The organism is Acidovorax sp. SUPP950 (assembly GCF_030158935.1).
In the GTDB taxonomy this organism is placed as follows: Bacteria; Pseudomonadota; Gammaproteobacteria; order Burkholderiales; family Burkholderiaceae_C; genus Paracidovorax.
Genome location: NZ_BQXE01000003.1, coordinates 1 through 55,747, shown reverse-complemented (window position 1 = coordinate 55,747; position 55,747 = coordinate 1). Strand labels below are relative to the sequence as shown.

General features: G+C 70.0%; 53 protein-coding genes (1 of these 53 cut by a window edge). 27 read left to right on the top strand and 26 right to left on the bottom strand.

Features of this window, described 5'->3' with window-relative positions:
- From AVME950_RS14030 to mrdA, 4 genes are all read left to right on the top strand, one after another.
- Window positions 1-827, top strand: partial view of a rod shape-determining protein gene (locus AVME950_RS14030; RefSeq protein ID WP_092745880.1) — the 3' portion only. 217 nt of this gene lie to the left of the window's left edge; only the last 827 of its 1,044 coding nucleotides appear in the window; its start codon lies beyond the left edge, outside the window; its stop codon occupies window positions 825-827.
- Window positions 828-1,008: 181 nt separating this feature from the next.
- Entirely contained in the window at window positions 1,009-1,926 is a 918-nt protein-coding gene (gene mreC, locus AVME950_RS14025; RefSeq protein WP_272565891.1) for a rod shape-determining protein MreC, read from the top strand.
- A gap of 64 nt (window positions 1,927-1,990) precedes the next feature.
- Entirely contained in the window at window positions 1,991-2,509 is a 519-nt protein-coding gene (mreD, locus tag AVME950_RS14020; protein WP_272565890.1) for a rod shape-determining protein MreD, read from the top strand.
- A 46-nt stretch (window positions 2,510-2,555) separates the two neighbouring features.
- Complete coding sequence (gene mrdA / locus AVME950_RS14015) at window positions 2,556-4,496, top strand: penicillin-binding protein 2 (RefSeq protein ID WP_284430286.1); 1,941 nt, start codon at window positions 2,556-2,558, stop codon at window positions 4,494-4,496.
- A 15-nt stretch (window positions 4,497-4,511) separates the two neighbouring features.
- Here mrdA and AVME950_RS14010 read toward each other — a convergent pair whose 3' ends face one another.
- From AVME950_RS14010 to AVME950_RS13990, 5 genes are all read right to left on the bottom strand, one after another.
- The gene (locus tag AVME950_RS14010; protein WP_284430285.1) at window positions 4,512-5,426 is read right to left on the bottom strand and encodes a DMT family transporter; all 915 of its coding nucleotides are present in this window, start codon (window positions 5,424-5,426) and stop codon (window positions 4,512-4,514) included.
- An 88-nt stretch (window positions 5,427-5,514) separates the two neighbouring features.
- Window positions 5,515-6,258 (bottom strand): amino acid ABC transporter ATP-binding protein, encoded by a 744-nt coding sequence (locus AVME950_RS14005; RefSeq protein ID WP_284394622.1) that lies wholly within the window; start codon window positions 6,256-6,258, stop codon window positions 5,515-5,517.
- Entirely contained in the window at window positions 6,255-7,037 is a 783-nt protein-coding gene (locus AVME950_RS14000) for an amino acid ABC transporter permease (RefSeq protein ID WP_284430284.1), read from the bottom strand. Before AVME950_RS14000 ends, AVME950_RS14005 begins: the two co-directional genes overlap by 4 nt.
- Before the next feature lie 33 nt (window positions 7,038-7,070).
- Entirely contained in the window at window positions 7,071-7,835 is a 765-nt protein-coding gene (locus tag AVME950_RS13995) for an ABC transporter substrate-binding protein (protein ID WP_272565884.1), read from the bottom strand.
- A gap of 203 nt (window positions 7,836-8,038) precedes the next feature.
- Complete coding sequence (locus AVME950_RS13990) at window positions 8,039-8,797, bottom strand: sulfite exporter TauE/SafE family protein (RefSeq protein WP_284394620.1); 759 nt, start codon at window positions 8,795-8,797, stop codon at window positions 8,039-8,041.
- A gap of 414 nt (window positions 8,798-9,211) precedes the next feature.
- On the opposite strand from AVME950_RS13990, the gene AVME950_RS13985 reads away from it, so the two are divergent.
- The gene (locus AVME950_RS13985) at window positions 9,212-10,186 is read left to right on the top strand and encodes a hypothetical protein (protein ID WP_284430283.1); all 975 of its coding nucleotides are present in this window, start codon (window positions 9,212-9,214) and stop codon (window positions 10,184-10,186) included.
- 24 nt (window positions 10,187-10,210) lie between these two features.
- Here the strand turns inward: AVME950_RS13985 and AVME950_RS13980 are convergent, their stop codons facing one another.
- On the bottom strand, window positions 10,211-11,923 hold the full coding sequence (locus AVME950_RS13980; RefSeq protein WP_284430282.1) for a GMC family oxidoreductase: 1,713 nt from the start codon (window positions 11,921-11,923) through the stop codon (window positions 10,211-10,213).
- Window positions 11,924-12,180: 257 nt separating this feature from the next.
- On the opposite strand from AVME950_RS13980, the gene AVME950_RS13975 reads away from it, so the two are divergent.
- Genes AVME950_RS13975 through AVME950_RS13960 form a run of 4 tightly spaced genes read left to right on the top strand, consistent with a single transcriptional unit; the run spans window position 12,181 to window position 15,842 of the window.
- Window positions 12,181-13,311, top strand: a complete 1,131-nt coding sequence (locus AVME950_RS13975) for an MlaE family ABC transporter permease (RefSeq protein ID WP_284410588.1) — start codon at window positions 12,181-12,183, stop codon at window positions 13,309-13,311.
- 4 nt (window positions 13,312-13,315) lie between these two features.
- Window positions 13,316-14,173, top strand: coding sequence for an ABC transporter ATP-binding protein (locus AVME950_RS13970; protein ID WP_272549709.1), 858 nt, complete (start codon window positions 13,316-13,318; stop codon window positions 14,171-14,173).
- Entirely contained in the window at window positions 14,173-15,153 is a 981-nt protein-coding gene (locus AVME950_RS13965) for an MlaD family protein (RefSeq protein ID WP_284407833.1), read from the top strand. The genes AVME950_RS13970 and AVME950_RS13965 overlap by 1 nt, the downstream gene beginning before the upstream one ends.
- Before the next feature lie 11 nt (window positions 15,154-15,164).
- On the top strand, window positions 15,165-15,842 hold the full coding sequence (locus AVME950_RS13960) for an ABC-type transport auxiliary lipoprotein family protein (RefSeq protein WP_284430281.1): 678 nt from the start codon (window positions 15,165-15,167) through the stop codon (window positions 15,840-15,842).
- A 51-nt stretch (window positions 15,843-15,893) separates the two neighbouring features.
- Here the strand turns inward: AVME950_RS13960 and AVME950_RS13955 are convergent, their stop codons facing one another.
- From AVME950_RS13955 to AVME950_RS13945, 3 genes are all read right to left on the bottom strand, one after another.
- Entirely contained in the window at window positions 15,894-18,293 is a 2,400-nt protein-coding gene (locus tag AVME950_RS13955; protein WP_284430280.1) for a TonB-dependent siderophore receptor, read from the bottom strand.
- A 208-nt stretch (window positions 18,294-18,501) separates the two neighbouring features.
- Window positions 18,502-19,494: a FecR family protein gene (locus tag AVME950_RS13950; protein WP_284430279.1), complete on the bottom strand. Its 993-nt coding sequence runs from the start codon at window positions 19,492-19,494 to the stop codon at window positions 18,502-18,504.
- The gene (locus AVME950_RS13945; RefSeq protein ID WP_284430278.1) at window positions 19,481-20,032 is read right to left on the bottom strand and encodes an RNA polymerase sigma factor; all 552 of its coding nucleotides are present in this window, start codon (window positions 20,030-20,032) and stop codon (window positions 19,481-19,483) included. The genes AVME950_RS13950 and AVME950_RS13945 overlap by 14 nt, the downstream gene beginning before the upstream one ends.
- Before the next feature lie 184 nt (window positions 20,033-20,216).
- Between AVME950_RS13945 and AVME950_RS13940 the strand changes: the two genes are divergently transcribed.
- The 3 genes from AVME950_RS13940 (at window position 20,217) to AVME950_RS13930 (ending at window position 21,947) form a co-directional block, all read left to right on the top strand.
- The gene (locus tag AVME950_RS13940; RefSeq protein WP_272565862.1) at window positions 20,217-20,840 is read left to right on the top strand and encodes a phosphoadenosine phosphosulfate reductase domain-containing protein; all 624 of its coding nucleotides are present in this window, start codon (window positions 20,217-20,219) and stop codon (window positions 20,838-20,840) included.
- A 209-nt stretch (window positions 20,841-21,049) separates the two neighbouring features.
- A complete protein-coding gene (locus tag AVME950_RS13935; protein ID WP_272565861.1) occupies window positions 21,050-21,268 on the top strand; it encodes a CsbD family protein in 219 nt (72 codons plus the stop codon).
- A gap of 100 nt (window positions 21,269-21,368) precedes the next feature.
- Window positions 21,369-21,947, top strand: coding sequence for a hypothetical protein (locus AVME950_RS13930; protein WP_284430277.1), 579 nt, complete (start codon window positions 21,369-21,371; stop codon window positions 21,945-21,947).
- 114 nt (window positions 21,948-22,061) lie between these two features.
- On the opposite strand, the gene AVME950_RS13925 is transcribed toward AVME950_RS13930, so the two are convergent.
- Entirely contained in the window at window positions 22,062-25,430 is a 3,369-nt protein-coding gene (locus tag AVME950_RS13925) for a sensor domain-containing diguanylate cyclase (RefSeq protein WP_284430276.1), read from the bottom strand.
- Between the two features lie 147 nt (window positions 25,431-25,577).
- Here AVME950_RS13925 and AVME950_RS13920 point away from each other — a divergent pair, with 147 nt between their 5' ends.
- The gene (locus tag AVME950_RS13920) at window positions 25,578-26,114 is read left to right on the top strand and encodes a hemerythrin domain-containing protein (RefSeq protein WP_284430275.1); all 537 of its coding nucleotides are present in this window, start codon (window positions 25,578-25,580) and stop codon (window positions 26,112-26,114) included.
- 23 nt (window positions 26,115-26,137) lie between these two features.
- Here AVME950_RS13920 and AVME950_RS13915 read toward each other — a convergent pair whose 3' ends face one another.
- The 6 genes from AVME950_RS13915 to AVME950_RS13890 form a co-directional block, all read right to left on the bottom strand.
- On the bottom strand, window positions 26,138-26,452 hold the full coding sequence (locus tag AVME950_RS13915) for a hypothetical protein (RefSeq protein WP_284430274.1): 315 nt from the start codon (window positions 26,450-26,452) through the stop codon (window positions 26,138-26,140).
- Window positions 26,449-27,864: a cell envelope integrity protein CreD gene (gene creD / locus AVME950_RS13910; protein ID WP_284430273.1), complete on the bottom strand. Its 1,416-nt coding sequence runs from the start codon at window positions 27,862-27,864 to the stop codon at window positions 26,449-26,451. The genes AVME950_RS13915 and creD overlap by 4 nt, the downstream gene beginning before the upstream one ends.
- 124 nt (window positions 27,865-27,988) lie before the next feature.
- Window positions 27,989-29,452, bottom strand: coding sequence for a two-component system sensor histidine kinase CreC (gene creC / locus AVME950_RS13905; RefSeq protein ID WP_284406713.1), 1,464 nt, complete (start codon window positions 29,450-29,452; stop codon window positions 27,989-27,991).
- A 50-nt stretch (window positions 29,453-29,502) separates the two neighbouring features.
- Window positions 29,503-30,204, bottom strand: a complete 702-nt coding sequence (locus AVME950_RS13900) for a response regulator (protein ID WP_284430272.1) — start codon at window positions 30,202-30,204, stop codon at window positions 29,503-29,505.
- A gap of 9 nt (window positions 30,205-30,213) precedes the next feature.
- Complete coding sequence (locus AVME950_RS13895; RefSeq protein ID WP_272565846.1) at window positions 30,214-30,849, bottom strand: MarC family protein; 636 nt, start codon at window positions 30,847-30,849, stop codon at window positions 30,214-30,216.
- Complete coding sequence (locus AVME950_RS13890) at window positions 30,849-31,595, bottom strand: SDR family oxidoreductase (protein ID WP_284430271.1); 747 nt, start codon at window positions 31,593-31,595, stop codon at window positions 30,849-30,851. Before AVME950_RS13890 ends, AVME950_RS13895 begins: the two co-directional genes overlap by 1 nt.
- A 154-nt stretch (window positions 31,596-31,749) precedes the next feature.
- Here AVME950_RS13890 and AVME950_RS13885 point away from each other — a divergent pair, with 154 nt between their 5' ends.
- The 5 genes from AVME950_RS13885 to AVME950_RS13865 all read left to right on the top strand — a co-directional run bounded on the left by AVME950_RS13885 (window position 31,750) and on the right by AVME950_RS13865 (window position 35,736).
- The gene (locus AVME950_RS13885; RefSeq protein ID WP_272565844.1) at window positions 31,750-32,439 is read left to right on the top strand and encodes a dienelactone hydrolase family protein; all 690 of its coding nucleotides are present in this window, start codon (window positions 31,750-31,752) and stop codon (window positions 32,437-32,439) included.
- 229 nt (window positions 32,440-32,668) lie between these two features.
- Window positions 32,669-33,670, top strand: a complete 1,002-nt coding sequence (locus AVME950_RS13880) for an acyl-CoA dehydrogenase family protein (protein WP_284430270.1) — start codon at window positions 32,669-32,671, stop codon at window positions 33,668-33,670.
- Window positions 33,658-34,416, top strand: a complete 759-nt coding sequence (locus AVME950_RS13875; protein WP_284430269.1) for a PIG-L deacetylase family protein — start codon at window positions 33,658-33,660, stop codon at window positions 34,414-34,416. The genes AVME950_RS13880 and AVME950_RS13875 overlap by 13 nt, the downstream gene beginning before the upstream one ends.
- A gap of 1 nt (window position 34,417) precedes the next feature.
- Window positions 34,418-35,062 carry an SAM-dependent methyltransferase gene (locus AVME950_RS13870; protein WP_284406708.1) on the top strand — a complete coding sequence of 215 codons (645 nt, stop codon included), beginning with the start codon at window positions 34,418-34,420 and terminating at the stop codon, window positions 35,060-35,062.
- Window positions 35,059-35,736, top strand: a complete 678-nt coding sequence (locus tag AVME950_RS13865) for a glycosyltransferase family 2 protein (RefSeq protein ID WP_284430268.1) — start codon at window positions 35,059-35,061, stop codon at window positions 35,734-35,736. Before AVME950_RS13870 ends, AVME950_RS13865 begins: the two co-directional genes overlap by 4 nt.
- A 141-nt stretch (window positions 35,737-35,877) precedes the next feature.
- On the opposite strand, the gene AVME950_RS13860 is transcribed toward AVME950_RS13865, so the two are convergent.
- The 10 genes from AVME950_RS13860 to hemB form a co-directional block, all read right to left on the bottom strand.
- Window positions 35,878-37,518 (bottom strand): S-layer protein, encoded by a 1,641-nt coding sequence (locus AVME950_RS13860; RefSeq protein WP_284430267.1) that lies wholly within the window; start codon window positions 37,516-37,518, stop codon window positions 35,878-35,880.
- A gap of 176 nt (window positions 37,519-37,694) precedes the next feature.
- Window positions 37,695-39,263, bottom strand: coding sequence for a DHA2 family efflux MFS transporter permease subunit (locus AVME950_RS13855; RefSeq protein ID WP_284394591.1), 1,569 nt, complete (start codon window positions 39,261-39,263; stop codon window positions 37,695-37,697).
- A 102-nt stretch (window positions 39,264-39,365) separates the two neighbouring features.
- Window positions 39,366-40,667 carry an HlyD family secretion protein gene (locus AVME950_RS13850; RefSeq protein WP_284430266.1) on the bottom strand — a complete coding sequence of 434 codons (1,302 nt, stop codon included), beginning with the start codon at window positions 40,665-40,667 and terminating at the stop codon, window positions 39,366-39,368.
- Between the two features lie 60 nt (window positions 40,668-40,727).
- On the bottom strand, window positions 40,728-42,320 hold the full coding sequence (locus AVME950_RS13845; protein WP_284430265.1) for an efflux transporter outer membrane subunit: 1,593 nt from the start codon (window positions 42,318-42,320) through the stop codon (window positions 40,728-40,730).
- Between the two features lie 13 nt (window positions 42,321-42,333).
- The gene (locus AVME950_RS13840; protein WP_284430264.1) at window positions 42,334-42,864 is read right to left on the bottom strand and encodes a MarR family winged helix-turn-helix transcriptional regulator; all 531 of its coding nucleotides are present in this window, start codon (window positions 42,862-42,864) and stop codon (window positions 42,334-42,336) included.
- Between the two features lie 68 nt (window positions 42,865-42,932).
- Window positions 42,933-43,736 (bottom strand): ABC transporter permease, encoded by an 804-nt coding sequence (locus tag AVME950_RS13835; protein ID WP_284430263.1) that lies wholly within the window; start codon window positions 43,734-43,736, stop codon window positions 42,933-42,935.
- 1 nt (window position 43,737) lies between these two features.
- Complete coding sequence (locus tag AVME950_RS13830) at window positions 43,738-44,574, bottom strand: ABC transporter permease (RefSeq protein ID WP_284430262.1); 837 nt, start codon at window positions 44,572-44,574, stop codon at window positions 43,738-43,740.
- Window positions 44,571-45,566: an ABC transporter ATP-binding protein gene (locus AVME950_RS13825; protein WP_284430261.1), complete on the bottom strand. Its 996-nt coding sequence runs from the start codon at window positions 45,564-45,566 to the stop codon at window positions 44,571-44,573. Before AVME950_RS13825 ends, AVME950_RS13830 begins: the two co-directional genes overlap by 4 nt.
- Window positions 45,567-45,672: 106 nt before the next feature.
- Window positions 45,673-46,833, bottom strand: a complete 1,161-nt coding sequence (locus tag AVME950_RS13820; RefSeq protein WP_284430260.1) for a magnesium transporter CorA family protein — start codon at window positions 46,831-46,833, stop codon at window positions 45,673-45,675.
- A 69-nt stretch (window positions 46,834-46,902) separates the two neighbouring features.
- Complete coding sequence (gene hemB / locus AVME950_RS13815; RefSeq protein WP_284394575.1) at window positions 46,903-47,910, bottom strand: porphobilinogen synthase; 1,008 nt, start codon at window positions 47,908-47,910, stop codon at window positions 46,903-46,905.
- Between the two features lie 126 nt (window positions 47,911-48,036).
- Here hemB and AVME950_RS13810 point away from each other — a divergent pair, with 126 nt between their 5' ends.
- The 9 genes from AVME950_RS13810 to AVME950_RS13770 all read left to right on the top strand — a co-directional run.
- On the top strand, window positions 48,037-48,465 hold the full coding sequence (locus AVME950_RS13810) for a CopD family protein (protein ID WP_272565831.1): 429 nt from the start codon (window positions 48,037-48,039) through the stop codon (window positions 48,463-48,465).
- Between the two features lie 23 nt (window positions 48,466-48,488).
- On the top strand, window positions 48,489-49,625 hold the full coding sequence (locus tag AVME950_RS13805; RefSeq protein ID WP_284430259.1) for a VanZ family protein: 1,137 nt from the start codon (window positions 48,489-48,491) through the stop codon (window positions 49,623-49,625).
- 9 nt (window positions 49,626-49,634) lie between these two features.
- Entirely contained in the window at window positions 49,635-49,994 is a 360-nt protein-coding gene (locus AVME950_RS13800; RefSeq protein WP_284430258.1) for a (2Fe-2S) ferredoxin domain-containing protein, read from the top strand.
- 87 nt (window positions 49,995-50,081) lie between these two features.
- Window positions 50,082-50,723 (top strand): alpha/beta hydrolase, encoded by a 642-nt coding sequence (locus tag AVME950_RS13795; protein WP_284430257.1) that lies wholly within the window; start codon window positions 50,082-50,084, stop codon window positions 50,721-50,723.
- A 100-nt stretch (window positions 50,724-50,823) separates the two neighbouring features.
- On the top strand, window positions 50,824-51,993 hold the full coding sequence (locus AVME950_RS13790; protein ID WP_284430256.1) for a D-alanyl-D-alanine carboxypeptidase family protein: 1,170 nt from the start codon (window positions 50,824-50,826) through the stop codon (window positions 51,991-51,993).
- Between the two features lie 135 nt (window positions 51,994-52,128).
- Complete coding sequence (gene rpsL / locus AVME950_RS13785) at window positions 52,129-52,506, top strand: 30S ribosomal protein S12 (protein ID WP_010104110.1); 378 nt, start codon at window positions 52,129-52,131, stop codon at window positions 52,504-52,506.
- Window positions 52,507-52,676: 170 nt separating this feature from the next.
- On the top strand, window positions 52,677-53,150 hold the full coding sequence (gene rpsG / locus AVME950_RS13780; RefSeq protein WP_056668881.1) for a 30S ribosomal protein S7: 474 nt from the start codon (window positions 52,677-52,679) through the stop codon (window positions 53,148-53,150).
- 151 nt (window positions 53,151-53,301) lie between these two features.
- Window positions 53,302-55,404 carry an elongation factor G gene (fusA, locus tag AVME950_RS13775; protein WP_272565827.1) on the top strand — a complete coding sequence of 701 codons (2,103 nt, stop codon included), beginning with the start codon at window positions 53,302-53,304 and terminating at the stop codon, window positions 55,402-55,404.
- A gap of 219 nt (window positions 55,405-55,623) precedes the next feature.
- The coding region (locus AVME950_RS13770; RefSeq protein WP_284410709.1) for a GTP-binding protein at window positions 55,624-55,747 on the top strand (124 nt) is incomplete at its 3' end.

Sequence of the window (55,747 nt, the reverse complement as noted above, 5' to 3'; positions counted from 1 at the left end):
CCATCCGTCCGATGAAGGACGGGGTGATCGCGGATTTCGTGATCACCGAGCAGATGATCAAGCAGTTCATCAAGATGGTGCACCCCCGCACCCTGCTCACCCCCAGCCCCCGCATCATCATCTGCGTGCCCTGCGGCTCCACCCAGGTGGAGCGCCGCGCCATCAAGGATGCGGCCGAGGCCGCCGGTGCCACCGCGGTGTACCTGATCGAAGAGCCCATGGCCGCCGGCATCGGCGCCGGCCTGCCGGTCTCCGAAGCCTCCGGCTCCATGGTGGTCGACATCGGCGGCGGCACCACCGAGGTGGGCGTGATCTCGCTGGGCGGCATGGTCTACAAGGGCAGCGTCCGCGTGGGCGGCGACAAGTTCGACGAGGCCATCATCAGCTACATCCGCCGCAACTACGGCATGCTGATCGGCGAGCCCACGGCGGAGGCCATCAAGAAGAACATCGGCTCGGCCTTTCCCGGCTCCGAAGTGCGCGAGATGGAAGTCAAGGGCCGCAACCTCAGCGAAGGCGTGCCGCGCAGCTTCACCATCTCCAGCAACGAGGTGCTGGAGGCGCTCACCGACCCCCTCAACCAGATCGTCTCCGCCGTCAAGAACGCGCTGGAGCAAACGCCCCCCGAACTGGGTGCCGACATCGCCGAGCGCGGCATGATGCTCACCGGCGGCGGCGCCCTGCTGCGCGACCTGGACCGCCTGCTGGCCGAGGAAACCGGCCTGCCGGTGCTGGTCGCTGAAGACCCCCTGACCTGCGTGGTGCGCGGGTGCGGCATTGCGCTGGAGCGCATGGACCGCCAGGGCAGCATCTTCACGAGCGAGTGACACGCCCGGCCCTGGCGCGAAGCCGGGGCCCTGGAAAAAGACATGGATCAACCGCTGGCCGTCCTCCTTCCGCCCCTGCCGGGCGTGCAGGGCTGCGGGCGGGCCACCGCTGCCGCGCACTTGGCGCCGCCCCCGGCCGCTGCCTGGCCGGTTGTCGCCTGATCCCACGGCCTGCCTGCCCATGCCCCTCGGTACGCTCGAACGGTCCGCGCCGCCCTTCTTCAAGCAAGGGCCCTCGCCGCGCTCCCGACTTGCCCTCTACAGCGCCCTGGCGCTGTTTTTGATGGTGGCGGATGCCCGGTTCCAGGTGACCGATCCGCTGCGCAAGGCCGTGGCCGTGGCGCTCTACCCGCTGCAGTGGACCATGCTGCAGCCGGTGGAGTTCGCCGCCAAGGGGGCGGGCTACTTCCAGTCGCTGCAGGTGGCCCAGGCCGATGCCGACACGGCCCGCCGCAACATGGCGCAGATGTCCGAGCGCGCCAACCAGGCCGAGCAGCTCTTGCAGGAGAACGCACGGCTGCGCAAGCTGCTGGAGTTGCGCGAGCGCCTGACGACGCCGTCGCAGGCCGCGCAGGTGATCTACGACGCCGCCGATCCCTACACCCGCCGCGTGATGATCGACCAGGGCCAGGTGGCGGGCGTCGAACTCGGCTCGCCGGTGATGGACGAGTCCGGCATGCTGGGCCAGGTCACCCGCGTGCACCCGTTCCTGAGCGAGGTGACGCTGCTCATCGACCGCGACCAGGCCATTCCCGTGATGAACCTGCGCACCGGCGCGCGCAGCGTGGCCTATGGTGATCCGGTCATCGCCCACGGCGGCGGGATGGAGCTGCGCTTCATGCCCGGCAATGCCGACGTGCAGGAAAACGACCTCCTCACCACCAGCGGCGTGGACGGCCTGTATCCGCCGGGGCTGCCCGTGGCCCGTGTGGTGCGGGTGGAGCGGCGCGCCGACTCGGCCTTCGCCCGCATCTACTGCGCGCCGCTGGCGCAGGTGAACGGCGCGCGCCACGTGCTGGTGCTCAAGCCGCTCACGGCCGACCTGCCGCAGCGCCCCGCGCCTGCGCCCGCCGCGCCGGTGCGCAAGGGGCGCCGATGATCCGCGCTGCCCTGCGCCCCCGCGGGCCTGCCGTGGCCGCCGCATCCCGTCCCGGGAGGTCCGCATGATCATGCCCCGCGGGCAGCAACTGCTGCTGCCGGTCCGCCCCCTGTTCATCGTCGGCAGCCTGCTGGTGGCGCTGGCGTTCAACATGCTGCCGCTCGGGCGCGTGGTGTGGACGCCCGACCTCGTGATGGTGCTGCTCGTGTTCTGGGGCGTGCACCAGCCCCAGCGCGTGGGCATGGGCGTGGCCTTTGCCATGGGGCTGTGCATGGATGTGTACCAGACCGCGCTGCTCGGCCAGCATGCCCTGGCCTATTGCGCCCTGATGTACGGCGCCCTGTACATGCACCGCCGCCTGCTGTGGTTCAGCGTGCCGTCGCAGGCGCTGCAGGTGTTTCCGCTGTTCATCGCGGCCCATGCGATCGAGCTGCTGATCCGCATCGTGTCGGGCGGCATCCTGCCCGGCTTCGAAGGCCTGGTGGCGCCGTGCCTGGAGGCCTTGCTGTGGCCGCTCGCCAGCTGGATACTGCTGGCGCCGCAGCGCCGTCCGCCCGACCGCGACGAGAACCGCCCGCTGTGAGCGCGAATCGCCGCCAGCCCCCTGATCTGACCGTTTCTTTGCCGACATGACCGAACTGCGCAACACCGAAGCCGATGCGTCGCGTTTCCGCACCCGCGTGTTCGTGGTGGCGCTGGTCGTGTTGATGGCGCTGTGCCTGGTGGTGGCGCGGCTGGTGTACCTGCAGGTGGTGCGCCACGACGACCTCGCCGAGCAGGCCGAGAGCAACCGCACGGCCGTGGTGCCCATCGTGCCCAACCGCGGCCTCATCCTGGACCGCAACGGCGTGGTGCTGGCCACCAACTATTCGGCCTACACGCTGGAGATCACGCCCTCCAAGGTCGAGTCGCTGGACGACACCATCGATGCCCTGTCCAAGGTGCTGGACATCCACCCGCGTGACCGGCGCCGGTTCAAGCGGCTCATGGACGAGTCGCGCAACTTCGAATCGCTGCCCATCCGCACGCGCCTGTCCGATGAGGAAGTGGCGCGCTTCACGGCGCAGCGCTACCGGTTTCCCGGCGTGGACATCAAGGCCCGGCTGTTTCGCAACTACCCCATGGGCGAGGTGGCCAGCCACGCGATCGGCTACATCGGTCGCATCAACCAGCGCGAGAAGGAGCGCATCGACGACTCCGAAGACGCGGCCAACTACCGCGGCACCGACCACATCGGCAAGCTGGGCGTGGAGCAGGGCTTCGAGAGCACCCTGCACGGCCAGACCGGCGTGGAGCGCATGGAGACCTCCGCCGGCGGCCACGCCGTGCGCCGGCTGGCCAGCCACCCGGCCACGCCTGGCAACACGGTGATGCTGTCCATCGACATCAAGCTGCAGAAGATGATCGAGGACATGTTCGGCGAGCGGCGCGGCGCGCTGGTGGCCATCGACCCGCGCAACGGCGAGGTCGTGGCGCTGGTGAGCAAGCCCACGTTCGATCCGAACCTGTTCGTGGAGGGCATCGACAGCGAGAACTGGCAGGCGCTCAACGAGTCGATCGACAAGCCGTTGCTCAACCGCGCGCTGCGCGGCACCTACCCGCCGGGCTCGACCTACAAGCCCTTCATGGCGCTGGGGGCGCTGCAGCTGAACAAGCGCTCGCCCACCCAGGTGTACAACGACCCGGGCTTCTACACCTACGGCGGCCACACCTTCCGCAGCCACGAGGGCGGGCTGGGCGGCGTGGACATGCACCGCGCCATCCAGTTCTCCAGCAACACGTATTTCTATTCGCTGGCCGTGGACATGGGCGTGGACACCATCCACGACTTCATGAAGCCGCTCGGCTTCGGGCAGGCCACGGGCATCGACATCAACGGCGAGGTGCGCGGCGTGCTGCCCAGCACCGAGTGGAAGCGCAACACCTACCGGCGCCCCGAGATGCGCCGCTGGTACTCGGGCGAGACGGTGTCGCTGGGCATCGGGCAGGGATACAACAACTTCACCATGCTGCAGCTGGCGCTGGCGGAGGCCACGCTGGCCAACGGCGGCACGCGCTATCGGCCCCACCTCATCAAGGCCATCAAGGACACGGTGACGGGCCAGATCACCGAGGTGCAGCAGCCCCCGGGGCAGGACCTGGGCTTTTCGCCGAAGAACGTGGAGATCGTGCGCAATGCGCTCGTCGCGGTGAACAAGGGCGGCACCGGCACGCGCGTGTTCGCGGGCGCGCCCTACACCTCGGCCGGCAAGACCGGCACGGCGCAGGCGGTGAGCCTGGGGCAGAACGTCAAGTACAACGCCAAGGCGCTGGAGGACCACCAGCGCGACCACTCGCTGTTCGCCGCCTTCGCCCCGGCCGAAAACCCGCGCCTGGCGCTGGCCGTGATCGTGGAGAACGCCGGCTTCGGCGCCGCGCATGCCGCGCCCATCGCGCGGCGCGTGTTCGACTACTGGCTGCAGGGCGACTACCCCAACGAGCAGGACATGGCTGCGGTGCGCAAGGGCCAGGCGGCAGCCCCCATCGGCACGCCGCTGCGCGCGGCCGACGTGCCGCTCATCGAGCCCTGACGCCGCCCGGCGCGGTCAGTTCCCGGGCTGCGCGCCGCCGGCACCCGCGATTTGCCGCGGTGCGGGCTGCCACTGGCTGAAGATCAGCGCTGCCACGATCAGCGCCGCGCCGGCCACCCCGGCAATGCCCAGGCGTTCGTCGATCAGCACCCAGGCGGTGAGCGCGGCGAACACCGGCTCCAGCCCGAACACGATGGCGCTGCGCATCGCATCCACGCGCTGCTGGCCCCAGGCCTGCAGCGTCACCACCACCACGCTGGCCAGCAGGCCGAGGTACACCAGGGCGATCCACGACGGCACCGAGAGCGTGGCAAGCGACGCCCACGTGCTGCCCAGCCCCCCGTGGCGCACGGCGATCAGCACGCTGGAGGCCGCCAGCATCATGGTGGCCTGCGCCGCGGCCATGCGCGTGGCGCGCACGGGTTCGGCGGCCGTGCGGCGCGCGCACTCTTCCAGCGCCAGGATGTACAGGGCATAGAACAGCGTGCTGGCGAAGGTCAGCGTATCGCCCAGGTTCCAGGGGTCGTTCTCATGGAACATCAGCGCCATGCCGGCCAGGGCCATCACGCAGGCGGCCCACAGGCGCCAGCCGTAGCGCCGCCCCAGCACGGCCATGGCCAGCAGCGGCACCACGAGCACGTTCAGCCCCGTCACGAAGGCATTGCGGTTGCTGGTGGTGCGCGCCAGCCCTTCGATCTGAAGCCAGAACGCCAGGAACAGCAGCAGGCCGAGCGCGAGGCCCCAGCGCGCCTCGGCGCGGCGCATGCCGCGCCACAGCGGGCCGAGCACCAGCAGCGCGATGGCAAAGCGCAGCCAGATGAGCTGCAGCGCATCGAGGTGCGCCGACAGCAGCTTCATCGCGGGGAAGGTCGTGCCCCACACCAGGGTCACGGCCAGCAGGGCCAGCAGGCCCAGGCGTTCAGGTTTCATGGAGACAAGGCGCCCGCGCACCCGATGAGCGCGCGGGCCGGAAAAAGCCAGTGGCCCGGCGGGAAGGGGAGGCGTGCGCCTCCCCGGTTCACGCACCCATGCGGCCGATGAAGGCGCGGATGCGGTCGCTGGCGGGGTTGCCGAAGAACTCGGCTGGCGGCGCGTCGTGCGCGATGCGGCCCTGGTCGAAGAACATCACGCGGTCGGCCACCTCGCGCGCAAAGCCCATCTCGTGCGTGACCACGATCATGGTCATGCCGCCACGGGCCAGCTCGCGCATGACGTCCAGCACCTCCTGCACCATCTCGGGGTCGAGGGCGGAGGTGGGTTCGTCGAACAGCATCACCTTGGGCGCCATGGCCAGCGCGCGGGCGATCGCCACGCGCTGCTGCTGCCCGCCCGACAGCTGCCACGGGTACTTGTGCGCATGGTCCTGCATGCCCACGCGCCTGAGCAGCGCCATGGCCTGTTCGTTGGCCTTGGCGCGCGGGGTGCGGTGGATGCGGCGGGGCGCCAGCGTCACGTTGTCCAGCACGCTCATGTGGCCGAACAGGTTGAACTGCTGGAACACCATGCCGACCTCGCTGCGCTGCTTTTGCAGCGTGCGCTGGTCGTCCGTCACCTCGGTGCCGCCGATGGTGATGCGGCCGCTGTCGTGGGGCTCCAGCCGGTTGATGGCCCGCAGCAGCGTGCTCTTGCCCGAGCCCGAGGCGCCGATGATGACCGTCACCTCGCCGGTGTTGAAGGTGGTTGACACCTCCTTGAGCACCTGGTGCGCGCCGAACGACTTGCACACGCAGTCGGCGACGATGTAGGGCGTGGCCTGGCTCATTGCGCCCGTCCTTCCACGTCGAAGCGGTACTCGACGGCGTTGGAGATCTGCGTGACCAGCGTGGTCAGCAGCAGGTAGGTGATGGCCACGGTGGAGAGCGTCGCGATGGGCTGGAAGGTCGCCGACTGGATGCGGTTGCCCACGTTGGTCAGCTCCACCACGCCGATGGCGTAGGCCAGCGACGAGTCCTTGAGCAGCGCCACGAAGTTGCTCACCAGGGGAGGCAGCGAGATCTTGAAGGCCTGCGGAAACACCACGTCGAAGAACACGTGCAGGCGCGACAGGCCCAGGGCCCGCGCCGCCTCGGTCTGCCCGCGCGGCACGGCCAGCAGTCCGGCGCGCACCGCCTCGGCGTTGTAGGCACCCACGTTCAGGCCCAGCGCCACCACGGCGGCGGCGAAGTCGGGCAGGTTCAGCCCCGGCACCAGCACCGGCAGCGCGAAGTACACGAAGAGGATCTGCACCAGCAGCGGCGTGCCGCGGATGACCCAGATGTAGAACCCGGCGACCCAGCGCAGCGCGATCCAGCGCGAGGTGCGGGCCAGCGCAGCGCTGGTGCCCAGCGCCAGGCCCACGCTGCCGCTCACCAGGGTGAGCCACAGCGTGGTGCGCGCGCCGTCGGAGAACGCCTGGGCGTTCGGTCCGATCGGGTCAGGCAGGAAGGAAAGAAGCTGGCCCAGCAGGGCCAGCGCCAACACCATCAGCAGCAGGGCGGAGACCAGCGTCGCATTGCTGCGGTGCTGGCGCGTCCAGTGCTGTGGCCACAGAGCATTGAGCATGGAAGGAAGGCGGTCCGAAGCCGGCGCCGCGGCTTATGGCGCGCAGCGGACGTCTTCGTTGAAGTACTTCTGGGACACGGCGGCGTAGCTGCCATCGGCCAGCACTTCGGCAAAGGCCTTGTTCCATGCGTCGGCCAGGCCGGTGTTGCCCTTGGAGACTGCGGGTGCGATCTTCTCGATGAAGAGCATGTCGCCCAGCTTCAGGCCCGCCTTGGGGTTCTTGGCGACCACTTCCTTGGCCACGAACTTGTCGGTCACCCAGGCATCGACGCGCTTGGAGGTGAGCGCGCTGCGGGCGTCCACGTCGGTGGGGAAGTTCTTCATTTCCTTGATGCCGGCGACCTTCTGCACGTTCTCCAGGTAGCTGGTGCCGGTCTGCACGGCGACGATCTTGCCGGTGAGGTCCTTGGCGGTGCGGATCTTGGGGTCGGTGGCGATGATCATGCCGCCCGAGCAGTAGTGGGGCGTGGCGAAGGTGACGGCCTTGGCGCGCTCTTCGGTCACGCCGTGCGAGGCGATGACGGCATCCCAGCGGTCCTGCGCCAGGCCGGTCAGCAGGGCGTCGAAGCCCAGCGTCTTCCATTCGACCTTCAGGCCCATCTTCTTGGCGACCAGGTTGGCCACTTCGATCTCGAAGCCCGTGAGCTGGGTGCCCTGGAAATAGTTGAAGGGCGCGAACTGGCCTTCGGTGGCGATGATGATCTTGCCGTCCTTCTTGACGGCCTCCAGCGTGCGGGCCTGCACGGAAAAAGCGGCACACATTGCCACTACGGTGGCGATCGTCTTGAACATCTTCATCTCTGTTGTTCCTGCGCAGGGTGGTTTCAGGTACAAAAAATCCGGCTTGGCGGTTAGCGAAGCCGGAGCCAGCGGCCAGTGGGCCGCCCGCGGGACGGGCAGTCACGGGATTGCCACATTATAAAAGGCGTGCATGAGGCCATGCACACCCGCAAACCCTGAGCCGGAGCGCAAAAAACGGGCCCGTTTTGACTTTTTGAGGCTCAGCGCAGGAAGGCGTCGTAGCCCGTCTTGAGAATGAGCGCGCTGACCACCACGATGAAGATGCCGCGCACGAAGCCCGTGCCGTGCTTGAGCGCCATGTGCGTGCCGATGACGCTGCCCACCACGTTGGCCACCGCCAACGGCACCGCGAAGTGCCACCACACGTGCCCCTTGGCCGCGAACAGGATGATGGCGGCCACGTTGGTGGCCAGGTTCAGCAGCTTGGCCGACACCGAAGCGTTCAGGAAGTCGTAGCCCAGCAGCCGCACGAACAGGAAGACGAAGAAGCTGCCCGTGCCCGGCCCGAAGAAGCCGTCGTAGAAACCCACCACCAGCCCGATGGCGCAGGCCAGGCGTGTCTCGATCCGGCCTTCGAAGCGCGGGGTGTGGTGGCGCCCCAGGTCCTTGCGGGCCAGCGTGTACAGCAGCACGGCCAGCAGGATCAGCGGCAGCAGCTTGCGCAGCGAATCCGCCGAGATCACCGTCACCGTCCAGGCGCCGGCAAACGCCCCGATGAAGCCCGCCGCGGCGGCCGGCAGCATCGCCTGCCAGCGCATCTGCACGCGGCGGCTGTACTGCCAGGTGGCGATGCCCGTGCCCCAGATGGAGGCGCTTTTGTTGGTGCCCAGCAGCGTGGCGGGCGGTGCGTTGGGAAACGTGGCGAACAGGGCGGGCACGAGGATGAGGCCGCCGCCCCCGACGATGGCGTCCACGAAGCCGGCCAGCAGCGACGCCAGAGAAACAATGATCCATTCCATCCCCCGATTGTCGGGGCTGCCGCAGGGCGGAACGGGGAATGGGGGGCGATTCGTGCGTGCCGGCGCACAGCGAACCGGCCAAGGGAACGGGCAAAGAAAAAGCGCCGGGGTCGCCGGCGCTTTGTAAAAAAGGCATCTTATAGGGGGATGCTCGGAATGGTTTGTTCGACTTCGAGATGTCTCCTCGGTCCCCTCGTTCGACGCGACGGGCGCGTTTTCGAGTGGTTGAACTGTAACGAGTGCACCCTGCTGGTGCATTGGTGGTTTCCCGCACCCCGTTCTGGGGCAGCGTGGCGAAGCACCTGCGGGATGGGCGAAGCACGGGCGCGGCAGCCGTTGGTTTTTACGGGGCATTGATGCGCGGTTTGCTTCAATCGGCGGGCGTTTCGCTTTCCTCTCCAAGGCCTGTTCGCCATGACCGATCTTTCGCTTCGCCGCACCCTCTCCGCGCCGGCGGCCCTGGCTGCCCACCGCGCGACCGCCCCCGAGTGGCCGGCGTTCCCTGCCACCGCGCCTGCGCTGCGCCGAACCGCTTCCGCCCCGGCCGGCCTGCGGGCCCGCGGTGCATCGCCGGCCCCGCAGCCGGGTGCGAGCCTGCCGCCCCGTGCCGCGCTGCTGCCCCGGGCCGCCTCGGCACCGGCGGCGCTGGGCGCCAGCAGGGTGGAAACGGACCGGCCCGCCGGCCCGGCGGTGGAGCGGATCGGCGCCCCGGAACATGTTGCCACCGTACCCACCGTACCCACCGAAGCCGCTGAAACCGCTGAAACCGCCGAAACCGCCGCGCCACGGCCGTCCGGATCGCCCTGGAGCGCGGTGCGCACCGCGTCGGCCTGGAGCGCCCCGGTGGTGGATGCCGCCGCGGCGGCGCTGTCCCTGGCGTCGGCCCGGCTGGCCGCCGTGCCCCGCGCCGCGCAGGCCACGGCGGCGGTCAGCGGCAGCCTGTGGGCGGGCGCTGCAATGGTGGGCGAGGTCGGCAACGTGCCGTACCGCGCCTGGACCACCGGGGCGAACGCCTTCGCCGTGGTGGCGGGCGGGCTGAGCGCCGCCGCCCCCTTCACGCTGGGGCCGGCGCAGCGCGCGATCGCCTACGGCTCCGCCGGTGCCTGGGCCGCGAGCGGCGCGGCGATGGCGCTCGGCGCCGTGGGCACGGGGGCCACCCATGCGGCCACGGGGCTGCTGCAGGGCGTGAGCGGCATCGCCAACCTGGCCGCGGCCGGCTTGAGCGCGGCAGCCGTCCAGGCATCGGGCCGCGATGCCGGGCAGGCCGTGCGGCTGCAGACGGCGTCTTCCGCCCTGTGGCTCGCGGGCTCGGCCGCAGCGGTGGGGGCGGTCTGGGCGAAGACGGCGCAGCCGCACCGCGAGCCGCTGGCCGATCCGGAGCGCGGCTGAGCCCGGCCCCTGGCTGCCAGGAGATCAGCGCGCTGCGGCGGCCACCGCTTCGGCCCCGGGCGCCTCGGCCCGCGCCGCCTGCCGGATCCATTCGGCGGCCTTCTCGGCCAGCATCAGCGTGGGCGAGTTGGTGTTGCCGCTGGTGATGGTGGGCATGGCGCCCGCATCCACCACGCGCAGGCCGTCGATGCCGCGCACGCGCAACTGCGAATCCAGCACCGCCATCGGGTCGCCGTCGCGGCCCATGCGCGTCGTGCCCACGGGGTGGAAGATGGTGGTGGCGATGTCGCCGGCCAGCCGCGCCAGGTCCTCGTCGGTCTCGAACTGCACGCCGGGCTTCCATTCCTCGGGCCGGTAGGGCGCCAGCGCCGGCTGGGCGACGATGCGGCGCGTCACGCGCAGGCTGTCGGCGGCGACCTGGCGGTCCTCGGGCGTGCTCAGGTAGTTGGGCGCGATGGCCGGCGCGGTGCGGAAGTCGGGGCCCTTGATGTGCACGGTGCCCCGGCTGGTGGGGTTCAGGTTGCACACGCTGGCGGTGAAGGCGGGAAAGGCGTGCAGCGGCTCGCCGAAGGCCTCCAGCGACAGCGGCTGCACGTGGTATTCGAGGTTGGGGTGGGCCTGGTCGGGCGAGCTGCGCGTGAAGGCGCCCAGCTGCGACGGCGCCATGCTCATGGGCCCGCTGCGCTTGAAGGCGTATTCGAGCCCGATCTTCGCCTTGCCCAGCCAACTGCCGGCCAGCATGTTGAGCGTGGGCACGCCGTTCACCTTGAACACCGCGCGGATCTGCAGGTGGTCCTGCAGGTTGGCGCCCACGCCGGGCAGGTCGTGCACCACGTCGATGCCGTGCTGGCGCAGCAGCGCCGCCGGGCCGATGCCCGACAGCTGCAGCAGCTGCGGCGAGTTGACCGCGCCCGCGCTCAGCACCACCTCGCGCGTGGCGTGGGCGGTGACCATCTCCTCGCCGGTCCACACCTGCACGCCGGTGCAGCGGCGCGAGCCGTCGGGCTGGGTGTCGATCAGCAGCCGGGTGGCCTGCGCGGCGGTCCACATCTCGAAGTTGGGCCGCCCGTAGCAGGTGGGGCGCAGGAAGGCCTTGGCGGTGTTCCAGCGCCAGCCGGCCTTCTGGTTGACCTCGAAGTAGCCCACGCCTTCGTTGTCGCCGCCGTTGAAATCGTCGGTGGCGGGAATGCCGGCCTGCTGCGCCGCCTGGGCGAAGGCGTCCAGCACGTCCCAGCGCAGGCGCTGCTTTTCCACGCGCCACTCGCCGGTGCTGCCGGTGGTCTTGCTGCCGTGCAGGCGCTTGAAGGCCTCGGTCGCGGACGCGGGCTGGTCCAGGCGCCAGTGGTCCTCGTGGCGGCGGAAATAGGGCAGGGCGTGTTCCCAGCGCCAGGCGTCGTCGCCCGTGATCTCGGCCCACTGGTCGTAGTCGCGCGCCTGGCCGCGCATGTAGATCATGCCGTTGATGCTGCTGCAGCCGCCCAGCGTCTTGCCGCGCGGGTAGCGCAGGCTGCGGCCGTTCAGGCCCGCGTCGGGCTCGGTGTGGTACAGCCAGTCGGTGCGCGGGTTGCCGATGCAGTACAGGTAGCCGACCGGGATGTGGATCCAGTGGTAGTCGTCCTTGCGGCCGGCCTCGATGAGCAGCACGCGGTGGCGGCCGCCGGCGCTCAGGCGGTTGCACAGCAGGGCGCCGGCCGTGCCGCCGCCGATGATGATGTAGTCGAAAGTGGTGTCGCTCATGGAGGCTGTTGGACGTTGAACACGTTCCCGGGGCATTGCGGCAGTGCCGGTCCATTGTGCGTAGCGCCGTGCCGCTGTCGATAGGGAAACAGCCGATTGCTATTATTTTTGTAGCTATATGCCCTAGAAGATATTGTGCTGGAGGGCGTTTTGATCATAATTCACGCGGCCCGTGCCCTGCGCAGGGACGCGTTCTGCGCTGACGCGCCCGGGCCCTTCCGCTCCGCTACCATGCACAGCTTCTCCCGCCCCCCTCCATGACCGAAGACGACAGCCAGCCCCGCATCACCCGAGACGACACGCCCGACGGCCCCTGTGCGGTGTTGCACGGCCGCTGGGGTGCGGCGGAACTGGGCACGCGCCGCCACTGGCGCGCGCTGTCGGCCCAGCTGTCCGAAACGCGGGGCGGCCCGGCCATCGGCTGGGACCTGCGCAGCCTGCAATGGCTGGACCACGTGGGCGCGCAACTGCTGTGGAACCACTGGGGCCGCGACTGGCCCGAGCGGCTGGCGCTCGACGACAGCCAGCGCGACATGCTCGAGCGCGTGGCCGAATTCAGCACCACCCGCCCGCCCGACACACCCTGGCGGCTGGCCGAGCAGGTGGACCGGCTTGGCGTGCAGGTGCTGCACGCCCTGTCCCACATGCGCCACCTGCTCGAACTGGTGGGGCAGCTCTTCATCGACATCTTCCGGGCCGCCCGCTCGCCGCGCCGCGCGCCCTGGCGCGACATGTCGGGCCACCTGTACCGCATGGGCGCCACGGCGATGCCCATCACGGCCATCGTGGGCTTTCTCATCGGCGTGGTGCTGGCGTACCTGATGTCGCTGCAGCTGCGGCAGTTCGGCGCCGAGTCGTTCATCGTCAACATCCTGGGCATTTCATTGATCCGCGAGCTGGGGCCCATGCTCGCGGCCATCCTCGTGGCAGGGCGCTCGGGCTCGGCCATCACGGCGCAGATCGGCGTGATGCGCGTGACCGAGGAACTCGACGCCATGCGCGTCATGGGCATTCCGCACGGCTTTCGCCTCGTCATGCCGCGCGCCGTGGCGCTGGCCGTGGCCATGCCGCTGATCGCCGTGTGGACCACGCTGTGCGCGCTGGCCGGCGGCATGCTCGCGGCCGACCTCGCGCTGGGCGTGTCGCCCGCCTACTTCGTGCAGGCGCTGCCCAACGCGGTGAGCTTTCCCAACCTGGTGATGGCGGTGGCCAAGTCGGTGGTGTTCGGCGTGTCCATCGCGCTCATCGGCTGCCACTGGGGCCTGCGCGTCAAGCCCAACACGCAGAGCCTGGGCGAGGGCACGACGGCCTCGGTGGTGAGCTCCATCACCATGGTGATCATCGTGGACGCGCTGTTCGCCATCGCGTTCAAGAACCTCGGGATCTGACGCCATGGACGACACCTCGCTCATCCCCGCCCCCGCCGCGCACACCGCGCCGCAGGCCCCGCCCGCCGACGCGCCGCCGGTGGTCGAGATCAAGGGGCTGTCCACCGTGTTCGGCAAGGGCAAGGAGGCCTTCGCTGTGCACGAGAACCTCGACCTCACCGTGCGCCGCGGCGAAATGCTGGCCCTGGTGGGCGGCTCGGGCACGGGCAAGACCGTGCTGCTGCGCCAGATGCTGGGCCTCACGCGGCCCGCCAAGGGCGAGGTGACGGTGCTGGGCCGCCCCGCCGCCGAGATGGGCCGCGCCGGCGCCGCCAGCCGCGTGGGCATGCTGTTCCAGCAGGGCGCGCTGTTTTCCGCCTTCAACGTGCTCGACAACGTGGCCTTCGCGCTGCGCGAGCAGGGCACGCTGCCGGGCGATCTGGTCTGCGATGCGGCCATGGTCAAGCTGCAGATGGTGGGGCTGAAGCCCGAACACGCCACGCGCATGCCGGCCGACCTGTCGGGCGGCATGATCAAGCGCGTGGCCCTGGCGCGCGCGCTCATCATGGACCCGCCCCTGCTGCTGCTGGACGAGCCCACCGCGGGCCTGGACCCCAACAGCTCCGACGATTTCTGCGAACTGCTGCGCGAACTGCGCGCCGCCCTGGGCCTGACCGTGGTGATGGTCACGCACGACCTGGACACGCTGTTCGCGCTCAGCACGCGCGTGGCCGTGCTGGCCGAAAAGAAGGTCATCGTCTCCGGCCCCCCGCAGGAGGTCGTGCACTTCGACCACCCGTTCATTCAACATTTCTTTCTCGGCGAACGCGGCCGGCGCGCCATGGCGCCCGCACCGGCTTCGCCCTCGACCAAGGACGCCTGATGGAAAACAAGTCCCACGCCCTCGCTGCGGGCATCTTCGTGGTCGTCGTGGCGGCCCTGCTGGCGGGCCTGGGCCTGTGGCTCACGCGCGACAACACCAGCTACCAGCTCTACGAGCTGTCCAGCAAGCAGAGCGTGGGCGGGCTGCAGCCGCAGGCCGCCGTGCGCTACAAGGGCGTGGCGGTGGGCAAGGTGGTGCGCATCGGCTTCGATCCCGACGTGGCCGGCAACGTGCTGATCCGCATCGCCGTGAGCGACCAGGCGCCCATCACCCCGGCCACCTTCGCCGTGCTGGGCTACCAGGGCGTGACGGGCCTGGCCCACGTGCTGCTGGACGACGGCCAGCAGGCCGAGCCGCCGCTGCCCAAGGGATCGAGCGGCCTGCCGCGCCTGCCCCTCAAGACCTCGCCGTTCGGCCAGCTGGCCGAGCAGGGGCCCGCCATCCTCTCGCAGGTGGAAGAGGCCACGGGCCGCATCAACGACCTGCTGAGCGACGACAACCAAAAGCGCATCGCCACCGCCATCGACAACCTGGGCCAGGCCGCCGGCAACGCCAGCGCGCTGATGAAGCGCCTGGACACCACCGTGGTGCAGCGGCTCGACCCCGCGCTGGCCGCCGTGCCCGGCGTGGCCAGCGATGCGCGCGAGACCCTGCAGGCGCTGCGCCAGGCCGGCAGCAGCGCCTCCGCCGCGGCCAACGAAGTGGGCGCCGCCGTCAAGCAGCTGAGCGCCGAAGGCGGCCCCATCGACCAGATCGCCGAAGGCTCCAAGTCGCTGGCCACCGCTGCCGACCGCTTCGGCCGCGTCACGCTGCCGCGCCTGAACCACGCCGCCGACGAGACCTCGCGCGCCGTGCGCCGCCTGGGCCGCACCGCCAGCACCATCAGCGACAACCCGCAGTCGCTCATCTACGGATCGGGCACCGCCGCCGGCGGGCCGGGCGAGCCCGGCTTCGAGGCGCCTGCTGCCGCCAAACCTTGAGAGGGCTTGCCATGGATACTATTAAAATGATAGCTAAACGCCGGCGTTTTCATTGTGCTGGAGCCGTTTTTGGCCTGGCATTCGCCGCCCTGCTGGCCGGCTGCTCGGCGCTGCCCGCACCGCCCGTTCGCGCCGAGGTCTACGACTTCGGCCCCGGCCTGATGGAGGCCGCGCCCTCGGACCGCCGCGCGCCGCTGCCTCCCCTGGCCCTGGCCGACGTGACCACCACTGGCCCGGTCGAGGGCAGCACCGCCGTGCTGTACCGCCTGGCCTACGACGACGCGCGCCGCCTGCGCCCCTACAACCAGGCGCGCTGGAGCCAGCCGCCCGCGCAGCTGGTGCAAAAGGCCGTGCGCGACCAGCTGGGCCTGCGCCGCGCCGTGCTGACGGGCGACGAAGGCGCCGCGCAGATCCTGGAGGGCGGCGCCCTGCCGGCCATTCTGCGCCTGGAGATCGAGGAGTTCAGCCACGTGTTCAGCGCCCCGGCCACCAGCGTGGGACTGGTGCGGCTGCGCGTATCCATCGCCGAGTCCACGCCGGCCGGCGAGAAGCTGCTGGCCCAGCGCGTGTTCCTGGTCCAGCGCCCCGCCGCCACGGCCGATGCGCCCGGCGGCACCCGCGCCCTGGCCGACGCCACGGCCCAGGCCGCGCAGGACATCGGGCAGTGGCTGGAGCAGATGGGGCGCTGACCCGTCTCGTTTCGGCCCGCTACCGGCGCCGCGCCCGCGGCGCCCGCCCGGTCAGAAGCTGTGCCGCAGCGTCAGCGTCGCATTGCGCGGCGCGCCCGGCAGGTTCAGGTTGGGGCTGCTGCCGTGGGCCGAGACGATGTAGTTGCGGTCGAACAGGTTGCGCAGGTTCAGCTGCACCGTGGTCGCCTTGCCGATGCGGTACTGCGCCATCGCGTCCACCACCACGTACGACGGCAAGGTCACCGTGTTGCCCGGGTTGGCGAAGCGGTCACCCACGTAGTTGATGCCGCCGCCCACGCTCCAGTCGTCGCCCAGGCGCTGCGTGAGCCACGCCGAGAACGCGTTGCGCGGCGTGATCGTGGCGCGTTTGCCCTGCACCGCCTGGCCGGCGTCGGTGGCCGTGGAGCGGGTGATGCGCGTGTCCAGCAGCGCGTAGCTCAGCGTGGCCTGCAGGCCCGCCGCCAGTTCGCCCGCCAGCGACAGCTCCAGCCCGCGCGTGCGCTGCGTGCCGATGGGGATCAGCCGGGTGGGCTGTGCCGGGTCGGTGGTCTTGATGTCGGTGCGCTCCAGCTGGAACAGGGAGGCCGTGGCCGTGGCGCGGCCGTCCAGCAGGTCGAGCTTGGCACCCACTTCGTAGTTGGTCGTCTGCTCGGGCTGGATGGCCGTGTTGGTGGCCGACAGTGCGAACATCTCGGCCGAGGGCTGGTAGGAACGGCTCACCGACACGTAGTACGACTGTGCCGCCGTGGGCTGCCACACCAGGCCCGCGCGCGGGCTCCAGGTGGTGTCCGTGCGCTCGAAGTCGCTCTGGCCCGCCAGGCGGTTGTCGGTTTCCTGGCCGAAGCGGTCGTAGCGCAGGCCGGCCAGCACCTTCCACTCGGGCGACAGCGTGATCTGGTCCTGCACGTAGAACGCGCGTGTCAGGTAGCGGTTCAGCGCGCTGGCCGACACGGCCCCGCCGCCGTTGAGCGGCGCCACCGGCAGCACCGGGTTCCACAGGTTCACGTTGCCCAGCGTGCCGCCGGTGAACGAGACCGCATCCTTGTTCTGCTGGCCCAGCTCCAGGCCGTAAAGCACCTCGTGCGCGACGCTGCCGGTGCGCAGGTTCTGGATCAGCTCGGTCTGGTTGAACACGCCGCGCTCGCGCCGGTCCACGCCCGAGCGCGTGAGCGCCACGGTGCCCGCGGCCTCGTTCGTGGTGCCCGCGGGCAGGGTGTTCTGGCGGTCCAGGTCGTAGTGGTAGTAGCGCAGGGCGTTGCGCACGCGCAGCGTGTCGGAAAAGCGGTGGCTGAACGTGGCGGTGAACGAGCTGACCGTGGATTCGGACGTGTCCGCATCGCGCGCATTGGCCGAGCCGAAGTAGGTGCCCGCGGGCACGTTGACCGGGCGGCCCTGGTAGGCCGGGATGCCGAAGTCGGTCACGCGCTTGTCGTGCAGGTAGTCGGCCTGCAGCATGAGCGAAGTGGCGCCGTCGGGCTTCCACAGCACCGAAGGGGCGATGGCCTGGCGCTCCAGGAACTGCTGGCTGCGGTAGCTGTTGGCGTCCTCCGCCGCGCCGGTGACGCGCCAGGACCAGTCGCTGCCCGCGGGCGCGCGGCCCACGTCGAACTCGGCACGCTTGTCGGCCCAGCTGCCCACGCTCAGGGCGATGTCGGACACGTCCGTGCCGGGCTTTTTCGTCACGCGGTTGACCAGGCCGCCGGACGAGCCGCGCCCATACAGCACGGCGGCGGGGCCCTTCACCACCTCCACCCGCTCGATGTTGGACAGGTCGCGGAAATACAGCGCGTCGTCGCGAAAGCCGTCCACGAACTGGTCGCCGATGCTGGTAAAGCCGCGGATGCTGACCTGGTCGCGCTGGCCGTCGCCATGCGACAGGCCCACGCCCGCCACGTTGCGCAGGGTGTCCTGCATCGAGGTCGCGCCCTGGTCGCGGATCACCTGCTGCGGCACCACATCGATGGTCTGCGGCACGTCGCGCAGCGGGGCCTCGGTCTTGGTGCCGCTGGCGGACGAAGCGGCGTTGTAGGCCGTGTCCTCGCCACGCGCCGCCTGCACGCGCACCTCGCTCATCGTGGCGCCAGCCGCCGCGCCTGCGGCCCCCGGGGTGCCACCGGCGGGGGCGGTGCCCGCGCGCTCCACCGTGAAGGTGCGGGCATCCTGCGCGCGCACCACCAGCCCGGTGCCGGCGACCAGGCGCTGCAGCGCGTCGCGCACCTCCAGCGTGCCCCGCACCGCCGGCGCCTGCTGGCCCTGGGCGATGTCGGTGACGAACACGATCTGCACGCCGCTCTGGCGCGCCAGGGCGTTCAATGACTGCGCCAGGGGCTGGGCGGGCAGGTCCACCGCGACGGGCTGGGCCTGGGCGGCGGTGGCGGCGATGCACAGCGCGGCGGCCAGCGCGGCCCAGCGGGCGCGGTGTGGCGGGCGGCGGTGTTGGGGGATCGGCATGGAGGCTCCTGGAAAGAAATCGGTCAAGACACAAAAAGGGGACGGCGGGCGGGCAGGGGGCGCCCGTCCCCCTGTGAGCCGATGCAGCGGGCGGGTTTGTACACGTCGCCGATCCAAATCAATGAATGGCCAGCGGCGGCCCTTCGGCCGGAGACCGGGCACTGGGCATCGAAACGGGCGCCACCGCAATCAATGCGCCGGCATCCTGCTATGGTTTTTGATGTGCTGTGCGCAGGCCGATCACCACGCTGCCGTCCGCATGGCGGTCCACCCGCACCGGGGCCAGGCGCGGCAGCAGGTCGATCAGCTGGTCGATGCGGTCCAGGTCGAACTCCCCCGAGATGCGCAGCGCCGCGGCGTGCCCGTCGGCCAGCGTGATGGGCGCGCGGCGGTGGCGCTGCATCTCGGCCACGGCGTCGGCCAGCGGCGTGGCGTCCAGCCGCAGCCGGCCGGCCTGCCACGCGGCGACGCGGGCGGTGTCCTCTTCCTCCGGGGCGGGCCAGGCCGTGCCCGGCCGGGTGTGCAGCGCCTGGCCCGCGTGCAGCACCACCGGCGCCGTGCCAGTCCCGGCGTGCACGCGCACGCTGCCCTGCTGCACGGTGATGTCGGCGCCCGCATGGGCCGCGTCGCCGGCCGCAGCCGTTCCGTCGCGGCGGATGTTGAAGACGGTGCCGATGTCCTCCACCGCCACCGCGCCCGCCTGCACGGTGAACGGGCGCTGCAGCCAGGGCGCCCAGGCGTGCCAGGGCGCGTGGGCGACTTCGAAGGCGGCCTCGCCGTGCCCCAGCGTCAGGCGGCGCGAGCGCAGGTGCAGGGCCACCTCCACCCGGGTGTTGCTGTTCAGGCGCACCGTGCTGCCGTCGGCCAGCGGCCGGGCCTGCCGCTCGCCCACGGCGGTGGCCAGCGATTCGCGGTGCAGCACCGGATCGGCCCACAGCACCCCCGCCAGCGCGGCCACTGCCAATGCCGTGGCCGCGCCCGCCGCGCGGGCTTTCGCGGGACGCCGGCGTCGCTCGCGGCGCAGGGCCGCCGCCTGCTCGATGTCTTCGGGCGTGGGCAGGTGCTGGCGCAGCAGGTCGGCGAACGGCGCCAGGGCGTCGTCGATGGGCAAGTGGGCGCGGCGGCCCGCGCCGCGCACGGAAGGGTTGCCGGCGCCGGCTGCACGGGCGGCCGGCGCCGCAGCGGATTCAGCGGGCGGCATGGCCGGTGCCCTCGATCAGCACCGGCTCCACGTCGCGAAGGGCGCGCGCCAGGTGCCGGGCCACCATCCCGCGCGAGACACCCATGCGCCGGGCGGCCTCGTCCTGCGGCATGCCGTAGAGCTTGGTGAGGATGAACGCCTCGCGGCTGGCCTGCGGCAACTGCTCGATGGCGGCCAGCAGCGCCCGCTGGCGCTGGTGGGCGGCCAGCGCCAGTTCGGGCGGCGACAGCGGCGCTGCCGAAGGGACGGGGGCGTTCGCCTCGGGGTGCTCGTGCGCCGTCTCGCGGCGCCGGGCCTGGGCGCGGTAGCGGTCGATGGCCAAGTCCCGCGCCACGCAGCGCAGGAACGCGAGCGGGTTGGCGATCTCGCCGGGCACCGGGCGCTCGAGCAGCCGCACGCACAGGTCGTTCACGATCTCGCGCGGAAAGCACTCGTCCCCGAAGCGGTGCCGCAGCGACCCCACCAGGTCTTCGTAGTGCTTCACCAGGGCGGCCAGCAGGGGCTCGGGCGGCGGAGGAAGCGAGGCGGGGTGCGGCATGGAACGCCGATTATAAAAAGAGAATGGGAATGATTCTTATTGTTGTATTTTTGCCGTACTGCGGCGCTCCGGTGCCCCGCCGGGCGGCAGGGGCGCGTGGCCGGCCGGCTGCGGCCCTGCGGCGCAAAAGGCACAATCGCCCGTCCCACCGGGCCGCTCGCGCCCGGTCCCGTTGGAGCATGGAATGAGCAGCATCGACCTCGCAAGAATCAACGCCGAACTCGGCAAGGACGCCCAGGGCCTCGTGGACTGGGCCGTGGGGCTGGGCCGGCCCACCATCGTCACCACCAATTTCCGGCCGTTCGAGGCCGTCATCCTGCACATGGTCACGCGGGCCCGGCCCGATGTGCCGGTGGTGTGGATGGACAACGGCTACAACACCGAGGCCACTTACCAGTTCGCCGACGAGGTGACCCGGCAGCTTGGCCTGAATCTGTCGATCTACCTGCCACGCCGCTCGCGCGCCCACCGCGAGGCTGTCGAAGGCCCGGTGCCCGCGCTCGACGATCCGCGGCATGCCGCTTTCACCGAAGAGGTCAAGCTCGAGCCCTTCGCCCGCGCGCTGCGCGAGACCGCGCCGCAAGTGTGGTTCACCGCGCTGCGCGCCACCGACACGGCCGTGCGCGCGCAGATGGACCCGGTGAGCATCAACCCCGACGGCCTGCTCAAGGTCGCACCGCTGCTGCACTGGTCGTCCAAGGACCTGTACGAATACCTCGTGGCCCACCAACTGCCCAACAACTTCGACTACGTGGACCCGACGAAGGGCGAGGACAACCGCGAATGCGGGCTGCATCTGGCGCACTGAGCGCATGGGCTCATAGCCGAAAGGGGCGTGCACTGCACGCCCCTTTTTTTTGTCCTTGTCAACCGTAGGCCTGGGCTGACGCGTGCTGCCCCCGGATGACTACGCCTGCCCCGAGGGGGCACTTTTACAGTTCGTCCATCGCATCCAGCCAGGGTTCCAAACCGTCTCGGAGTGGAGGGCTGAAGCGAATAACCAAGAGGACTTGTGCCATGAATGAAGACACCGTCAAGGGAAACTGGAAGCAATTCACCGGCAAGATCAAGGAGCAATGGGGCAAGCTGACGGACGACGATCTTGACGTGGCAGCCGGCAAGCGCGACCAGTTCCTGGGCAAGCTGCAAGAGCGCCAGGGTCTGGCCAAGGATGCCGCCGAGAAGGAACTGAAGTCCTGGCAAGACCGCCACCCCGAATTCCGTTTCGACAAGTAAATCCCGGGCCTTTCCCACTTTTAAAAACCAGCGGTGTTCGCCGTGCTGCCACAAGGCAAATCGACAACCGCACCCCCCTACAGACATTGAGGAGAAAAATATGAAACACGCACGCAATCTTCTGGCCATCGTGGCCGCCGGCCTTCTCGCCACCAGCGGCATGGCCATGACCAAGGAAGAGCACAGCGCCGCCAAGGACCGCATCTCTGCCGACTACAAGATGAACAAGCAGAAGTGCGACAGCATGACGGCCAACGCCAAGGACGTCTGCATGAAGGAAGCCAAGGGTGCCGAGAAGGTCGCCAAGGCCGAACTGGAAGCCCAGTACAAGCCCAGCGACAAGGCCACCTACAAGGTGAACGAAGCCCGCGCTGACGCCGCCTACGACGTCGCCAAGGAAAAGTGCGATGACCAGCAAGGCAATGCCAAGGACGTCTGCGTGAAGGATGCCAAGGCCGCCCACGTGAAGGCCAAGGAAGACGCCAAGGTGGCTCGCGCCCAGGCCAAGCCTTCGGACAACATGGCCAAGAAGGACGCCAAGGTCGCCGAAGTGAAGAAGGACGCCGCTGAAGAAAAGCGCGAAGCCGAGTACAAGGCCGCCAAGGAGCGTTGCGATGCCATGAACGGTGACGTCAAGGACAAGTGCGTTGCCGATCTGAAGCGCGTCTACAACCAGTAAAACAGGTTATGGCCACCCCTGCGTTCGGATGAACGGCTGGGGTGCCAAAAGCAAAAAAGGCTTCGCAGTGCGAAGCCTTTTTGCGTTGCGGCCGCCTCAGTGGGGGCTGTTCGCTCAGCGCCACCGCATGCAACGCGCCCGTCCGGCGGCCTTGGCCTGGTAGAGCCCCTGGTCCGCGTCGCGCACCAATTGCTTTTCTGTCATTTCCGCCGTGGGCTGCAGGGCCGCCACGCCGATGCTCAAGGTGACGTGCGGGCCCAGGGGCGAAGCGCCATGGGGGATGGCGGCATGGTCGAACGCCTGCAGCACCCGTTGGGCCACGACCTGCGCCTCGTCGCCCGTGGTGCCCGGCAAGAGCACCACGAACTCCTCGCCACCGTAGCGCATCGGCTTTTCGTGCGCCCGGAACAACGCCCCCTGCAGCACGGTGGCGAACTGGCGCAGGCAGTCGTCGCCGGCCTGGTGCCCGTGCATGTCGTTGTAGTGCTTGAAGTGGTCGATATCGATCATCAGCAGGGCCACGGATGCGTCCTGCCGGCGCGCCCGGCCCCACTCGGCGCTCAATGCCTCGTCGAACAGGCGGCGGTTGCCCAGTCCCGTGAGGGCATCCGTATAGGACAGCTCCGCCAGCGTGGCGTTCAGGCGCTGCAGTTGCAGCTCCGAGTGCTTTCGCTCCGTGATGTCCTGGAAGGCCCCGCTCAGCTGGACGATCCGGCCGTCCTGGTAGGTCGGCTCGCCCTGCGCGCGCACCCAGAGGTGTCGTCCCTTGTGCGAGATCAATTCCAGCTCCAGGTCCCACGGCGTGCCGTCTTCCATGCACCGCTGCAAGGCCGCGCCGATGAGGGGGCGCGACGCTTCGGTGTAGTAGTTCAGCGCCTGCGACAGGTCCGGCGTGGTTTGCGGCTCCAGGTCGTGGATGCGGTAGACCTCGTCCGTCCAGGCCGCCTCGCCCGTGGCCGGATTCAGCGTCCAGCCTCCCACGCGTGCCATGGCCCCCGACTGCCGCAGCAGCAGGGCCGCGCGCGCCAGCGCCTCTTCGTCAAGCTTGCGCTGGGTGATGTCCATGAACGTGCCGATGACCTTGGAGGGCGCGCCCGTGGCGCTGCGCCGGATGACCTTGCCGCGGGAGAACAGCCAGATCCAGGCCCCCTGCGGGCCCTGCACCCTGAACTCGTTCTCGTAGGTTTCCGTCATTCCGCCGAGATGCCGGCGGAACGCGGCCACGTTCGGCTCCTGGTCGAGAGGGTGCAGCACGGCGGTCCATTCGGGCACGGTCTTGGTCACCTCGTTGGGGCCGAAGCCCAGCATGGCCGATCCGCGGGCGTCCACCTGCAGCGTCATGGCCTCGATGTTCAGTTCCCACAAGCCCAGCTGGGCCCCTTCGAGGGCCCGCTCCAGCCGCGCGGCGCTGATCGCTAGCCTGTTGGCGTAATCCTTGTGGACGGTGATGTCCGTCACCGTGAGGTGGAACCCGACTGCGGGCGCCGGTGGGCGGTCCGGCTCCAACGGCTGGACATCGGGGATGCAGCTGGCGGACATGACCCGGGTTTCGCCAGCGGCGTTGGCGACCTCGGCCTCGAACTGCACCGGTTCGCCTTTCAGCACGCGGCGGGTGTAGGGCCAGGCCTTGGCGAAATGCGCCGAATCCAGGATTTCATCCATGGGGCGGCCCACGATCTGCGCGGGGTCCTTGCCGAACCATGCGGCATAGGCCTTGTTGGCGAACTGGTAGCGCAAATCCGCGCCCACGTGCGCGATGAGTGCGGGCACGCTGTCGGCCATCAGCTGCAACTGGGCCTCGCTTCGACGCAGTTGCTGCTCGGCCGCGACGCGCTCGCTGATGTCGTGCATGAAGGCTGTCACGATGCGGGACGATTCCAGCTGCACCTGGCTGAGGGTGATCTCCATCGGAAACTCGTGCTGGTCGCGGTGCCATCCCGGAAGAAGCTGCCTGCGGGCCCGGGCGCCCTCGTTGGCCATGAGCGCCGCCAGGCTGCGCGTTCGCATCGCCGGGGCGAGGATGGTCTCGGCCATCGGGCGCCCCAGCACCTCGGCCCGGCGCCAGCCGAACATCGCCTGGGCTGCGCGGTTCCACTCCAGGATCTGGCCGTCCTCATCGGCCACGATGAAGGCGTCCTCCGTGTCTTCCAGGATGCTGCGCATGCGGCGCTCGCTGTCGCGCAGGCGCTCTTCCATGGACCGCTGCTCCGTGACGTCCTGGATCTGGGCCACGAAATGCAGGGGCTGGTCGAATTCGTCCCGCACCAGCGAGACCGCCAGATGGGCCCACACCGTCTCGCCGTCCTTGCGCAGGTAGCGCTTGCCCAACTGGTAGTTCTGCGTTTCCCTGCGGACCAGGCGGTCGATGTGGTCGCGGTGGGACATGAGATCGTCCGGGTGGGTGAGCCGCCGGAAATCCATGTGCAGCAATTCGTCCCGCGCGTAGCCCAGCATGCCGCACAGCGCGTCGTTGACCTCGATCCAGTGGCCCGTGGTGGCGACCAGGGCCATTCCGTGGGTGGCGGCGCTGAAGGCGCCCGAAAAGCGCTGGGCCGCGATCGTGGCGGCACGGGTGGCGGCGCGCAGCGCCGTCACGTCGTGCATCAGGCACACCGCGCCCATCTTGGTGCCGTCCGCGTAGAACAAAGGCGAAGCGTTGCACAGCACCGACCGCGGCGGCTGGCCCTTGGCCTTGATGACCAGCTCGAACCCGCGCACGGTCTCGCCCCGCCAGGCGGCCAGCAGCGGGATGTCCCCGGTCGCCAGCAGCCGTGTGCCAGAGGCCTCGAACAGGTCGAAATGCTCGGCCCACTCGCTCGGCGGCAGGGACCGGGGGTCGGTGCCGTGCCAGGCCCGCGCCACGTGGTTGAATTCGCCCAGCAGTCCATCGGAGCCGCAGGAGACGACCGCATCGGGCATGGCCTCCAGCAGGCGGCCCAGCGTGCCCGCCTGGATCTGGGCCTCCCGGCGGCCCTGGCGGGCCTCCAGCTGGCTGACCACCTGCCTGGACAGGCGTTGCAACGCCTCCCGCTGCGTTCCGGACAGGCGCCGCGGCACCCGGTCGATCACGCACAGCGTGCCGTAGACATGCCCTGTGCCGCCGACCAGCGGAGCCCCTGCATAGAAGCGGATGCCCGGCTCGCCGAGCACCATCGGGTTGCTGGAAAAACGCGGGTCCTCCAGCGCGTCGGGGACCTCCAGGATCTGCGTGGATGCCAGCGCATGGCTGCAGAACGCGATCTCGCGCGATGTCTGCGGTGTGCCCAGGCCGCAGCTGGCCTTGAACCACTGGCGCGTTTCGTCGATCAGCGAGATGAGCGCGATGGGCGCATCGCAGCACTGGCTGGCCAGCCACGCCAGATCGTCGAAAACCGGCTCCGGCGCTGAATCCAGCACCCCCAGCATCTGGAGCGCGGCGAGGCGCTCGCCTTCGTTCAACGGCCTCGCGGCGGCGGCATTACCCGGGGTGGACGGCTGAGTCATCGAATAATTATCAGAGGTCCGGCCCTTTCCGGCAGAGGTGGCCCCTGGCGGCGGCATGGCGCCGATCGCCGGCGCCCTGACCTGCATCAAAACCCACCCCCGCCGCGCCTCTTAAGCTGGCCTCCCACTGGACTGCAAGGACTGGAAATGGCTGCACTGCAATGGTCCGAGGGCCTCGCCCTCGACCTTCCCCTCATGGACGAAACCCACCAGGAGTTCGTGGAACTGCTGGCCGCCGTGGAGGCCGCGCCGGACGCGCAACTGCTGGGCGCCTGGCACGCGCTGGTGGCGCACACCGCCGACCACTTCGCCCGCGAGGACGCCTGGATGGCCGCCACCCGCTTCGCCTCGGGCAACTGCCACAGCCTGCAGCACAAGGTCGTGCTGCAGGTGCTGCGCGAGGGCACGGCGCAGGCCGAAGCGGGCGAGCCGGCCGTGCTGCGCCGCATGGCGTCGGAGCTGGCCCTGTGGTTTCCGCAACACACGCAGACCATGGATGCGGCGCTCGCCCTGCACCTGCGCCGCGTGGGCTTCGATCCCGCGACCGGCACCGTGCATGCGCCGGGCGCGCTTCCGGCGCAGGCCATTCACGGCTGCGGCGGCGCCTGCTCTGGCGACGGTGGGGCCCCGCAGGCAGAAAAGGCTGCGGCACCCCGCCCGGCGCGCGAAGCGGTCGCGGTCTGAGGCCTGGCAGCCCCTGCTGCGGGCTACTGGCGCCCGCGGGGCAGCAGCAGGGCGGCCATCTGCCAGGAGAGCGTGCGCATGGCCCGGCGCCAGGCCGGGGACGCGGCATCCGCAGCCCGTGGCCAGTAGGCGGCCTTCAGGATGCCCTGCTTGGCCTGGCGCAAGGCTTCGCGGTCCCGCGCCGCCAGGGCGCACAGCAGGCGGTCGTGGTAGCGCTGCAGGCGCTGCGCCTGCGCCATCGACAGGCCCTGCTCGCCGCGCTCCGGCTGCGCTGGCGCGGCCAAGTGCGTGTCCCAGGGGCTGGCCCGGTGGGCCGGCCCGGGCGACGGCGCGCTCATGCGGCCTCCGGGCGAGGGGTGGGAACCGGGCGTTGCGCGGTCAGGCCGTACCAGTTGACCCGTCGCGTGAGCACCATCACGGCGGCCAGCACCAGGAACAGCGCGATGGCACCCACGGCCAGCGCGGTCTGCTCCAGCTGCAGCAGCAGGTAGAGCAGGCCGTAGAGCAGCGCGATGCCGGCCCCGAACGGCAGGCCGAGCCACAGGCTGCCGAGCATGTGGCTGGCGTAGTAGGCCAGCAGCAGCACGCACGCGCTGGCCGCGATGGCATACGAAACGCCGAAGGGCAGGTGCTCCGACAGGCTCACCAGCAGCAGGAAGAAGCTGCACAGGGCGCTGCCCACCAGCAGGTACTGCACCGGATGCACCCGCAGCCGCTTCATCAGCTCGAACAGGCCCACCGCCACGAAGGTGAGCGCGATGAACAGCACGCCGTACTTGGTGGCGCGGTCGCTCAGGGAATAGGGATTGACCGGGTCCACGAAGGCCACGGTGAAGCTGTCGGCGCAGCCGCGGCCGTCGGCGGGCGCGGGTTCGTAGGCGTGGTCCGCGCTGGGGGCCGCCTCGCACGCGGGGCGGCCGGCGGCCACGTCCTGCTGGGCCGTGCTGGCGAGCGAAGACAGGCGCCACAGCGCGGAAAAGCCTTTGTCCCCCACGGTGCGCTCCGACGGCAGGAAGCGGCCTGCGAACGAGGGGTGGGGCCAGCTGCCGTCCATCTGCACCTGGGTCTGGCTGCCCAGCGGCACGATGGCCACGCTCTCGGTGCCCACGAGTTCCAGGTCCATCTCGGCCTTGAACGGGCCGGTATCGCCGCCTGGCCGCTGCACCAGCGCTTCGGGCAGCGGGGCATGCAGGCCTCGGGGGTAGGCGGGGTGGAATGTGCCGGGCTTCAGGGCCAGCGCCTGGCCGCCGATGGTGAGCTGGGCCGCGCGGATGCCCCGCGCATCGCCCACCGCCATCATCAGAAGGGGTGCGCCGCATTGCATGCGCGAGCCCTGCACGGTGGTGTCCGGCCGCAGGCTCGCAAGCGACGACCACTCGGCGGCGACATGCGCCTTCAGGGCGTAGGTGTTGACCTTGTGCACACCGCGCGAGCGCTCCTGCATGGCGGTGCCGGCGCGCAATTGCAGGGTGTCCGGCATGGCGGTGAGCACGAACTCGCGCCGTTTCTCGACCGTGGTGCGCTCGCTGCCGGTGCCGGTCACGGCATCCCAGCTTTCCACGCAGGCGCTGTGGATCAGCGGCCCCAGCAGGGTTTGCGAACCCGCCAGGCTGCGCGCCACGCCATCGGCAGTGAGGGTGCGGTAGCGCTGGCGGTCGCGCACCACGTCTTCGATGAGGCCCAGGCCGAACAGCAGGAGCAGGGTGATGGCCGCGAGCGCGGCCAGTTTGGTGAACAGGGGGTGTTTCAAGGAGGCTCTCCGCCAGTGGATGTGGAGGGCAGTGTGGTGAGCGGGCGTGAGGCGGAAATGAAGTTTGTGAGCGCACGGTGAAGTGCACCAGCGCGCTGCCGGCCCGGTGGCCGGTGCGCCGCCGTCAGGCGGCCGGAAAGGCGAGTTCGACCCGCAGCCCGGGCTGGGTGTTGCGCACTGCCATCGTTCCCCCGTGCAGCGCCATGATCCGGCGCACGATGGCCAGGCCCAGCCCCGAGCCGCTGCGCTCTCCACCCGGCCGCGCGGTGGTGAAAAAGCGCTCGCCCAGCCGCGGCAGCGCATAGTCCGGCACGCCGGGGCCCGCGTCCTGCACGGCCACCACCGGGCCCTGCAATTCCACGCGCACCGCGCTGCCGGCGGGCGCGAAGTCGATGGCGTTGTCGATCAGGTTGGTGATCGCCAGCGTCACCAGTTCGGCCTCCCACGGGCCGCCGGCGCCGTCGCCCGTGAGAACCAGGTCGATGGTGCGCTGACTGGCGCGGGCCTGGGCCTGGCGCACGGCCAGGGCCGCGCAGTCCTGCAGCGAGACGGCGGCCGCGCCCTCGGCCCGCTGGCGCTGCTCGAGCTGGCTCAGCGCCAGCAGCCGGTCCACCAGGCGCTGCAGGCGCTCGCTTTGCTCGACCACCTGCGTGGCGAACTGGGCGCGGTCGGCCGGGGGCAGGTCCTCCTGCAGCAGTTCACCCGCGCCGCGGATGGCGGCCACGGGGCTTTTGAGTTCATGCGTGAGGGCGCGCACGTAGCCTTCGATGTAGTCGTGCCCTTCCAGCCGCACGCGCATGCGGTCCATGGCGCGGGCCAGGTCGCCCAGCTCGCCCGGCACCCGCGGCACGGCCAGGGGCTGCGTGGGGTTCAGGCCCCCGTCGGCCGGGCCCTGCACGCTCAGGGCGTAGTCGCGCAGGCGGCGCACGTGCCACACGGTCCACACGGTGACTGCCACGCCCACCAGCGCCGACAGGGCCAGCAGCAGCAGGCCGCCGCGCAGCACCTTGCGCTCGGCCCGGTCGATGAAGCGCTGCACCGAGCGCGTGGGCTTGGCCACGGTGAGCACGCCGCCGATGGTGCGGCCGGACGGCCCGTCCACCAGGATGGGGGCGGCCACGTACATCACGCCGCTGGTGTCGTCGCCCTGCACCTCGCGCGTGGCGCGGGCGCCGTACTCGCCCCGCAGCGTGCGCGCCACGTCGCGCCAGCCCGAGTAGTCCTCGCCCACGGCACTGCGCTCGGAGTCGAATACCACGCGCCCGGCGGCATCGGTCACATAGATGCGGAAATCGAGCGTCTGCTTGGTCAGCCCCCAGATCGCGGCATCGACCGGGCGGCTGGCGTACTGGCGCACGTGCTGCGCGAAGCGGCTCTCGGGCGTGCCGGGCGCGGTGGCGCCCAGGCGGCCTGCGGCCAGGTCGTCGCTCGCCAGCTCGGCCAGGATGTTGGCGGTGTCCACCATCATGTCTTCCATCACCTCGCGCACGCTGGGCTTGATCTCGGCGGTGAAAACGCGCAGCACGAAGAAGGCCGCGATGCCGTTGATCAGGAAGAAGGCGAACAGCAGCCGGATGCCCAGGCGCATGGGTCAGGCCCTCGCCAGGGTGGGCTGCGCGGAGCGGTGCCAGCGGGCGCTCATGGCTCCAGGCAATAGCCCATGCCCCGGTGCGTGCTGATGTACTCGCGCGCCGGGTCCGCTTCGCGCAGCTTGGCGCGCAGCGTCTTGATGTGGGTGTCCACCGTGCGGTCGGTGCTTTCGCTGTCGTCGCCCCAGGCGCCGGCGAGCAGGGCCTCGCGCGACTGGATGCGGCCGGCGCCGCGCAGCAGGCAGGCCAGCAGGCGGTATTCGCGCCGCGTGAGCGGCAGCGGCCGGCCGTGCAGGCTCACGCGCTGGCCGGCGGCATCGTCGTGGAACGGGCTGGGCGCCGCCGATGCCGCCGCCACCGGTGCGGGGGCAGCCGCGCGGCGCAGCAGGGCCTTCACGCGGGCTGCCAGCTCGCGCGGGCTGAAGGGCTTGGGCAAATAGTCGTCGGCGCCCAGTTCCAGGCCCAGCACGCGGTCGAGTTCTTCGCCGTGTGCGCTCAGCATGAGCACCGGCGTGGCCTGGTGCGCCGGGTCGCGGCGCAGGTCGCGCAGCAGATCGAGGCCGTTGCCGTCGGGCAGGCCCACGTCCAGCACCAGCAGGTCGAAGGGCCGGGCGCGCAGCTGTTCGCGCGCGTCCCGCAGCAGCAGGCTGTGCACGATGGACAGCCCCTCGCGCTCGAGCGCATAGGCCACCGTGCGCGCGATGGCGGGGTCGTCCTCCAGCAGCAGCAACCGGGCGTGGGTGGTGGCCATGCCGTGCCTTCAGCGTGCGACCAGCACGGGGAACAGCTTGCCCAGCCCTTCGGCCATCACCTCCACCGCCAGCGCTGCGAGGATCAGGCCCATGAGCCGCGTCATCACGTTGATGCCGGTCTTGCCCAGCACGCGCGCGATGGGGTCGGCCAGCGCGAAGCACAGCGCCGTGGCGCCGGCGATGACCACGCCGTAGCCCACCAGCGCCAGGTGCTGCCAGAAGGTCTGCGCCCGGTCGGCATAGATCACCACGGTGGACATGCTGGCCGGCCCGGTGAGCAGCGGGATGGTGAGCGGCACCACGGCGATGCTGTCGCCCTGGGCGGCCTTCTCGGCGCCTTCCTCCAGTTCGTGGGTGTGGGGCTTGGCCTCGGCTGGCTGGGCGTTGAGCATGTTCATCGCGCTGATGAGCAGCAGCATGCCGCCGCCCACCTGGAAGCTCTGCAGCGAGATGTTGAAGAACTCCAGGATCTGCAGCCCGAGCAGCGCGCAGGCCGCGATCACGCAGAACGCGCTGAAGGCCGCCACCTGGATGGTGCGCCGGCGCTGGCGCTGCGAAAACCCGTCGGTGTAGTGGATGAAGAACGGCACGATGGCCAGCGGGTTCACGATGGCCAGCAGCGTGATGAGCGGTTTCAGGTCCATCAGCGGCCTCCGGAGACGTCGAGCAGTGACAGGGTGGTGTAGCTGGCCGCCTCCGACATCAGCCAGACGATGGCCTCGGCCACCTCCTCGGCCGTGCCACCCCGCCCCATGGGCACCTGGTGCGCCAGATCGCGCACGCGGTCGGGCAGGCCGCCGCTGGCGTGGATGTCGGTGTCGATGAGGCCGGGCCGCACCGCATTCACGCGGATGCCCTCGGCCGCCACCTCGCGGGCCAGGCCGAGCGTGAGCACGTCGATGGCGCCCTTGGAGGCGGCGTAGTCCACGTACTGCCCGGCCGCGCCCAGGCGCGCCGCGGCGCTGGACACGTTGACGATGCTGCCGCCCGCGCCGCCGTGCTTCGTGCTCATGCGCCGCACGGCCTCGCGGGCGCAGAGAAAGCTGCCCACCACGTTGATGTCGAACATGCGGCGCAGGCGCTCGGCGCTCATCTGGTCCACGCGCGCCGGCACGTCGACCACGCCCGCGTTGTTCACCAGGGCACCGAGCGCGCCGAAGCGGGCATCGACCGCCTCGAACAGGGCGACGACCTCGTCTTCCTTCGCCACGTCGGCCTGCACGGCGATGGCTTGGCCGCCCGCCTCGCGGATGGCCTGCACCACGGCATCGGCCGCCTGCGCATCGCGGGCGTAGTTCACCGCCACCGCCCAGCCCTGGCGCGCGGCCAGCCGGGCGGTCGCCGCGCCGATGCCCCGGCTACCACCGGTCACAAGTACCACTTTGTTCAATTGCCGTCTCCTGCAAGAATGCACCGTTGGCGAAAGGTCCCGCATTACAGCATCCGCCGGCCCGGGCCGGCGCGTCTTTTCACCGCTCCGCTTCCTTCCAACCATCCTCTCTCATCCATCCATCCATCCCTTCCGGAAAAGGAGTCGCATCATCATGGGCAATTTCGTGGACATCGCATCGGCTGACGGTTTCAAGGTGCCCGCCTGGGTCGCGCAGCCCGAGGGCCAGGCGCGCGGCGCCGTGGTCGTGCTGCAGGAGATATTCGGCGTGAACTCGCACATCCGCGCCGTGGCCGACCGGCTGGCCGCGCGCGGCTACCTGGCCGTGGCGCCCGCCACCTTCGCCCGGGTGCAGCCCGGGGTCGAGCTGGGCTACAGCGCGCAGGACATGCAGGACGGCATCGCGCTCAAGTCGCGCGTCGAGGCGCTGCCCGGCGCGGGCGTGCTGCCCGACATCCAGGCCGCCATCGACCACGCGGCGCAGGCCGGCGGCGGCAAGGTGGGCATCGTGGGGTTCTGCTGGGGCGGCCTGCTCACCTGGCGCGCGGCGTGCGAGCTGCAGGGCCTGTCGGCCGCCGTCTGCTACTACGGCGGCGGCATGACCACCACCGAGGAAAGCGCGCGCACCCCGAAGGTTCCGGTGCTGGCGCACTTCGGCGACCGCGACCACTTCATCGCGCTCGACAGCGTGCAGGCCTTCGGCCGGGCCCACCCGGAAGTGGAGGTGCACGTGTACGACGCCGACCACGGCTTCAACTGCGACCAGCGCGGCTCCTACGACGAGGCCTCGGCCACCCTGGCACGCGAGCGCACGCTGGCGTTCTTCGCCAAGCACGTGGGCTGAGCGGAGCCCCCGGGGCCGCCTGACCGGCCGCGGGCCCGGAGGCGGCCGACCCGCGTCCTACAACAGCAGCGGTCCGCCGACCGGCGCCCCACAACGGCAGGGGGCCGCCGACCGGCGTCCCACAGCGGCAGGGGGCCGAGGCTGACACGGCCGCCGAGGGCCTCCCCCTAGCGTCGGAAGGATGCGCCGCGATCTCCTTCCCCCCACCGATTTCCCTCTGGGCACCCCCGTGCGCCACGCACTGGACCGGGTCCAGGCGTTCGATGCCGACCCGCAGGCCCGTGCCACCACCGCCGATCGCTTTCGCTGGCTCGCCAAGGTGACCGGCGAGGACGCCGCCATCGGCAAGCTGTTCGAATCCCATCTGGACGCGGTCGGCATCGCACGGGAGATCCTGGGCGATGCCGCCGCCGTCGCGCTGGTCCGTGCGGTCGATCCGTCGCAGGGCCTGTGGGGCGTGTGGGCCGCGGGCGGGCCGGCCGGCGCCGAACTGCAGCTGGCCGCGGGCCCCGACGGCGGTCTGGTGGTCTCCGGCCGCAAGTGCTGGTGCTCGGGCGCCTCGGGCGTCAGTGCCGCCCTGGCCACGGCCCGCGATGCGGACGGGCAGGTTCAACTCATTGCCGTGTCCATGCACCACCCCCGGGTCACCGTCACCCGCGAGGGCTGGGACGCCGTGGGCATGGCCGATACCGCCAGCGTCGACGTGCTGTTCGACACGGTGCCGGCATGGCCCGTGGGGGCGCCCGGCGCCTACCTGGACCGGCCGGGCTTCTGGCACGGCGCGGCCGGCATCGCCGCCTGCTGGCACGGTGCCGCTGCCGCCGTGGCACAGCGCCTGCGTGAGCGGGTGCAGCAGCGCGGCGCCGCGGCGGACGACCTGCTGGCCGCCCACCTGGGCGCGGTGGATTGCGCGCTGTCCGCGTCCGCCCTGGCACTGCGCCATGCCGCCGCCGCCATCGATGCGCACCGGGCGGGCGGGCCGCCGTTCGGCCGCCGCGAGGCCCTGCAGGTGCGCGGCACCGTGGAAGCGGCCGCGTCCACCACGATCGACCACGTGGGGCGCGCCCTGGGGGCGGGCCCTTTGTGCCGCGACGCCGACCACGCCCAGCGCGTGGCGGATCTTGCGGTCTTCCTGCGCCAAAGCCATGCTGAATGGGACCTGGCAGTGCTCGGCCGCCTGGCGGCCCAGGCGAACGAAACCCTTCCTGGAGACAATGCATGGACGCTGTGATCGCCTCCCACAAGCCCGCCGCCCGGCGCCTGCGGGCGGTGCCCGCGCGCACGCCGGTGCCGGCAGCGCCGCAGCCGCGGTTGCTGCCTGCCACCCCCGAATCGCTGGTGGCGCCCTTCAGCCGCGTGGTGGTCGTCGCGCCGCACCCCGACGACGAGGTGCTGGTGCTCGGCGGCACGGTGGCGCAACTGGCGCGCCGTGGCCACGAGGTGCTGGTCTACGCGGTCACCGATGGGGAAGCCAGCCACCCGGGTTCGCACGCCTGGCCCGCCGAGCGCCTGCGGCAGGTCCGGCCGCAGGAGTCGGCCGACGCCCTGGCGCAACTGGGCATCGCGGCGACCGTGGTGCGCCTGGGCCTGCCCGATGGCGGCCTGGCGGACGAGGCGCTTGCGCTCGCGGCACACCTGCAACTGGCGCCGGGCGACACGGTGTTCGTGCCGTGGCGCCACGACGGCCACCCCGACCACGAGGCCTGCGCCCGCGCCGCCCTGGCGGCGGCCCGCACGGTGGGGGCCTGCTGCATCGAATACCCCGTCTGGGCCCTGGTGCCCGAACACGCGGCCCACGCGCGGCTGCGCCATCGCACGCTCCGGCGCATCGCCGTGGCCGACGACCTGATGCAGGCCAAGGCCCGCGCCGTGCGCGCCTTCCAGAGCCAGATCCAGCCGGACGGCGGCGCGGCGCCGGTGCTGCCGCCTTCGGCGCTGCAGGCCTGGAGCGGCCGCTTCGAGTGGGCGATGGCCTGACATGGGCGCGCCCCTGGCCGACACCGCGCACTTCGATCAACTGCACGCGCGCAGCGCCGACCCGTGGGGCGTGCACACGCGCTGGTACGAGCGCCGCAAGCGCGATCTGCTGCTGGCCGCGCTCCCCCGTCCCCGGTACGCCCAGGGCTTCGAGCCCGGCTGCTCGGTGGGCGGCAACACGGTGGCGCTGGCCGCGCGCTGCGACCGGCTCATCGCATCCGATGCCAGCGCGGCGGCGCTGGAGCGCGCCGCCGCCACGCTGAGCGGCGCCGGCCATGTGGCGCTGCGGCACTGGCGCTTTCCGCAGCACTGGCCCGAGGCCCCCAGCGACCTCATCGTGGTGGCGGAACTGGCCTATTACCTGCCGCCGGCCGATTTCGCCCATTTCCTCGCGCAGGTGCCCGGGCATCTGCAGCGTGGCGGCCACCTGGCGATGTGCCACTGGCGCGCGCCGGTGGCGGATGCGCCGGCCCATGGCGACGGCGTCCACGCGCAGGCGCGGGACACCCTGGCGCTCGACCACGTGGGCGGCTGGTGCGACGAAGACATGCGCATCGACGTGTGGCAGAACGGGAGTGGTACCTCGGTGGCGGAGGCGGGCGGCGCGCAGGAGCGGCTGGCCCGTGCGGCGGAGGGCGCCCCATGATCGGCGTGTGCATTCCGGCGCACGACGAAGCCGCCCTCATCGGCGCCTGCCTGGATTCGGTGTGCGCGGCGGCCGCGCAGGTGCAGGAACCCGTGCGCATCGTGGTCGTGGCCGATGCCTGCCGGGACGCCACGGCGGCCCTGGCGCGCACGTGGGGCTGCGACGTGGTGGAGATCGGCGCGCGCTGCGTCGGCGCGGCGCGGGCGGTGGGCATGGACCACCTGGTCGGGCTCGGCGCCCGCTGGCTGTGCTGCACCGATGCCGACAGCCGCGTGCCGCCGCAGTGGATCACGGCGCAACTGGCCTGCGCGAGCGATGCCGTGTGCGGCACGATCGGCGTGGAGGACTGGCACGAGCAACCCCTGCACGTGGCGCAGGCCTTCGCATCGCACTACCAGGACCGCAACGGCCACCGGCACATCCACGGCGCCAACCTCGGCGTCTCGTCCGCGGCCTACCGGCGCGCGGGCGGTTTCGCGCCGCTCGTGGCGCACGAGGACGTGCGGCTGGTCGAGGCCCTGCTCGCCCAGCAGGCGACGGTGGCGTGGGTGCGCGACCCGCGGGTGATCACCAGCGCACGCTGCATCGCCCGCGCGCCGGAAGGGTTCGCGGCGTGGCTGCAGGCGCGCTGGCACACGGGGGGCGGGGTGCCGGCCGGCGCCGCCCTGACGTGAGGCGGGCCGCCGCCGGCGCCCGCGCGGTGATCGAGCCAAAAAGGGCTCCAGCGCATATGTTTCTAGGGCATTGTGCTATTAAATAAATAGCAATCTGCCCCGGCCGTCCAGAGGCGCCAGGCGCCCCACCGCGCTCGGCCTTCAGCGCACCGACACGAAGATCGGGTTGGAATAGAACCAGAGGTTGCCGTAGTTGCGGTCGTTGATCTGGTCGTGGCGCTGGGCCGGGTCGGACGTGGTCACCGCCTGGTCCGCCAGCGGCTCGCCGTTCGCCGTGAGGCCGGCCACGTTCTCGCCCAGGTTCGTGCCGCGCAGGCGCAAATACTGGTTCCTGGCGATGGTGAGCGGAATCTCCATGGTGTAGTAGCCCTCGCCGTCCTGCGTCCAGTCGGCGGCCGTGAACCGGCGCAGCACGCGGGTGGTCGGGTTGGTGGCCTGCTGGTAGGCGGCCGAGCCGGGCTGCGCGCGCTCGCCCACGTCGCCCGCGATGAGATCGATGTGGTCCACCCTGGGCGTCATGTTGCCCAGGTTGCCGCTGGCCACCGGGCGCTGGTAGTTGTTGACCGGCGGGCTCTTGAAGCGGATGCGCACCGTCACGCTCTCGCCGGCCGAGGCCTTGATCTCCTGGCCCATGGTGCCCTTGCCGCTCAGGGCGTACACGTTGAAGTCCAGCGCGTTGATGAGGTCGCCGAAGACGCCGAAGCTGCGGCCCGCGCGCAGGCTGTCGACCAGGCCGCCGATGCCCCCCTCCGCCTTGCTGGCCTGCCAGACGTGGTTCTTGGCGTATTCGCCAGGGTAGTAGCCGCTGCTGTTGTTGTTCGAGTCGATCTCGAAGTGCGAGTCGGAGTCGGCGATGTTCCAGATGCGGCGGCCCTCGCCCAGCAGCGCGTCCCACACCCCGCCCAGTTTCGCCACGATGGCGTCGGTGCCGCCGTAGGTGCGGTTGGCTTGGTTGGCGTCGATGTAGGCCGAGGTGTAGCCGCCGCGGTCGGGTTCGAGCTGGTTGCCCACCATGCCCTCGATGGCGAACACGATCCTGGGCGCCAGGTCGTTCATCTGGCGCAGGTCGGCGATCGAATACTTGCCGGGGTTGCGCGAAGGGTGGTTGATCAGGGCGTAGCTGGTGTCGGGGTACTTCGCCTTCAGCCAGGCGATGGCCTTGAGCGCGTCGTCGGCCGTCTGGTTGAAGCGCTGCGGGTACTGGGCCTTCCAGCGGGCCACGTCCGCCGCGTCGAAGAGCGATTCGGCGCCCGTGGTGAACAGGTACTGGAACTCCTTGGCCCCGCTGGCGGAGGGCTTCAGGCTGCCGCTGGCCCCCTCGAAGAGGCCCACGCCGATGTGGTCGTGCGTGGGCATGTCCCACTCGAACCCCGAGAAGATCAGCTTGCCGGCGTAGTTGCCGGAGGCCTGCAGCGCCTGGATGCGCGGGATCTCATAGGCCTCCATGCCATAGGCGAAGGCCTTGGGCGCGGGCAGCAGGTTGGCCGCGTTGTCGTACTTGGACGAGCGCAGGTGGTTGGTCACCGCCATCCAGTCCAGGCGGTACGTGGTGAAGGCCTTGCCGAGCAGGAAGTCGAGCGTCTGCGTCGTGCGCGAATCGTCCGATTGCACCGTGTGGGTGTGCAGGTCGCCGGTGGTCCAGCGGCCCTGTTCGGCGGCGGGCGTGCCGTCGCCGGAGCCGCCGCAGCCCGCCAGCAGGAGGGAGGGAAGGGCCAGGGCGATGGCCAGGGGCATCCGCGCACGGCGAAAGGTGTTGGGGGCAGGGGCAGAGGGGCGGGTCATGGGTGATCTGGATTTTTTGACGCAGGGGCCACCGGCCGGCGGATGCCGGTGGCAGCCCCGCGTTTGTAGAAATCCCGGATGAACCCCTGATGACATGGCCTGCGCAGGCGCCTTGGTGCCCGCGCGCATGCCCCGGAGTGAGGCCTTGGCGCAACAGTCGCCCCGGCCCCCCGGCCTCAGTGCGCGCCGGCCGCGGCGTCCGCGCTGCCGGCGCTGGGACGCACCGGGTGGGCCAGCCAGACCAGCGGAATCAGCAGCAGGAACAGCACGGCCGACGCATAGAAGATGTCGTTGGCGGCCAGCATGAAGGCCTGCTGGTTCACCATGCGTTCCACCTGCGCCAGCGCCTGCTCGGGCGTGAGGCCGCCCGCCTGCAGCCCCTGCAGCGTCTGCGTGACGGCCACGCCGCCCTGCTGCAGCCCTTCGGTGAGCTGGGCATGGTGCAGCGTGGCGCGCCGCTCCCACAGCGTGGTCGAGACCGAGGTGCCGATGGCCCCGGCCGTGATGCGCATGAAGTTCGACAGCCCCGAGGCCGACGGAATGCGCGCGGGTGCGATCTCCGACAGCGTGATCGTCACCAGCGGGATGAAGAAGAACGCCATGGCGATGCCCTGGATGATCGTGGGCACCATGATCGTGGTCAGGTCGGCCTGGGTGTTGAACCGCGAGCGCATCCACAGCACCAGCGCGAACACCAGGAACGCGAAGGTGGCGAAGCGCCGCGGGTCCACCTTGGCGATGTTCTTGCCCACCACGGGCGAGAGCACCAGCGCCAGCAGCCCCACCGGCGCCAGCACCTCGCCGGCCTGCGTGGCGGTGTAGCCCATGTACTGCTGCAGCCACAGCGGCAGCAGCACCACGTTGCCGAAGAACAGGCCGTAGCCCACCGACGTGGCCAGCGCGCCGGCCCAGAAGTTGCGGATGCGGAACAGCGTGAGGTCCACCACCGGGTGCGGCTCCCCGCGCTCCCAGATCATGAAGGCGGCGAAACCCACCACCGCCACCACACCGCACGCCACCACCCAGGGCGAGGCGAACCAGTCGTGCTCCTTGCCGATGTCCAGCATCACCTGCATGGCAGCGACCCAGATCACCAGCAGCGCCAGGCCGATGGAGTCGATGGGCAGCGCCCGCCGCTCGGATTCGCGCTTGTGGAAGATGCTCCAGGTGACCAGCACGGCCATGATGCCCACCGGCACGTTGATGTAGAAGATCCATGGCCAGCTCATGTTGTCGGTGATCCAGCCGCCCAGGAGCGGCCCCATCACCGGCGCGACGAGCGTGGTCATCGACCACATCGCCATCGCCAGCCCGGCCAGCGCCTTGGGGTAGCTGGACAGCAGCAGCGACTGCGACAGCGGAATCATCGGCCCGGCCACGAAGCCCTGCAGCGCGCGGAAGGCGATCAGCGTGGCCATGTTGGGTGCGATGCCGCACAGCAGCGAGGCGATCACGAACAGCGTCACGCTGGCCACGAACAGGCGCACCTGCCCGAAGCGCTGCGACAGCCAGCCCGTCAGCGGCACCGCGATGGCATTGGCCACCGCGAAGCTGGTGATGACCCAGGTGCCTTGCGTGGGGCTCACGCCCAGGTCACCCGCGATGGCGGGCAGGGACACGTTGGCGATGGACGTGTCCAGCACGTTCATGAACGTCGCGGCCGAGAGGGCCAGCGTGCCCCACATGCGCGCGCTGCCTTCGAGGGGCGGCGGCGCCTGGGGCGCAGGGGTGTTGGGGGAAGACATGGGTCAGCGTGTTGTGGGAGTGGTTCTACGGCTGGCCCGCTGCGGCGGTGCGCAGCGGGTCTGTCTTGGAAGGGCGAGGCGCCGCCGGGGCGGCCCGCAGGGTCAGTGCGACGCGGTCGTGGCCGGCGCCATGGCGACCTGCGACGCCCCCTTGGCCGGCGCGGCGGCCAGCGTGGGCTTGTAGCCCGGGCCGGCGTTGGCCGCGATGATGCGGGCCACGTCGGCGCCGGCGCCCTTGTCCAGGTCGTCGTACACCGCGGTCTGCGCCACGGCCTGGGTGCGCGGCGCGTCGGCCAGCAGGTGGCCGCTGCGGTCCTGCGTGTCCACCTTCACGTCCATGGACAGCCCCACGCGCAGCGGGTGGGTGCGCAATTGCTCGGCATCGATCGCGATGCGCACCGGCACGCGCTGCACCACCTTGATCCAGTTGCCGGTGGCGTTCTGCGCGGGCAGCAGCGCGAAGGCCGAGCCCGTGCCCACGCCCATGCCGGCGATGGTGCCGGTGTATTCCACCTTCTTGCCGTACAGGTCGGCCGTGAGCTTGGCGGGCTGGCCCAGGCGCAGGTTGCGCAGCTGGTTTTCCTTGAAGTTCGCATCCACCCACACCTGGTTGAGCGGCACCACGGTCATGAGCGGCGTGCCGGCGGCCACGCGCTGGCCCAGCTGCACGGTGCGGCGCGCCACGTAGCCGTCCACGGGGGCGGGCAGGTCGGTGCGGCGGGCGGCCAGGTAGGCCTCGCGCACCTTGCCGGCGGCGGCCAGCACGTTGGGGTTCTGGTCCACCGAGATGCCCTGGGTGAGCGACTGGTTGCTGGCGAGCTGCTCGCGCGCCGACACCACGCCGGCCTCGGCCGCGGCCAGCGCCGTGCGGGCCGCATCCAGCTGGCTCTGCGCGTGGTTCAACTCTTCCTTGGACACGGCGCCATTGCCCGACAGGGCCTGGCGGCGGCGCAGGTCGTCGGTGGCGCGGGCGATGTCGGAACGGGCCTTGGCCACGTCCGCCTGGCGCAGGCTGATCTGCGCGTTGAGCGAGCCGTTGTTGGCATAGAGCGTGCGCGCCTGGCGCACCGCCTGGGCCAGGCCCGCCTCGGCCTGCTCCAGTGCCACGCTGGCATCCGCGGGGTCGAGCTTGACCAGCGCGGCGCCGGCCTTCACGAAGTCGGTGTCGTCGGCCAGGATGGACATCACGGTGCCGCCCGTCTGCGGCGTGATCTGGATGACATTGCCCTGCACGTAGGCGTTGTCGGTGTCTTCGTAGTGGCTGGCCACCAGCCAGTCGTACACGCCCCAGGCGCCGCCCGCCACCACCACGAGGGCGGCAAGCGAGATCAGGGCCTTGCGGCGGCGGGCCTTGGCGGCGCCGGGGTCTGCGGGCGCGGTGGCGGGGGTTTGCGGTGCGTTCATGGAAAGGGCTCCTCGCGGTCGGGAAGGTGTTCGGTTCAGTAAAAAGGGGTGGCGGGCGGTTCAGTGCGCGGCGGTGGCGGCGGCAGGGGCCGCCGTGGCCACGGCACCCGCGGCGCCGGGCGTGGTGGCGGCGTAGCCACCGCCCAGGGCGCGGATCAGCGCGACCTGGGTGTCCAGGCGGCGGGCCTCCAGGTCCACGGCCTGGCGGCGCTGCAGCAGCACGGCCGTCTCGGCGGTGAGCACGTTCAGGTAGTTGCCCAGGCCCGCCTGGTAGCGCTGGCGGGCGATGTCGTAGGCGGCCTCGGCGGCCTCTTGCGCATGGCGCTGCTCGGCCTGCTGGCGGTCGATGGAGCGGGCCGAGGCGAGCTGGTCGGCCGCGTCATGCACGGCATCCAGCAGCGCGGCGTTGTAGCTCTCGACCGCCGCATCCACGTCGGCGGCCTTGCCGCGCAGGTTGGCGCGCAGGCGGCCCGAGTCGAAGATCGGCAGGCGGATCGCCGGGCCGATGCCCCACTCCTTGCTGCCGGCCTCGGCGAAGCGGTCCAGCCCGATCGACGACAGGCCCAGGAAGGCCGTCAGGTTCACGTTCGGATAGAACTGCGCCTTGGCCACGGCCACGTCCTGGGTGGCGGCCTCCACGCGCCAGCGCGCGGCGGCCACGTCGGGCCGGCGGCCCAGCAGGTCGGCTGGCAGCGTGCCGGGGATTGCTATCGAATGAATAGCATCCAGGGCAGGAAAATCTAGGGCGTTCGCTGCATTTGGCTGACCCACCAGCGCGCCCAGGGCATTGCGGGTGAGGGCGATCTGCTCCTGGATCGCCTCGATCTGCTGGCGCGCCTCGGGCAGGCCGCCTTCGCTCTGGCGCCGCTCCAGCTGGGTGTCCAGGCCCGCATCCACGCGGTCGCGCACCAGGCGCAGCGTTTCGTTGCGCTGGGCCAGCGTGCGTTCGGCCACACCCAATTGGGCCTTCAGGCGCGCCAGCTGGAAATAGCTGCGCGCCACGTTGCTGGCCAGCAGCAGGCGCGCGGCCTGGGCATCGGCCTGTGCGGCATTGGCGCTGCCCAGGGCGGATTCGAGCGCGGCGCGGTTCTTGCCGAAGAAGTCGATCTCCCAGCTGCCCGACAGGCGCGCCGTGCCGCTGTTGAGTACGCTGCCGGCCAGCGGCGGCGGGTAGGGGCCGTTGGCGCTGTAGAGCTGCCGGCTCACGTCCAGGCTGCCGTTGAGCTGCGGGCCGTCGGCCGCGCGGGCGGTCTCGATGAAGGCCTGGGCGCGGGCGATGCGCGCCTCGGTGAGCTTCAGGTTGGGGTTGGTGGCCAGGGCGCGGTCGATGAGCGCATCGAGCTGGCCGTCGCCGAAGCCCAGCCACCAGTCCGTGGGCAGCGTGGCTTCGGCGAAGGACTTCTGCGCCACCGCGCCGGCACCGGCGGCCGGCGCCGCGAGGCCGAGCGAGGCGGCGTCGCGCATCTGCGCATGGGGCGCGATGCCGGACATGTCGGCGCAGGCCGTGAGGCCCGGCAGGGCCGCCAGCGCGATGGCCAGCGTGGCGAAATATTGCAGCGCGCCGCGCAGCGGGCTGGGGGTGTCGGGCGCCGCGGCGTCGCGGGCCGAGGCCGCATCGGCTGCGGCGGGCGTGGAGGGAAAAGTGGCGTTCATGGTGGACTGACTCTCAGGATGGGCGGGGCGCAGCGGTGTCGGCCGCCGCCCCCAGCGTCTGCAGGTTGCCGTGGATGCGCTTGAGGAAATCCTGCAACTGGTGGTACTCGGCCGGCTGGAAACCCTGGGCGCACACCTGCTGCAGCTCCGTCAGGATCGCGGGGATCTGCGCGGCCGCCGCATGCCCTTCGGGCGTGAGTTCGATGTGCACGACCCGGCGGTCTTCCACCGAGCGCGTGCGGGAGCACAGGCCCTTGGCCTCCAGCCGGTCGAGCAGGCGGGTCATGCCGCCGGCGTCGAGCTGGCACAGACGCGCCAGGCCCGCGACCGTGTTCTCGTGGTTCAGGTACAGGCGCAGCAGCGGCTTCCATTGCGCATCGGTCAGGCCCAGGGGCTCCATGCGGCGCTCGATCTCGCTGGCGACGATGCACACGATGCGGCGCATCTGGTAGCCGATGCTTTCTTCCACCAGAAACGGAATGCCCGCCACGGTGAGCGGGGCGGGCGGCAGGCGGCTGGCATCGGTTTTTTGGGCGTCGATCATGGCCTGAACAATAATTGACTAGACAAACAATGTCAAGTCTCTATTTGCCAGGTCGGGTTCCAGGGGGTTCAGCTGCCGGTGGAGGCGTAGTGCCGCAGGCCCAGGCGCCAGGCCCCGAAGGCGGCGGCCAGGAACGCGAAGCCGGCGGCGGGCGACACCCAGCCCATCCAGGCGGGCGCGCCCAGCGGGTCGGGGTGCGACAGGATCGCCAGGCCCGGGTAATACGCCACGCAGGCCAGCGGCACGGCGAAGGTCAGCAGCCGGCGGAACCACTGCGCATAAAGCGCCAGCGGGTACTGCGCCGCCTGCACGCCGCCGTAGGTGAGCACGTTGGCGATCTCCAGGCTCTCCACGGTCCAGAACGCCAGGGTGCCCTGCAGCACCAGGATGCCCAGGAAGAGGGCCACGCCCCCGGCCACTGCCCATGCCGCCAGCGCGAGGGTGGCCGGCGTCCAGTCAATCGGCGCCTGCGCGGTGGCGAACGCCACCACCATCAGCCCCTGCAGCAGCCGCCCCAGCCGGCTCAGGCGCAGGTCGTGGCCCATGAGTTGCAGCGCGAGCGGCCGCGGGCGCAGCAGCAGCCGGTCGAACGCGCCCGTGCGCAGGAACTCGGTGCCCAGTACGTCGAAGCCGCGCCCCAGCGCGTCCGCCACCGCGAACATGCAGTTCACCAGGCCGTAGAACAGCGCCACCTCGCCCAGGCTCCAGCCCTGCACGCTGCCGAAGCGGTGGAACAGCGCCCACACCGCGACCACCTCGATGCCCGTGGCGAGGAACTGTCCCAGGGTCATCAGCATGGCGGAGGCGGGGTAGCGCGCCTGCGCATGCAGCGAGGCGCCGGCCAGGCGGATGAAGAGCGCGAACGATCCCATCTCAGCCGCCCTGGATTTCGAGGTGGCGCAGCGTGCGCCGCATCGCCAGGCGGCCCAGCGCCACCAGCACGGCGATCCAGAAGGCCTGAAGGGCCAGCCCGCCCACGGCCTGCCAGCCGGCCCAGTGCCCGGAATGGATGCGCGACGGAATGTCCAGCAACCCCGCCAGCGGCTGCGCGATCAGCGCCCACTGCCACGCATCGGGCAGCAGGGGCAGCGGCAGCAGGTTGCCCGACAGCACCACCACCGCCGGCACGGCCAGCGCGTTGATGCCGCGCTCGTTGAGCGCCGCCGTGGCCGCCACGTTCAGCAGCATCACCAGCGCGGTGGACAGCAGCACCGCCAGGCCGGCCGAGAGCACGAACGCCAGCCCTGCCGCCGCGCTGGCCGGCGGCTGCCAGGCCCATTCGCGCCAGCCCAGCAGCGGCAGCACCCCGGCGGCGAAGGTCGCCATCAGCGCCACGCGCGGCAGCACCCGCGCGGCGATCCAGCCGGCGCTGCGCGCGAACCACAGGCCGTAGGCGTCCACCGGCCGCAGCCGGTCGTACGCCACGGCGCCCGTGCGCACGGCCTGCGCCACCTCCGGGTCGCCCGACCACGGCAGCAGCGCCAGCAGCCCCTGGGCCAGCCAGGTGTAGGTGATGGCCTGCTGCAGCGGCATGGGCGCGCCCGAGGCGCTAGCGCCCCCGTAGAACGCGGCCAATACCATCACCTTGATACCGCCCCACCAGCACTGGGTGCCGAAGCCGGCGAGCGCCGCCGTGCGGTACTGCAGCATCTGCAGAAAGCGCGAGACGAACGCAGCGGTGTAGGGCCGCAGCGCCAGCGGCGGCCTCATGCCTCGGCCGCGCCGTGCAGCGCGTAGAAGCGGGCGATGACCTCCTCGATCGCCAGGCCCTCCAGACGAATGTCCTGCACGGCGTGTGCGGCCACCAGCTGCGCGATGAGCGCGGGCGCCGTGGTGACGGCCGGATCGAACCCCAGCACCAGCGTTCGGCCCTCGCGCGCGTGGACCGACACGCCGGGCTGCGGCGCCAGCACGGGCGCGTCGTGCCCGAAATCGACCACCAGGCGCCGCTCGGCCATCACCTGGGCGCGCAGGGCCTCGACCGGGCTGTCGGCCAGCACGCGGCCATGGCCGATCACGATCACGCGCTCGGCCAGCGCCTCGATGTCGTGCATGTCGTGGGTGGTGAGCAGCACGGTGGTGCCGCGCTCGCGGTTGGCGCGGCGCACGAAGTCCCGCACCGCGAGCTTGGACGGCGCATCCAGGCCGATGGTCGGCTCGTCCAGGAACAGGATGTCGGGCTCGTGCAGCAGCGCCGCCGCGATCTCGGCGCGCATGCGCTGGCCCAGCGAGAGCTGGCGCACGGGCTGGGCCAGCACGCCTTCCAGCGACAGCAGCGCGACCAGCTCGTCGCGTGCGCGGCGGTAGCGCTGCTCGTCCACGCGGTAGATGTCGCGCAGAAGGTCGAAGCCCTCGCCCACCGGCAGGTCCCACCACAGCTGGGTGCGCTGGCCGAACACCACGCCGATGCGGGCGACGTGGCGCTCGCGGTCATCGCTGGGGTGGCGGCCGTCGATCTCCACGCGCCCGCCGTCGGGCCGCAGGATGCCGGACAGGATCTTGATGGTGGTCGATTTGCCCGCGCCGTTCGGCCCGATGAAGCCCAGCAGCTCGCCGCGCTCCAGCGTGAACGACACCCCCGACAGCGCCGCCACCGTGCGCGTGCGCCGGTGCAGCAGCCCGCGCAGCGCGCCGCCCAGGCCCGGCGCGCGCTCGGCGATGCGGTAGGTCTTGACGAGCTGATCAACGAGGATGTGGGCCATGGGAACGGGGGCGCCGCTGCGGGCGGGGCGCAAGGGCGTGGGCGGGAGCGATGTGCGAAGGGGCGCCGATTCTATCGGCGTGCAGGGCGCGGCGCCCCGTGCCCGCTCAGTGGTGGCCCGTGCGGGCGAGGTAACGCTTGCGCCAGAACAGCGCGATCAGCGCCACCGCGATCACCGTCATCGAGCCCATCGCCCACCAGAAACCGTCCTGCTTGTGCACCAGCGGAATGAACTCGAAGTTCATGCCGAAGATGCCCGCGATGAGGTTCAGCGGCAGGAACACGGCGGTGAGCGCCGTGAGCGTGCGCATGATGTCGTTGGTGCGGTTGCTCTGCACGCTGAAATGCATCTGCACCGCCGTCTCGGTGCTCTGCTCCAGCCGGCGCACGTGGTGCACCACGCGTTCGATGTGCTCCAGCACGTCGCGGCTGCGCACCTTGAGCAGGTCCAGCTCGCGCTGCAGCGCCGGGGTTTCGGGCTCGGGCCAGGTCTCCACCGCATCGATCCAGTCCTGCACGGCGGTGTTCTGGTCTTCGCAGATTTCGTCGAGCTGGTGCAGCGCCAGCCGGGCCTCCAGCAGTGCGCTCCAGTTGGCGAAGCGCGCGCGGGGCTTGAGCAGCTCGGCCTGCCAGTGGTCGAGCTGCCGGCTCAGTTCCCGGCGCAAATCCAGGTAGCCGTCCACGATCAGGTTGACCACGCGCATCATCAGATCGGCGGGCGAGGTCGGCAGGCGCGCCACGGGCGAGGAGCCCGGCGGCCGGTGGTCGCGCGGCGCATCGCCCCGGGCCTCCCCCCGCGCGGTGGCCAGCAGCCGCGCCGCATAGGCATCGCGCACCGCGCAGTCGGCCGGGTGGACCGACAGCAGCACCTGGTCGAACACGGCGAATCCCACCGGGCTGGTGTCGATGCGGCGCAGCACCGGCGGGCCCGTCATGCGCCCCGGCGCGGCGGGAGGCACGGCCTGCGGGCTTGCTGCGCTGGCCGGTGCCGCGCCCGGACCGGCGGCCGCCAAGCGGCGGAACACCAGCAGGTCGTATTGCGAGGTGTAGTCGTAGTGCGATGGCAGCTGCGCGTTCAGCAGGTCGGACACGTGCAGGTCCACCAGTTGCAGGCCGGTGGTGGCTTGCAGCGCGGCCTGCAGCAGGCCCAGTTGTTCGCCGAAGGCCGCACGGGTGCACGAGATCCAGTAAAAGCCGGCGGCCGGGGGCTGGGAGGGCAGGGCGGCCAGCTCGGTGGCGTTGCCCTGGTGGATGTGAAAGATGCGCATGGGGGCCTGGGGCAGGGCGGGGAAGACGCCGGCGCCGGCCCTGCGGGCCGGCGGCCGGGGTGCGGTCGCTTACTTTTGCAGCAGCCGCGCCGCGTCACGGGCGAAATACGTCAGCACGCCGTCGGCGCCGGCGCGCTTGAAGGCCAGCAGGCTTTCCATCATCACCGCGTCGTGGTCGAGCCAGCCGTTGGCGGCCGCGGCCTTGAGCATGGCGTACTCGCCGCTCACCTGGTAGGCGAAGGTGGGCACGCGGAATTCGTCCTTCACGCGGCGCACCACGTCCAGGTACGGCATGCCGGGCTTGACCATCACCATGTCGGCGCCTTCGGCGATATCGAGGGCGACCTCGCGCAGCGCCTCGTCGGTGTTGCCCGGGTCCATCTGGTACACGTTCTTGTCGGCCTTGCCCAGAGCGCCGCGCGTGCCCACGGCATCGCGGAACGGGCCGTAGAAGGCGCTCGCGTACTTGGCGCTGTAGGCCATGATGCGCGTGTGGATGTGGCCCTGCACTTCGAGCGCCTCGCGGATAGCACCGATGCGCCCGTCCATCATGTCGCTGGGCGCCACGATGTCCACGCCCGCCTCGGCATGCGTGAGCGCCTGCCCGGTGAGGATCTCCACCGTTTCGTCGTTGATGATGTAGCCGGTGGCATCGAGCACGCCGTCCTGGCCGTGGCTCGTGTAGGGGTCCAGCGCCACGTCGGTCATCACGCCCAGCGCGGGGAATTCCTTCTTGAGCGCCCGCACCACGCGGGGAATCAGGCCCTCGGGGTTGAGCGCCTCCTTGCCGTCCGGCGCCTTGAGCGCGGGGTCGATGGCCGGAAACAGCGCCAGCACCGGAATGCCCAGCTTCACGCAATCCTCGGCCACCGGCAGCAGGAGGTCCAGGCTCAGGCGCTCCACGCCCGGCATCGACGCGATGGCCTCGCTGCGGCCCTGGCCTTCGTGCACGAACACGGGGTAGATCAGATCGTGCGGCGTGACGGCATGCTCGCGCACGAGGTTGCGGGTGAAGGCATCGCGGCGCAGGCGGCGCGGGCGGTTCTGGGGGAAGGGGGTGGGGCTGGACAGATGCATCCCGAAATTGTGCGCCACATTGCGCCGGGGCGGTCTCCGCCCGGCCCTTCGACGTGACGCCGGCCGCCGTGGTTTTTGCGCGTCGGACTCCGCCGGACGGCCCGGCACGGCACGTACACTGCCCCCATGCTCTGGGTCAAAGCCTTTCACATCGTCTTCGTGGCCAGTTGGTTCGCCGGCCTGTTCTACCTGCCTCGGATCTTCGTCAACCTGGCCATGGTGGCACCGGGCTCGGCCGCCGAGCGAGACCGGCTCCTGCTCATGGCGCGCAAGCTGCTGCGTTTCACCACCTTCCTGGCCGTGCCGGCCATCGCGCTGGGGCTGTGGCTCTACCTGGGGTACGGCATCGGCCGCGGGCCGGGCAACGGCTGGATGCACGCCAAGCTCCTGGTCGTGGTGCTCGCCGTGGGCTATCACCATGCCTGCGGCGTCCTGCTGCGCAAGCTGGCCAGCGGCCAGAGCCGGCGCAGCCACCGCTGGTTCCGCTGGTTCAACGAGGTGCCGGTGCTGCTGCTGGTGGCCGCGGTGGTGCTGGTCGTCGTCAAACCCTTCTGACGCGCCGGCCGCGCGCTCCCGCCGTGCACAAGACCTCCGCCTGGCCCCTGGCGCTGATCTACGCGGCCCTCGTGGTCTTCGCCAGCCTGTTCCCCTTCGACGGCTGGCGCGAGCAGGGCATCTCGCCGTGGGTGTTCCTCACCGCCCGCATTCCCCCGCCGTACTGGACCTGGTTCGACGTCAACATCAACATCGCCGGCTATGCGCCATTCGGCTTCCTGCTGGCGCTGGCCCTGCTGCGCACCGGCTGGCCACGCTCTGCGGTGCCCGTGGCCGCGTTGGCGGGCGCGCTGCTCTCGATGCTGATGGAGTTCCTGCAGATCTACCTGCCGCGGCGCGTGCCCTCCAACATGGACCTGGTGCTGAACGCGCTCGGCACGCTGGGCGGCGCGCTGCTAGCGGCGCTCCTGGAGCGGCTGGGCGCGCTGGCCCGCTGGAGCCGGCTGCGGGCGCGGTGGTTTGTCGCCGACGCCAGCGGGGCGCTGGCCTTGCTCGCGCTGTGGCCGGTGGCGCTGCTGTTTCCTGCCGCCGTGCCGTTCGGGCTGGGCCAGATGTGGGAGCGGCTCGAGATCGCGCTGGAAGACCTGCTGGCCGACACCCCGTTCCTGGACTGGCTGCCGCTGCGCGAAACGCCGCTGGAAGCCCTGTCGCCCAGTGCCGAACTGCTGGCCGTGATGCTGGGCCTGCTCGTGCCCTGCCTGCTGGGCTACTGCGTGATCCGCCACATCGGCCGCCGCGTGGCGTTCTCGCTGGCCACGGTGGTGGCGGGCGTGTCGGTGACCGCGCTGTCCTCCGCGCTCAGCTACGGCCCGGCCCATGCCTGGGAGTGGCTCGGCACCCCGGCCCGCGTGGGCGTGTGGGCCGGCATGGCCGTCGCGCTGATGCTGGCCGGCCTGCCCCGCCGGGCCAGCGCCGCCGTGCTGCTATTGCTGCTGATGCTGCACCTGAACATCCTCAACCAGGCGCCCACCAGCGCCTATTTCGCCGACACCCTGCAGGCCTGGGAGCAGGGCCGCTTCATCCGCTTCTACGGCCTGGGCCAATGGCTGGGCTGGCTCTGGCCCTACGCCACCCTGGTTTATGTGGTGCAGCGCGTGGCCCGGCGCGACCGGGACCCGGCCGAGGGCCACGCGGATACCCCTGTTCGCATCGGCTCCTAAAATGCCCGGATGACCGACACCCCCACGCCGCCAGCCGCGCAGCCTGGCTACTACGCCCGCCACGTCTTCTTTTGCCTGAACGACCGCACCAACGGCGAGGACAGCTGCGCCCACCACGGTGCGCAGGCTGCGTTCGACCGCTGCAAGTCCCAGGTCAAGGCGGCCGGCCTGTCCGGCCCCGGCAAGGTGCGGGTGAACAAGGCCGGCTGCCTGGACCGCTGCGCGGGCGGCCCCGTCGCCGTGGTCTATCCCGAGGGCACCTGGTACACCTTCGTGGATGGCAGCGACATCGACGAAATCGTGGAATCGCACCTGAAGAACGGCCAGGTCGTCGAGCGCCTGCTCACGCCGCCGGAACTCGGGCGCTGATTCGCGCGCCGATCGGTTTTTAAGTGTTTTTGGCTGTCTGCCCTAGATTTTATTGTCCTGACAGCTATTTATTTGATAGCAAATCCAGTGAATGCCCAGACTGAACGCCTGACCCTCGCCGGCGCTGCCGGTGCCATCGAAGCGGCACGCGATGCGGCCCAGGCGCCGGACGGCGCGCCCTCGCGCGGCGTGGCGGTGATCGCCCACCCGCACCCCCTGTTCGGCGGAACCATGGACAACAAGGTGGTGCAGACCCTGGCGCGCGCCTTCGTGCACAGCGGCTGGACCGCCGTGCGCTTCAATTTCCGGGGCGTGGGCGCCAGCGCCGGCACGCATGACGCGGGCCAGGGCGAGCTGGAAGACTTCCTGGAGGTGGTGCGCCAGGCGGCGCCCGAGGGGTCGTTGGCCCTGGCGGGCTTCTCGTTCGGCGCCTTCGTCACCAGCCATGCGCTGGAGCGCCTGTGGAGCGAGCGCAGCATCGAGCGGGTGGTGCTGGTCGGCACCGCCGCCAGCCGCTTCACCGTGGCGCCCGTGCCGGCCGAGGCGCATGCGCGCACGCTGGTCGTGCACGGCGAGCAGGACGACACCGTGCCGCTGTCGGCCGTCATGGACTGGGCGCGGCCGCAGATACTCCCCGTCACAGTCGTGCCCGGCGGCGGTCATTTCTTTCACGGACAATTGCCGCTCCTGAAAAACCTGGTGTCCCGCCACCTGCTGGCGGGGAACTGACCGCCCTCCAGACGCTCCCTACCGGGCACCGCACGGCGCGCCATCCCCGCCGCCGTTTTTGACCGTTTGGTTTGTTTCCTTGCCCCGAATGCCTGTTTCCATGAAGCCCTTCCTCTCCACGCTGCGTTCCTTCGTTCTTGTCGCCGTGCTGGCGCCTGCCGCCCTCTGGGCGCAGGGCCAGGCCCCCCAGCCCCCCGAGATCGCTGCGCGCAACTACCTGCTGCTCGACGTGACCGCCGGCCAGGTGCTTGCCGCCAAGGACATCGACGCACCGGTCGAGCAGGCATCGCTCACCAAGCTCATGACGGGCTACCTGGTCTTCGACGCGCTGCGCGCCAAGAAGATCACGCTGGAGCAGAAGCTGCCCGTCAGCGTGCTCGCCTGGAAGATGCCCGGCTCGCGCATGTTCATCGATCCCAAGATGCAGGTGCCGGTGGAAGACCTCATCAAGGGGATGATCGTGCAGTCGGGCAACGACGCCACCATGGCCCTGGCCGAAGGCGTGGGCGGCACGGCCGAAAACTTCGTCAAGCTCATGAACGATCAGGCCAAGGCCCTGGGCATGAAGAACACGGCCTACAAGAACCCCGAAGGCCTGACCGAGCCGGGCCACACGACCACCGCGCGCGATCTGGGCGTGCTGGCCACCCGCCTGATGCAGGAATTCCCCGAGTACATGCATTACTACGCGACCAAGCACTATGCGTACCCAGGCACGCCACCCTCCAATGGCACCAACCGCAATTCGCTGCTGTTCCGCGATCCCACGGTGGACGGCCTCAAGACCGGCCACACCGCCGCTGCCGGCTACTGTCTGGTGGCCACGTCCAAGCGCGACTTTCCGAACGTCGGCCAGCGCCGTCTGCTGTCCATCGTGCTGGGTGCCTCCAGCGAGAACGCCCGGGCGAACGAGAGCCAGAAGCTCCTGAACTGGGGCTATACGGCCTTCGACGCCGTCAAGCTGTTCGACGCCGGCCAGCCCGCCGCCACGCCGGCCGTCTGGAAGGGCAAGCAGAACACCATCCAGATCGGCCGCCCGGACGCCATCGTCGTCACCGTGCCGTCGGGCAGCGCCGGCAAGGTCACGACCCAGATCGTGCGCACCGACCCGCTGGTGGCACCATTCACCAAGGGTCAGTCGATCGGCACCCTGAAGGTGTCGCTGGGTGAGCAGCCCATCGCCGAAGTGCCGCTGGTGGCGCTGGAGACGGTGGAGCAGGCCGGCATCTTCGGCCGCGCCTGGGATGCTCTCCGCCTGTGGATCAAGTGACACGGCGGCGGCCGGCTGGCCGCCCCGCGATTGCTCCATCAGCGCCAACCTGCTACATTAGAAGGCTTTTCGGAATTTCCGAAGGGATTCACGTTTTCGTTTTTCACGAAGCATTTCACGTTTAGGGACGTATTCATGCCAACCATCAATCAACTGGTCCGTCAGGGTCGCGAGGTCGAAAAGATCAAGTCGAAGAGCCCCGCGATGGAAAACTCTCCTCAGCGCCGCGGCGTGTGCACCCGTGTGTACACCACGACGCCAAAGAAGCCTAACTCCGCTCTGCGGAAGGTCGCCAAGGTTCGCCTGACCAACGGTTTCGAAGTCATTTCCTACATCGGCGGCGAAGGCCACAACCTGCAGGAACACAGCGTCGTGCTGGTTCGCGGCGGTCGTGTCAAGGACTTGCCCGGTGTGCGTTACCACATCGTGCGTGGCTCGCTCGACTTGCAAGGCGTGAAAGACCGCAAGCAAGCGCGCTCCAAGTACGGTGCCAAGAAGCCCAAGGCCAAGTAAGCCCTGCGCTTTTTTGCAAAAGATATCCGGTGCTGTTTCCCGCGTGGCGCGGTGATCCAGCGTAGTGACCCCAAGCGCAACTGTCTTGCGTGGGTCGAGTAAGTGGGAGTCCTGAATGGCTCTCGCGGTGTCTGAAAAGATGCCAACTGAAGCAAACATGAGGTGAAAAAATGCCACGTCGTCGCGAAGTCCCCAAACGTGAAATCCTGCCGGATCCCAAGTTCGGCAATGTAGAGCTGTCCAAATTCATGAACGTGATCATGGAAGGCGGCAAAAAGGCAGTGGCAGAGCGCATCATTTACGGCGCTCTGGAACTGATCGAGAAGAAGCACCCTGACAAGGACCCTCTGGAAGCGTTCACCGTTGCCATCAACAACGTGAAGCCCATGGTCGAAGTGAAGTCCCGCCGCGTGGGCGGTGCCAACTACCAGGTGCCTGTGGAGGTGCGCCCCGTGCGCCGTCTGGCACTGTCGATGCGCTGGATCAAGGAAGCCGCCCGCAAGCGTGGCGAAAAGTCGATGGCGCAACGCCTGGCCAACGAACTGCTGGAAGCCACGGAAGGCCGTGGCGGCGCGATGAAGCGCCGTGACGAAGTGCACCGCATGGCCGAAGCCAACAAGGCATTCAGCCACTTCCGCTTCTAAGCCTCCAGGCTTTCTCCGGTGCAAACGTAAGGCCGCTGGCATTTTCTGCCTGCGGCCTTATCTTGATTCAGGTCGCCGGCAAATTGTGGTGCTGCGTCGCAAAAGCGGGTGGCCCATCACAACGAACACAACGTTCAACCAAGGATTTACCATGGCTCGCAAGACCCCCATCGAGCGCTACCGCAATATCGGTATCTCGGCCCACATCGACGCTGGCAAGACCACGACGACCGAGCGGATTCTTTTCTACACCGGTGTGAACCACAAGATCGGTGAAGTGCATGACGGCGCAGCCACCATGGACTGGATGGAGCAGGAGCAAGAGCGCGGCATCACGATCACGTCGGCTGCCACCACCTGCTTCTGGAGCGGCATGGACCGTTCGTTCCCTGAGCACCGCATCAACATCATCGACACCCCCGGCCACGTGGACTTCACGATCGAAGTGGAGCGCTCCATGCGCGTGCTCGACGGCGCCTGCATGGTGTACTGCGCCGTGGGCGGCGTGCAGCCACAGTCGGAAACGGTGTGGCGCCAGGCGAACAAGTACAAGGTGCCCCGCCTCGCGTTCGTGAACAAGATGGACCGTACCGGTGCCAACTTCTTCAAGGTCGTCGAGCAGATGAAGCTGCGCCTGAAGGCCAACCCCGTGCCGATCGTGATCCCGATCGGTGCCGAAGAAAACTTCACGGGCGTGGTCGACCTGCGCAAGATGAAGGCCATCATCTGGGACGAAGCCTCGCAAGGCATGAAGTTCACCTTCGAAGAGATCCCCGCCGACCTGCTGGAAACGGCCAAGGAATGGCGCGAGAAGATGGTCGAGGCGGCTGCTGAAGCCTCCGAAGACCTGATGAACAAGTACCTGGAAGAAGGTGATCTTTCCGAAGAGGAAATCACCCTCGGCCTGCGCACGCGTGCCATCGCCTGCGAAATCCAGCCCATGCTGTGCGGTACGGCCTTCAAGAACAAGGGTGTGCAGCGCATGCTGGACGCCGTGATCGAACTGATGCCTTCTCCGGTGGACATTCCTCCCGTGGGCGGCACCGACGACGACGAGCAACCGACGAGCCGCAAGGCCGACGACTCGGAGAAGTTCTCTGCCCTGGCGTTCAAGCTGATGACCGACCCATTCGTGGGCCAGTTGACGTTCGTGCGTGTGTATTCCGGCGTTCTGTCCAAGGGCGACACGGTGTACAACCCCGTGCGCGGCAAGAAGGAACGCATCGGCCGTATCGTGCAAATGCACGCCAACAACCGCGAAGAAGTCGATGAAATCCGTGCTGGCGACATCGCCGCCTGCGTGGGCCTGAAAGATGTGACGACCGGTGAAACCCTGTGCGATCCCTCGGCCATCGTGACGCTGGAGCGCATGGTGTTCCCCGAGCCCGTGATCCGTCAGGCCGTGGAGCCGAAGTCGAAGGCCGACCAGGAAAAGATGGGTATCGCGCTGGGTCGTCTGGCTGCCGAAGATCCTTCGTTCCGCGTCAGCACCGACGAAGAATCCGGCCAGACCATCATCGGCGGCATGGGCGAGCTCCACCTGGAAATCATCGTGGACCGCATGAAGCGCGAATTCGGCGTGGAAGCCAACGTGGGCAAGCCCCAGGTGGCCTACCGCGAAACCATCCGCAAGACGGTGGAAGAGGCCGAAGGCAAGTTCGTTCGCCAGTCCGGTGGTAAGGGCCAGTACGGCCACGTCGTGCTCAAGATCGAGCCGAACGAAGCCGGCAAGGGCATCGAGTTCGTCGACGCCATCAAGGGCGGTGTGGTTCCTCGCGAATTCATCCCCGCGGTGGAAAAGGGCATCAACGAAGCCGTCACGCAAGGCGTGCTGGCCGGCTACCCGGTGGTGGACGTCAAGGTCACGCTGCACTTCGGTTCGTACCACGATGTGGACTCGAACGAACTCGCGTTCAAGATGGCCGCCATCTTCGGTTTCAAGGAAGGTTGCCGCAAGGCCAACCCCGTGATTCTCGAGCCCATGATGGCCGTGGAAGTCGAAACGCCGGAAGACTACGCTGGTACGGTGATGGGCGACTTGTCGTCCCGCCGTGGCATGGTGCAGGGCATGGACGACATGGTCGGCGGCGGCAAGGCCATCAAGGCGGAAGTGCCCCTGTCGGAAATGTTCGGCTACTCGACCTCGCTGCGCTCCGCAACGCAAGGCCGCGCCACCTACTCGATGGAATTCAAGCACTACAGCGAAGCCCCTCGCAACGTGTCGGAAGCCATCATGGCTGCACGCGCCAAGTAATTGGCAAAGGGAGGGGCGGCTTTGGCGGCCCCTTTCGGTTGGTTTGATGGAATTGGTTGCCAGCGACTATCGAGTAGGCGCTGGCAGCTATGAAAAAAATAGCAGCAAGATCCTTGCAATCTGCGACCCGGTGCCGTCCTGTTGCCCTGTGCGGGACGACTTAGCAATCGGGTGCAGACGTTAAACCCTGACACAGGCATTGCTCTTTGGAGATTCAAAATGGCAAAAGGTAAGTTCGAACGTACCAAGCCCCACGTGAACGTGGGCACCATCGGTCACGTGGACCATGGCAAGACGACGCTGACGGCGGCCATCGCCACGGTGCTGTCCTCCAAGTTCGGCG

Coding starts and splice junctions, on each gene's coding strand:
- AVME950_RS14010 (WP_284430285.1), bottom strand. CDS start 5,426: ATGAAACCTGAACGCCTGGGCCTGCTGGCCCTGCTGGCCGTGACCCTG.
- AVME950_RS13925 (WP_284430276.1), bottom strand. CDS start 25,430: ATGACTCAGCCGTCCACCCCGGGTAATGCCGCCGCCGCGAGGCCGTTG.
- AVME950_RS13830 (WP_284430262.1), bottom strand. CDS start 44,574: ATGAGGCCGCCGCTGGCGCTGCGGCCCTACACCGCTGCGTTCGTCTCG.
- AVME950_RS13975 (WP_284410588.1), top strand. CDS start 12,181: ATGACCGAAGACGACAGCCAGCCCCGCATCACCCGAGACGACACGCCC.
- AVME950_RS13995 (WP_272565884.1), bottom strand. CDS start 7,835: ATGAAGATGTTCAAGACGATCGCCACCGTAGTGGCAATGTGTGCCGCT.
- AVME950_RS13865 (WP_284430268.1), top strand. CDS start 35,059: ATGATCGGCGTGTGCATTCCGGCGCACGACGAAGCCGCCCTCATCGGC.
- AVME950_RS13960 (WP_284430281.1), top strand. CDS start 15,165: ATGGATACTATTAAAATGATAGCTAAACGCCGGCGTTTTCATTGTGCT.
- AVME950_RS13845 (WP_284430265.1), bottom strand. CDS start 42,320: ATGAACGCCACTTTTCCCTCCACGCCCGCCGCAGCCGATGCGGCCTCG.
- AVME950_RS13895 (WP_272565846.1), bottom strand. CDS start 30,849: ATGGACCTGAAACCGCTCATCACGCTGCTGGCCATCGTGAACCCGCTG.
- AVME950_RS13840 (WP_284430264.1), bottom strand. CDS start 42,864: ATGATCGACGCCCAAAAAACCGATGCCAGCCGCCTGCCGCCCGCCCCG.
- AVME950_RS13985 (WP_284430283.1), top strand. CDS start 9,212: ATGACCGATCTTTCGCTTCGCCGCACCCTCTCCGCGCCGGCGGCCCTG.
- AVME950_RS13935 (WP_272565861.1), top strand. CDS start 21,050: ATGAATGAAGACACCGTCAAGGGAAACTGGAAGCAATTCACCGGCAAG.
- AVME950_RS13930 (WP_284430277.1), top strand. CDS start 21,369: ATGAAACACGCACGCAATCTTCTGGCCATCGTGGCCGCCGGCCTTCTC.
- AVME950_RS13810 (WP_272565831.1), top strand. CDS start 48,037: ATGCTCTGGGTCAAAGCCTTTCACATCGTCTTCGTGGCCAGTTGGTTC.
- rpsG (WP_056668881.1), top strand. CDS start 52,677: ATGCCACGTCGTCGCGAAGTCCCCAAACGTGAAATCCTGCCGGATCCC.
- AVME950_RS13875 (WP_284430269.1), top strand. CDS start 33,658: ATGGACGCTGTGATCGCCTCCCACAAGCCCGCCGCCCGGCGCCTGCGG.
- AVME950_RS13965 (WP_284407833.1), top strand. CDS start 14,173: ATGGAAAACAAGTCCCACGCCCTCGCTGCGGGCATCTTCGTGGTCGTC.
- creC (WP_284406713.1), bottom strand. CDS start 29,452: ATGCGCCTGGGCATCCGGCTGCTGTTCGCCTTCTTCCTGATCAACGGC.
- hemB (WP_284394575.1), bottom strand. CDS start 47,910: ATGCATCTGTCCAGCCCCACCCCCTTCCCCCAGAACCGCCCGCGCCGC.
- AVME950_RS13870 (WP_284406708.1), top strand. CDS start 34,418: ATGGGCGCGCCCCTGGCCGACACCGCGCACTTCGATCAACTGCACGCG.
- AVME950_RS13820 (WP_284430260.1), bottom strand. CDS start 46,833: ATGCGCATCTTTCACATCCACCAGGGCAACGCCACCGAGCTGGCCGCC.
- AVME950_RS14000 (WP_284430284.1), bottom strand. CDS start 7,037: ATGCTCAATGCTCTGTGGCCACAGCACTGGACGCGCCAGCACCGCAGC.
- AVME950_RS13825 (WP_284430261.1), bottom strand. CDS start 45,566: ATGGCCCACATCCTCGTTGATCAGCTCGTCAAGACCTACCGCATCGCC.
- AVME950_RS13855 (WP_284394591.1), bottom strand. CDS start 39,263: ATGTCTTCCCCCAACACCCCTGCGCCCCAGGCGCCGCCGCCCCTCGAA.
- AVME950_RS13990 (WP_284394620.1), bottom strand. CDS start 8,797: ATGGAATGGATCATTGTTTCTCTGGCGTCGCTGCTGGCCGGCTTCGTG.
- AVME950_RS13970 (WP_272549709.1), top strand. CDS start 13,316: ATGGACGACACCTCGCTCATCCCCGCCCCCGCCGCGCACACCGCGCCG.
- rpsL (WP_010104110.1), top strand. CDS start 52,129: ATGCCAACCATCAATCAACTGGTCCGTCAGGGTCGCGAGGTCGAAAAG.
- AVME950_RS13940 (WP_272565862.1), top strand. CDS start 20,217: ATGAGCAGCATCGACCTCGCAAGAATCAACGCCGAACTCGGCAAGGAC.
- AVME950_RS13955 (WP_284430280.1), bottom strand. CDS start 18,293: ATGCCGATCCCCCAACACCGCCGCCCGCCACACCGCGCCCGCTGGGCC.
- AVME950_RS14005 (WP_284394622.1), bottom strand. CDS start 6,258: ATGAGCCAGGCCACGCCCTACATCGTCGCCGACTGCGTGTGCAAGTCG.
- AVME950_RS13860 (WP_284430267.1), bottom strand. CDS start 37,518: ATGACCCGCCCCTCTGCCCCTGCCCCCAACACCTTTCGCCGTGCGCGG.
- AVME950_RS13900 (WP_284430272.1), bottom strand. CDS start 30,204: ATGGCCACCACCCACGCCCGGTTGCTGCTGCTGGAGGACGACCCCGCC.
- AVME950_RS13980 (WP_284430282.1), bottom strand. CDS start 11,923: ATGAGCGACACCACTTTCGACTACATCATCATCGGCGGCGGCACGGCC.
- AVME950_RS13950 (WP_284430279.1), bottom strand. CDS start 19,494: ATGCCGCCCGCTGAATCCGCTGCGGCGCCGGCCGCCCGTGCAGCCGGC.
- AVME950_RS13945 (WP_284430278.1), bottom strand. CDS start 20,032: ATGCCGCACCCCGCCTCGCTTCCTCCGCCGCCCGAGCCCCTGCTGGCC.
- AVME950_RS13915 (WP_284430274.1), bottom strand. CDS start 26,452: ATGAGCGCGCCGTCGCCCGGGCCGGCCCACCGGGCCAGCCCCTGGGAC.
- fusA (WP_272565827.1), top strand. CDS start 53,302: ATGGCTCGCAAGACCCCCATCGAGCGCTACCGCAATATCGGTATCTCG.
- mreC (WP_272565891.1), top strand. CDS start 1,009: ATGCCCCTCGGTACGCTCGAACGGTCCGCGCCGCCCTTCTTCAAGCAA.
- AVME950_RS13920 (WP_284430275.1), top strand. CDS start 25,578: ATGGCTGCACTGCAATGGTCCGAGGGCCTCGCCCTCGACCTTCCCCTC.
- AVME950_RS13835 (WP_284430263.1), bottom strand. CDS start 43,736: ATGGGATCGTTCGCGCTCTTCATCCGCCTGGCCGGCGCCTCGCTGCAT.
- mrdA (WP_284430286.1), top strand. CDS start 2,556: ATGACCGAACTGCGCAACACCGAAGCCGATGCGTCGCGTTTCCGCACC.
- mreD (WP_272565890.1), top strand. CDS start 1,991: ATGATCATGCCCCGCGGGCAGCAACTGCTGCTGCCGGTCCGCCCCCTG.
- AVME950_RS13885 (WP_272565844.1), top strand. CDS start 31,750: ATGGGCAATTTCGTGGACATCGCATCGGCTGACGGTTTCAAGGTGCCC.
- AVME950_RS13790 (WP_284430256.1), top strand. CDS start 50,824: ATGAAGCCCTTCCTCTCCACGCTGCGTTCCTTCGTTCTTGTCGCCGTG.
- AVME950_RS13800 (WP_284430258.1), top strand. CDS start 49,635: ATGACCGACACCCCCACGCCGCCAGCCGCGCAGCCTGGCTACTACGCC.
- AVME950_RS13850 (WP_284430266.1), bottom strand. CDS start 40,667: ATGAACGCACCGCAAACCCCCGCCACCGCGCCCGCAGACCCCGGCGCC.